The 57,671-nt window shown below is 41.4% G+C and carries 39 protein-coding genes and 1 tRNA gene (1 of these 40 cut by a window edge); 16 read left to right on the forward strand and 24 right to left on the reverse strand.

Annotated features, from left to right (window positions below):
• Positions 1 to 168: 168 nt before the first annotated feature.
• From B4U84_RS12210 to rpoB, 10 genes are all read right to left on the reverse strand, one after another.
• On the reverse strand, positions 169 to 924 hold the full coding sequence (locus B4U84_RS12210) for an alpha/beta fold hydrolase (RefSeq protein ID WP_131118141.1): 756 nt from the start codon (positions 922 to 924) through the stop codon (positions 169 to 171).
• Positions 925 to 1,314: 390 nt separating this feature from the next.
• Positions 1,315 to 1,827 (reverse strand): flavodoxin FldA, encoded by a 513-nt coding sequence (gene fldA, locus B4U84_RS12215; RefSeq protein ID WP_017313049.1) that lies wholly within the window; start codon positions 1,825 to 1,827, stop codon positions 1,315 to 1,317.
• Positions 1,828 to 2,463: 636 nt separating this feature from the next.
• On the reverse strand, positions 2,464 to 3,135 hold the full coding sequence (rimM, locus tag B4U84_RS12220) for a ribosome maturation factor RimM (RefSeq protein WP_165490272.1): 672 nt from the start codon (positions 3,133 to 3,135) through the stop codon (positions 2,464 to 2,466).
• Positions 3,136 to 3,403: 268 nt separating this feature from the next.
• The gene (locus B4U84_RS12225; protein ID WP_207390930.1) at positions 3,404 to 3,976 is read right to left on the reverse strand and encodes an SH3 domain-containing protein; all 573 of its coding nucleotides are present in this window, start codon (positions 3,974 to 3,976) and stop codon (positions 3,404 to 3,406) included.
• A gap of 4 nt (positions 3,977 to 3,980) precedes the next feature.
• A complete protein-coding gene (locus B4U84_RS12230; protein ID WP_131118147.1) occupies positions 3,981 to 5,489 on the reverse strand; it encodes a UbiD family decarboxylase in 1,509 nt (502 codons plus the stop codon).
• Between the two features lie 68 nt (positions 5,490 to 5,557).
• A complete protein-coding gene (locus B4U84_RS12235) occupies positions 5,558 to 5,983 on the reverse strand; it encodes a universal stress protein (RefSeq protein WP_017313045.1) in 426 nt (141 codons plus the stop codon).
• A gap of 196 nt (positions 5,984 to 6,179) precedes the next feature.
• Positions 6,180 to 7,481 carry a histidinol dehydrogenase gene (gene hisD / locus B4U84_RS12240; RefSeq protein WP_017313044.1) on the reverse strand — a complete coding sequence of 434 codons (1,302 nt, stop codon included), beginning with the start codon at positions 7,479 to 7,481 and terminating at the stop codon, positions 6,180 to 6,182.
• A 1,186-nt stretch (positions 7,482 to 8,667) separates the two neighbouring features.
• Positions 8,668 to 12,714, reverse strand: coding sequence for a DNA-directed RNA polymerase subunit beta'' (locus B4U84_RS12245; RefSeq protein WP_017313043.1), 4,047 nt, complete (start codon positions 12,712 to 12,714; stop codon positions 8,668 to 8,670).
• A 112-nt stretch (positions 12,715 to 12,826) separates the two neighbouring features.
• The gene (locus B4U84_RS12250) at positions 12,827 to 14,704 is read right to left on the reverse strand and encodes a DNA-directed RNA polymerase subunit gamma (protein WP_131118150.1); all 1,878 of its coding nucleotides are present in this window, start codon (positions 14,702 to 14,704) and stop codon (positions 12,827 to 12,829) included.
• A gap of 181 nt (positions 14,705 to 14,885) precedes the next feature.
• Entirely contained in the window at positions 14,886 to 18,209 is a 3,324-nt protein-coding gene (rpoB, locus tag B4U84_RS12255; RefSeq protein WP_207390931.1) for a DNA-directed RNA polymerase subunit beta, read from the reverse strand.
• A gap of 38 nt (positions 18,210 to 18,247) precedes the next feature.
• Between rpoB and B4U84_RS30550 the strand changes: the two genes are divergently transcribed.
• Positions 18,248 to 18,391 (forward strand): hypothetical protein, encoded by a 144-nt coding sequence (locus B4U84_RS30550; RefSeq protein WP_165490227.1) that lies wholly within the window; start codon positions 18,248 to 18,250, stop codon positions 18,389 to 18,391.
• 470 nt (positions 18,392 to 18,861) lie between these two features.
• Here B4U84_RS30550 and B4U84_RS12260 read toward each other — a convergent pair whose 3' ends face one another.
• Together B4U84_RS12260 and rpsT are read right to left on the reverse strand one after the other, a co-directional pair.
• Positions 18,862 to 19,647, reverse strand: a complete 786-nt coding sequence (locus B4U84_RS12260; RefSeq protein ID WP_131118153.1) for a TatD family hydrolase — start codon at positions 19,645 to 19,647, stop codon at positions 18,862 to 18,864.
• 76 nt (positions 19,648 to 19,723) lie between these two features.
• Complete coding sequence (gene rpsT, locus B4U84_RS12265; protein ID WP_017313038.1) at positions 19,724 to 20,029, reverse strand: 30S ribosomal protein S20; 306 nt, start codon at positions 20,027 to 20,029, stop codon at positions 19,724 to 19,726.
• 277 nt (positions 20,030 to 20,306) lie between these two features.
• Here rpsT and B4U84_RS12270 point away from each other — a divergent pair, with 277 nt between their 5' ends.
• The 4 genes from B4U84_RS12270 (at position 20,307) to B4U84_RS12285 (ending at position 22,520) form a co-directional block, all read left to right on the forward strand.
• Positions 20,307 to 20,849, forward strand: a complete 543-nt coding sequence (locus tag B4U84_RS12270) for a GIY-YIG nuclease family protein (RefSeq protein WP_131118156.1) — start codon at positions 20,307 to 20,309, stop codon at positions 20,847 to 20,849.
• A 258-nt stretch (positions 20,850 to 21,107) separates the two neighbouring features.
• A complete protein-coding gene (locus tag B4U84_RS12275) occupies positions 21,108 to 22,019 on the forward strand; it encodes a hypothetical protein (protein ID WP_131118158.1) in 912 nt (303 codons plus the stop codon).
• Between the two features lie 70 nt (positions 22,020 to 22,089).
• Positions 22,090 to 22,296 (forward strand): type II toxin-antitoxin system HicB family antitoxin, encoded by a 207-nt coding sequence (locus tag B4U84_RS12280; RefSeq protein WP_131118161.1) that lies wholly within the window; start codon positions 22,090 to 22,092, stop codon positions 22,294 to 22,296.
• Positions 22,296 to 22,520 (forward strand): type II toxin-antitoxin system HicA family toxin, encoded by a 225-nt coding sequence (locus tag B4U84_RS12285; RefSeq protein WP_131118164.1) that lies wholly within the window; start codon positions 22,296 to 22,298, stop codon positions 22,518 to 22,520. Before B4U84_RS12280 ends, B4U84_RS12285 begins: the two co-directional genes overlap by 1 nt.
• A gap of 151 nt (positions 22,521 to 22,671) precedes the next feature.
• On the opposite strand, the gene B4U84_RS12290 is transcribed toward B4U84_RS12285, so the two are convergent.
• Positions 22,672 to 22,986 carry a helix-turn-helix domain-containing protein gene (locus B4U84_RS12290; RefSeq protein ID WP_017313036.1) on the reverse strand — a complete coding sequence of 105 codons (315 nt, stop codon included), beginning with the start codon at positions 22,984 to 22,986 and terminating at the stop codon, positions 22,672 to 22,674.
• Positions 22,987 to 23,217: 231 nt separating this feature from the next.
• Between B4U84_RS12290 and B4U84_RS12295 the strand changes: the two genes are divergently transcribed.
• The 5 genes from B4U84_RS12295 to B4U84_RS12315 all read left to right on the forward strand — a co-directional run bounded on the left by B4U84_RS12295 (position 23,218) and on the right by B4U84_RS12315 (position 35,998).
• Positions 23,218 to 25,689 carry a GH116 family glycosyl hydrolase gene (locus tag B4U84_RS12295; protein WP_131118167.1) on the forward strand — a complete coding sequence of 824 codons (2,472 nt, stop codon included), beginning with the start codon at positions 23,218 to 23,220 and terminating at the stop codon, positions 25,687 to 25,689.
• Between the two features lie 803 nt (positions 25,690 to 26,492).
• Positions 26,493 to 29,672: an ABC transporter transmembrane domain-containing protein gene (locus B4U84_RS12300; protein WP_207390932.1), complete on the forward strand. Its 3,180-nt coding sequence runs from the start codon at positions 26,493 to 26,495 to the stop codon at positions 29,670 to 29,672.
• Between the two features lie 983 nt (positions 29,673 to 30,655).
• Entirely contained in the window at positions 30,656 to 31,534 is an 879-nt protein-coding gene (locus B4U84_RS12305) for an HlyD family secretion protein (RefSeq protein WP_017313033.1), read from the forward strand.
• A 69-nt stretch (positions 31,535 to 31,603) separates the two neighbouring features.
• A complete protein-coding gene (locus B4U84_RS12310; protein WP_017313032.1) occupies positions 31,604 to 32,074 on the forward strand; it encodes a HetP family heterocyst commitment protein in 471 nt (156 codons plus the stop codon).
• 2,145 nt (positions 32,075 to 34,219) lie between these two features.
• Positions 34,220 to 35,998 (forward strand): DUF1565 domain-containing protein, encoded by a 1,779-nt coding sequence (locus B4U84_RS12315; RefSeq protein WP_131118169.1) that lies wholly within the window; start codon positions 34,220 to 34,222, stop codon positions 35,996 to 35,998.
• 182 nt (positions 35,999 to 36,180) lie between these two features.
• On the opposite strand, the gene B4U84_RS12320 is transcribed toward B4U84_RS12315, so the two are convergent.
• Positions 36,181 to 36,513, reverse strand: a complete 333-nt coding sequence (locus B4U84_RS12320; protein ID WP_131118171.1) for a DUF3493 domain-containing protein — start codon at positions 36,511 to 36,513, stop codon at positions 36,181 to 36,183.
• Positions 36,514 to 36,547: 34 nt separating this feature from the next.
• On the opposite strand from B4U84_RS12320, the gene B4U84_RS12325 reads away from it, so the two are divergent.
• Positions 36,548 to 36,619, forward strand: a tRNA-Thr gene (locus B4U84_RS12325).
• A 291-nt stretch (positions 36,620 to 36,910) separates the two neighbouring features.
• Here the strand turns inward: B4U84_RS12325 and B4U84_RS12330 are convergent.
• The 4 genes from B4U84_RS12330 to B4U84_RS12355 all read right to left on the reverse strand — a co-directional run bounded on the left by B4U84_RS12330 (position 36,911) and on the right by B4U84_RS12355 (position 42,766).
• On the reverse strand, positions 36,911 to 37,765 hold the full coding sequence (locus B4U84_RS12330; RefSeq protein ID WP_131118174.1) for a pentapeptide repeat-containing protein: 855 nt from the start codon (positions 37,763 to 37,765) through the stop codon (positions 36,911 to 36,913).
• A 287-nt stretch (positions 37,766 to 38,052) separates the two neighbouring features.
• On the reverse strand, positions 38,053 to 39,093 hold the full coding sequence (csaB, locus tag B4U84_RS12335) for a polysaccharide pyruvyl transferase CsaB (protein WP_131118177.1): 1,041 nt from the start codon (positions 39,091 to 39,093) through the stop codon (positions 38,053 to 38,055).
• Positions 39,094 to 39,262: 169 nt separating this feature from the next.
• Positions 39,263 to 40,804: a GMC oxidoreductase gene (locus B4U84_RS12340; protein WP_131118180.1), complete on the reverse strand. Its 1,542-nt coding sequence runs from the start codon at positions 40,802 to 40,804 to the stop codon at positions 39,263 to 39,265.
• 771 nt (positions 40,805 to 41,575) lie between these two features.
• Positions 41,576 to 42,766: an RNA-guided endonuclease TnpB family protein gene (locus B4U84_RS12355; RefSeq protein ID WP_026082127.1), complete on the reverse strand. Its 1,191-nt coding sequence runs from the start codon at positions 42,764 to 42,766 to the stop codon at positions 41,576 to 41,578.
• An 88-nt stretch (positions 42,767 to 42,854) separates the two neighbouring features.
• On the opposite strand from B4U84_RS12355, the gene B4U84_RS12360 reads away from it, so the two are divergent.
• Together B4U84_RS12360 and B4U84_RS31590 are read left to right on the forward strand one after the other, a co-directional pair.
• Positions 42,855 to 43,007, forward strand: a complete 153-nt coding sequence (locus tag B4U84_RS12360; protein ID WP_510650800.1) for a hypothetical protein — start codon at positions 42,855 to 42,857, stop codon at positions 43,005 to 43,007.
• A 103-nt stretch (positions 43,008 to 43,110) separates the two neighbouring features.
• On the forward strand, positions 43,111 to 43,365 hold the full coding sequence (locus tag B4U84_RS31590) for a XisI protein (RefSeq protein WP_278248337.1): 255 nt from the start codon (positions 43,111 to 43,113) through the stop codon (positions 43,363 to 43,365).
• Positions 43,366 to 43,774: 409 nt separating this feature from the next.
• Here B4U84_RS31590 and B4U84_RS12370 read toward each other — a convergent pair whose 3' ends face one another.
• The 3 genes from B4U84_RS12370 to B4U84_RS12380 all read right to left on the reverse strand — a co-directional run bounded on the left by B4U84_RS12370 (position 43,775) and on the right by B4U84_RS12380 (position 48,699).
• Positions 43,775 to 45,637: a bifunctional serine/threonine-protein kinase/formylglycine-generating enzyme family protein gene (locus tag B4U84_RS12370; protein ID WP_131118186.1), complete on the reverse strand. Its 1,863-nt coding sequence runs from the start codon at positions 45,635 to 45,637 to the stop codon at positions 43,775 to 43,777.
• An 858-nt stretch (positions 45,638 to 46,495) separates the two neighbouring features.
• Positions 46,496 to 47,350, reverse strand: a complete 855-nt coding sequence (locus tag B4U84_RS12375; RefSeq protein ID WP_131118920.1) for a DNA adenine methylase — start codon at positions 47,348 to 47,350, stop codon at positions 46,496 to 46,498.
• A gap of 173 nt (positions 47,351 to 47,523) precedes the next feature.
• The gene (locus B4U84_RS12380; RefSeq protein ID WP_131118189.1) at positions 47,524 to 48,699 is read right to left on the reverse strand and encodes an AbrB family protein; all 1,176 of its coding nucleotides are present in this window, start codon (positions 48,697 to 48,699) and stop codon (positions 47,524 to 47,526) included.
• A 613-nt stretch (positions 48,700 to 49,312) separates the two neighbouring features.
• On the opposite strand from B4U84_RS12380, the gene B4U84_RS12385 reads away from it, so the two are divergent.
• The 3 genes from B4U84_RS12385 (at position 49,313) to B4U84_RS12395 (ending at position 53,669) form a co-directional block, all read left to right on the forward strand.
• Complete coding sequence (locus tag B4U84_RS12385; RefSeq protein WP_131118192.1) at positions 49,313 to 50,827, forward strand: SLC13 family permease; 1,515 nt, start codon at positions 49,313 to 49,315, stop codon at positions 50,825 to 50,827.
• A 63-nt stretch (positions 50,828 to 50,890) separates the two neighbouring features.
• On the forward strand, positions 50,891 to 52,372 hold the full coding sequence (locus B4U84_RS12390) for a sensor histidine kinase (protein WP_131118195.1): 1,482 nt from the start codon (positions 50,891 to 50,893) through the stop codon (positions 52,370 to 52,372).
• Positions 52,373 to 52,493: 121 nt separating this feature from the next.
• Positions 52,494 to 53,669 (forward strand): glycerate kinase family protein, encoded by a 1,176-nt coding sequence (locus tag B4U84_RS12395; RefSeq protein WP_131118198.1) that lies wholly within the window; start codon positions 52,494 to 52,496, stop codon positions 53,667 to 53,669.
• 288 nt (positions 53,670 to 53,957) lie between these two features.
• Here B4U84_RS12395 and B4U84_RS12400 read toward each other — a convergent pair whose 3' ends face one another.
• The 3 genes from B4U84_RS12400 to B4U84_RS12410 all read right to left on the reverse strand — a co-directional run.
• The gene (locus tag B4U84_RS12400) at positions 53,958 to 55,532 is read right to left on the reverse strand and encodes an iron uptake porin (RefSeq protein WP_131118202.1); all 1,575 of its coding nucleotides are present in this window, start codon (positions 55,530 to 55,532) and stop codon (positions 53,958 to 53,960) included.
• Positions 55,533 to 55,572: 40 nt separating this feature from the next.
• Positions 55,573 to 56,970: a DICT sensory domain-containing protein gene (locus B4U84_RS12405; protein WP_017313019.1), complete on the reverse strand. Its 1,398-nt coding sequence runs from the start codon at positions 56,968 to 56,970 to the stop codon at positions 55,573 to 55,575.
• Positions 56,971 to 57,224: 254 nt separating this feature from the next.
• Positions 57,225 to 57,671 carry the 3' end of a UDP-N-acetylmuramoyl-L-alanyl-D-glutamate--2,6-diaminopimelate ligase gene (locus B4U84_RS12410; RefSeq protein WP_131118205.1) on the reverse strand. The gene runs 1,053 nt beyond the window's last position, so 447 of the gene's 1,500 nt are visible here — the last part of the coding sequence; its start codon lies beyond the right edge, outside the window; it ends in the stop codon at positions 57,225 to 57,227.

A 57,671-nucleotide genomic window follows, 5' to 3' on the forward strand; every position in this document is an offset into this window, starting at 1 on the left:
TGGAATTAGTTCTGTGTTGTGAGTGAAGGGTTGCCAAAAACTCAACATTTGCTTTCCTACCTGTTGAGGATGGAAATAGTGAAAGAAATGATACCACTACCCCCACTTCCCCCACTTCCCACACATCCAACACTCCCTTCTTTCTGCTCCCTTGTCCTCCTTCTTTGTTCATCCTTCACAAGACAAACTGAGTTTGGAATTTGGAATTAGTTCTGTGTTGTGAGTGAAGGGTTGCCAAAAACTCAACATTTGCTTTCCTACCTGTTGAGGATGGAAATAGTGAAAGAAATGATACCCTTTCGCACATTCCCAAAGAGTATCTTCTGGTTTCAAAAAGTTTTGCCAGTCTTGTAAGTCTGGTGGAGTCACAACTGAATCATTTTTGCTACCACATACAAACATTGGCATGGAAACCCCACCTTTAGATAAGTGAATCAATCGAAATAAAGAATGGGGTGTGGGGGATTCGTCTAAATCTCTGGTGAGTGCAGTCAGTAGCTTTTTAGTATTTGCGGGAGATTGATCACCAAATAGAGTCCGAACGCTGTTAACTAAAATTTGCTCACGGCTGAGAGGAAACAAAAGGCGTTGCTGGTAATAATGGGCTTGCCAAGTATTTGCGCTTTGAGATGCTACAGCCAACAATGCTAGCGATCGCACTTTTTGTGGATATTGACGAGCGAATAATAAAGCGATCGTACCACTCATTCCATGACCTGCCAAATGAACCGGGCGATCATGCGATTTTAAAAAATCATACAGTAGCCCCACTGCTCTATCTAGGGAACAAGCTTCATCTTTAGTTTGCAAATATTCCCATCGCGCCACCGACATATGCTTAGATAAGTATTGCAATAATGGTTTGTCTAAACCCTTCAAACTTGGGCTAACATTTAACCAAAGAACGTCAAATAAATCAGACATACATACCTATTAGGCGTAAAATTAGGAGTTATAAATTTTGATTTATTAGTGAAATCAATGCGTATTTAAAATCTTTTTTGACTGCAAAACTAGTTATAAATCAGGTATTTATTCTCAATTCATTTCGCTTTTTTTCTCAAATCATAGTGTGAAAATTACGAAAATATTTCTTTTCATCTCTTTTTACCAACTGAGCAGCACAGACATAAAATAATGTATTGGAGTCATTTATTTTGAATTTTAGCAACATACCTAATAAACTCAAAATTCAGTATTTAGTAATATTCTAAAGTCTGAAATACTGAATTTTGATTTTCTTACTTAAAATTTAAACTTTGGTACAGATATGCATTTTGCAGTTTAAAAGGGAATAACCGCCAAAAAAAGCATTTACAGCTTAAATTCTTTTTTTAACTGACTAACCCACGTTTTTATTCGTTCTGTCGTTAATTCAGATTGATTATCTTCATCAATTGCTAATCCAACAAACTTACCATCTCTTAATGCTTTAGAATCGTTGAAGTCGTAGCCAGATTTTGGCCAATAACCCACTGTTTTACCACCACGTTCTGAAATTTTTTCCTCTAAAATACCAATCGCATCCTGAAAATTATCGGCATAGCCAATCTGATCTCCAGTGCCAAAATAAGCAACTAACTTGTTAGAAAAATCAATTTCGTCAAGTTCAGGGAAAAAGCCATCCCAATCACTTTGAAGTTCACCTATATTCCAAGTCGGACAACCAATAATTAAATAGTCATACTCGTCAAAATCACTGACATCTACTTGGGAAATGTCGTGTAAATTTACTAAATCCTTACCGAATTCATCCTGAATCATTTCAGCAACAGATTCAGTATTACCAGTTTGAGTACCGTAAAAAAGACCAATTGTTTTTGACATATGACACCTGAGTAGAAAAACTTAGAGATTGATGTAAAGTCGATTAGTTAAGGCTTTGACTGTTAAAGAACCAGACCTTTCAAGATAGGTAAAAACCCTCACAAAAATTACCGAATCTTGGGCTTTTCACCTTCGTGTCTTAGAGCCTTGGTGTTTCAAAAGTCGATTTTTTCACCACTATAGAGGTGTAGGGGCTACTGTTAAAGAACCGACTGTGGAGTCACCACAACCATAGTGATCATGGTGTCATTGGATGAGAATTCGGAAGATTTTATCCAAATTTAATGATTAATTATCTCAATAAGTAACCAGATCATAGTACCAAACTAGTTGACATTTATTTTTAATAGCAAAGGTTAAGTTTTATAAAGCTTAACCATTTTTAAAGAACATAGCTCTTGTATTGCTTGCAAAATCAGGAAAACAATCATCTAAATTTATAAATGCCACGTCAGTAGGATTTAATATCCTGATCTTCATATTATTGAAATGCAAATTTGTAGCAATAAAGCTGCTATAATTAGCCTTAATGATCAAATCGCAATAAACCTTACTGCAAAAACAAGACTGAATCCTTCGTTATGAACTTTGGTGTAGCATGGGAAAGGATTCAGCCTTCTTCCGTGAAAATGCTAATTAGTTAATTTCCAGTAAACCAAGTGGTGGCGTAATTTCAATCCTGCCAGTTTCTAAATCTATCACTGGCGCGATCGCCTTTACAAAAGGAATCAAAACAGTCTTTTGTTGTTGGTTGCTCCTTAGTGGTTGGTGTAACTTGACTTCTAATAAATCATTACCAGCAGCAATCACATCTACTACCGTACCAACAAGTTCACCAGACTCCTGCATAAAAACTTGCAAGCCAATTAAATCAAGGACATGATATTCATCTTCTCCCAACTGGGGGCGATCGCTTTCGGGAACCATTAACTTACAACCGCGCAATTCCTCAGCTTGATTGCGATTATCCACACCAGCCAATTTAATTATGTAGAGATTTTTACCCTCGATATAATGACCTGAAACCAATTCTACAGCTTGCGGTTTCATCTCTGGTGTACGCAACAACCAACGCTTTCCCGGAACCTCAAACCGTTCCGGAAAATCCGAATTAGGATACACCCGCATTTCACCGTGTAAACCTTGAGGTGCAACAATCGTACCAATTTCCATCCAATCTTCCAATTGAGGAGCGACAGAAGTAGAGATAGAAGGATTGGAAGATAAAGAATCAGATTTTTTTCGATCTTCTTTTTTTTGTTTCCCCTTGTCTCCTTGTTTCCCTGTCTCCTTTTGTTTTATATTCATCTTTTTCTTCATCTTCCCTTGTCTCCCCAATTCCTATTTTCAAGACACTTCCCACACTCCCCAATCCCCAATCCCCATTACCCCTTATCCCCAGAGGGGACCCCACCTGCCCCTTATCCCCAAAGGGGACCCCTACCTTCCCCTTATCCCCAAAGGGGACCCCTACCTTCCCCTTATCCCCAAAGGGGACCCCTACCTTCCCCTTATCCCCAAAGGGGACCCCTACCTTCCCCAATTCCCGATCCCCGATCCCTGATCCCCTATCCCCTCACGAACAACTAGTCAGGGCCGCACCACATTGATCTTCACTTGCCAACCAACCTTTGATACCCTGATATTCAACCTGCGCCCATTCTCCCTGACAACCTAATAATTTGACATTCGTGCTGGAGGGAACTTTGGCAATTTTTTGACTTTTTGGATTTGTACTACTGTAAAGATTGACGCCGTCAGTACCATAACCCCGCGATGATATACCTAACATTGGTAAATACACCCAACCAGTTCCTGTAAAATCACCAGTGGTATCGGTAATTTTCACCCATTTTCCCGAAGCAGCAACTATCTTGACTGTTTCATTAGTAGCTATTTTACCCACAATTTTGTGAGTAGGACTTGCACCACTCCGTACGTTTAAACCTTGTGGTTCTTTGGTGATGACGTAAGCATCAATATCACACTTTTGTTGCTTAGGTGCTTGTGCTAGGGCGCTGGAATTGGCAATACCAGTATTAACAAGCACGCTAATACTACAAAACCCTAAAGCGATCGCTTGCTGAAAAACTTGATTATTCAATTGCTTTCTCCGATTTTTAGACACCAGCAAGATCGCTGATGTCATATTTTTACCGCAAATCGTAGCCAAACAAATTCGGATCTACTTCTGTGAGTTGCAAATCTCCCAAGCCATATTCCGCCCAACGTCTTTCCACCATCGCTGCTATTTCTGGATCTGATTCTAAAGGGGCGCCCCATTCGTGTTCGGTTTCTGGTGGTATCTTTGTAGTTGCATCAATACCCATGCGTCCACCTAAACCAATTTTTTCACTGGCAAAATCTAAGCTATCAAAGGGCGTATTTGGTAAAATAAATACATCTCGTTTGGGATCTACTTTAGAACTAATTGCCCACACAACTTGACGCGGATCTCTAATATTGATATTTTTATCGACTACAATCACGAATTTGGTGTAGGTAAATTGTGGTAGCGCACTCCAAAACGCCAATGCAGCCCGTCGTGCTTGTCCAGGATAGGCTTTATCTATAGATATAATCGCTGCTTTGTAACTCAAAGCTTCCATTGGTAAGAAGAAATCGACGATTTCCGAAACTTGTTGGCGTAGTATGGGAGTATAAATCCGATTGAGAGCGATCGCCATCATCGCTTCTTCTTTGGGTGGACGACCGCTAAATGTGGTTAAATAAATCGGGTCTTTGCGCTGTGTCATGCAGTGGAAGCGAATCAGCGGTGAATCTTCGACACCACCGTAATAACCCATGTGATCACCAAAAGGCCCATCTGGTAAAATTTCTCCTGGTGTGATCGTTCCTTCGAGGACAATTTCAGAATCAGCAGGAACTTCCAAATCTACAGTTTTACACTTTGCTAACTGTACACCGGAACCACCGTAAAGTCCGGCGAACAACCATTCAGATAAATCTACCGGAATTGGTGTGGCTGCTGCCATGATAATTAAAGGATCGACACCCAAGGCGATCGCAACTTCTAATTTTTTGCCATGTTCGGCGGCTTTACGTAAATGTCTCGCCCCACCCCGCACCGACAACCAATGCACGGTCATTGTTTTTGGAGATTGAAGTTGCAAACGATACACACCTACATTTGGTGTGCCTGTCTCACAATCCTTGGTAATTACTAGCCCTAGAGTGATGATCTTGCCACCATCACCAGGATAAGGACGTATAAAAGGTAACTTGTTTAAATCTAAATCTTCCCCTTGAATTACCACTTGTTGACAAGCGGGGAAAAAATCTCGTCCAGGTTTCGCCTTGAGTACATCAAATAGCACTTTACCAAAATCGATCGCTTGGGAAATTTTTTTAGGCGGTTTGGGTTGTTGTAGCATCGCCAGCTTTTTCCCCAGTTCTTCCAATTCCTGGGGATGCTGCATATTCATCGCCCAGCATATCCTTTGTACTGTCCCCATCAGGTTGATCGCCACTGGTATAGATGAACCTTTAACGTTTTCAAATAATAACGCCGGTCCGCCCTTTTGCAGCATTCGATTGGAAATTTCCGCGATTTCTAAATCTGGATCTACTGGCGCTGTAATTCGCTGTAGTTGTCCCTTTTGTTCCAGAAGTTTGATAAATTCCCGTAAATCTCTTGCCATTGTGTTAGAAAAATTTTAAGAAATATGAAGCGCTTTTTATATTATCTGTTATTTCTGCTCCAAAATACTTACTTTGGCTTGACCACTAATACAGAACAATGAGCTTCTTCAACTACTTGACTACTAACTGAACCTTGAACAATTCGGTTCATACCAGTCAAGCCACGACTACCGATCACAATTAAATCAGCTTTATAAATATTGGCAAGGCGGATTATTTCTTCTGCTGGATCGCCGGTGACTAATTCTATTTCACTAGCAACAGGTAACTGCGTTTGGTAGGATTGTAATTGTTTTTCGACCTGTAAAGAAGAAAGAACTTGGGAATCTGAATGAGGCCGATCAGCAGGTAGTTCCATTTCTGAGTCAGGGCGAGGAAAAACATGACAAAGGACTACTTTGCTGTCTTTTGGTAATACTAAATCGTTTAAAGCCTCAATGACTCGCTCTGCAATACCTGAAGAGTCTAGAGCAACCAAAATAGTCTTTAGCACGGCTTGTATCTCCAAAAGTGCAAACCCCTGCAATTAAAATTGATTATCTTCAAGATTATACTAAGGTTAGTGTAGACTTAAAGTTTAAGTTTGACGCCAGGATTTGGTTTTTGTCAAAAGTCTGGAGAAAAATTTAATAATTGTTGTTTGCTAGGCTAACAACCAACTGTTAATTATCAACAACCAACAATATAATTTATTCTTCTTTTTGAACTCGCCATCTGACTGAATTAGCATGAGAGGGTAAACCTTCAGCTGCTGCTAATGCATCAATTGCACCCGCGACTTTTTCCAAGGCAGTTTGTGAGTACTGGATAATACTTGAATGCTTGAGGAAAGTTTCGACTCCTAGTGGCGAAGCGTAGCGGGCTGATCCAGAGGTAGGTAAGGTATGGTTGGGACCAGCAACATAGTCTCCGACGGCCTCCGGTGTGGAGTAACCCAGGAAAATAGTACCAGCATGACGAATCCATGGTAACACTGCCCAAGGATCTTCAACTTCTAGTTCTAGGTGTTCGGGGGCAAATTCGTTAGAAAGTTCAGCGGCTGCTTGTAGTGATTCTACAATCACAATTAAGCCGTAGTGGGCAAGTGCTTTTTCTGTGAGGGTGCGTCTGGGGTGATCTATTAATTGTCTTTCTACAGCAACTTGCACATTCTTAGCTAAAGCTGGATCTGTCGTCAACAAGATTGCTGCTGCCATTGGATCATGTTCAGCTTGTGCTAGCATATCTGCTGCAACATGAACGGGATTTGCGGTTTCATCGGCAATAATCAGTACTTCGCTTGCTCCTGCCAAACAATCAATTCCGACTGTGCCATAGACTAGTTTTTTTGCCAAGGTTACATAAATATTACCTGGGCCAGTGATGACATCAACTTTAGGAATTGTTTTTGTGCCATAAGCTAAAGCAGCGATCGCTTGCGCTCCCCCAACGCGATAAATTTCTTGTAACCCAGCTTCTTGTGCTGCTACCAACACAGACGGGTAAATTGTTTTACTTGCTCCTGGTGGAGTCACCATAATTATACGGGGTACTCCTGCCACTTGGGCTGGAATTGCATTCATTAACACCGTGCTTGGGTATGCTGCACGACCACCAGGTACGTATATTCCGGCGCGGTCTACAGGTGTATACCGTTTGCCGAGAACTACTTCATCATCTTCAAAGTTTACCCAGCTTTTTGGAACTCGTTGGCGGTGAAACGCTTCGATTTGGCGACAAGCCAATCTAATTGCTTCCACCAGTTCTTTCGAGACCTGTTGATAAGCTGCATCTATTTCTGCTCCTGTAATTCGTAGTTCTTCTGGTCTGAGAATTTGATGGTCAAATTCTTCTGTGTAATGCAGTACAGCTTTATCACCTTGGCGCTTCACCGCTTGCAACACTTCCCGCACTGTTGCTTCTTTATGAAGCACCTGTTCGTCATTGGTGCGATCGCAGATCCTTTGTAATTCTGATCTGACGTCTGCCTGCTGAGTAATGATTCGCAGCATGGAGTAAGGACAATGCCAACTTTAAAATATTCCCGCTTGAGAATGAGCTTTGCTTCTTGCCCCAAGGGAGAAGGGTAGCTAACACTAACTCTCTTTTCTAGCTTAACCTGGATTTTTTTGATACTTCCAAGATTTGTAGCATAAAATTCTTTACAAAGGCCACTAAATTATGGTTGTTCTGGTCGGTTTTCGGCTTAATGAGCATTACTCAGAAAAATTTGGCTAGTTGCTCTTAACCGTAAGCAAGCCAACTATTACTTGGTTTATTATTTCGTCATATCCCAAATTCAGGGATATGGTTGGTTTTCACATTATAATCGGCTGTTGATTCATTAGTAGGCTCTGAGTATACTTTTTGCCTTTTCTTATAATTTAGTAGCTAAAATTACTGTATAGACACAAATACTCGGATGTCTATATTTCGAGCTTTACACTTTAGCTGTTCACACTTGATTACCTCTATCAATACATATCATTTGAGGACACATTTAATTTCAGGCTATTGCAACCACTTGATAAGGGTGGTGAATGAGATAACTAATTTATCGAGTACCTAATTTTAACGTATTTCTAGTGGTGAAAACAAAATATTGAGAGGCTTTCATAAATACTGTCTAATCAAATCAAAATTTATATTTTCATCAGGATGAGATCAATTTTCAGCAAATGTTTGCAAATTACCTGAACCAAAAATTTACAGAGTAGATATACTTAATTTATCTTCCTACAAATTAGCATGGTATTTCTGTGACTAAATTAACAACATAGATTTTTCTGGAGAGTGTAAGTCCTAGACAGTTATGGGAAAGGCAAAAAATAGAAGAGAAAATCTGCTTCCAATTCTGCTCAGATCAGACAAATCGGTTGACATTTAAACCCTGTATAGCAATCCTAATTGAGTTGAGAGAAAATACTAAGAAACTTAGATGCAGCCTGTTTTTCCGGTTTTGGGTCTGTTGCTTGATTTTGGAGAATTGGTATCAATACGCTTGGTGATAAGCCCAAAATCCTTTGTACCAGACGCGAAATTTCGCGTCTGGTACAGATCAATTTTCGGTACTAAAAATCCTTAACACCAAGCGTATTGGAATTGGTATTAGTTTTTTCTCAAAAGATATAAGCCTAACAAAAAGTGGGGATGTAGTGAATTGGCTACATCCCCACCTATAATTCTGACTACGCTAGTTTATTCGTCGTCTTCGTCCTCGAAATCTTCTTCGTCGTAGTCGTCTTCGTCATCGTCTGTCAGATCGTTGATTTCATCAGGAATCAAATCATCATCATCCAAAATTGATTTTGATCTGCCACCATAAGTAGCTTCTCCCATTCCTAGAGTTGGAGAGTCTAAGTTGTAGGTACGGGCTGTGCGATCGTCCAGCACCATATCTAATGGATCTTCAACTTCATCCAAGACACTATTGCTGAAAGAATCAGTATAGTCTTCGACTATACCAGGTTCTTCGTAAGCATTAAAGCCTGTACCAGCAGGAATCAACCGTCCGATAATCACGTTCTCTTTCAAACCACGTAACCAGTCAGATTTTCCTTCAATTGCAGCTTCAGTTAAGACCCGTGTCGTTTCTTGGAAGGACGCAGCAGAAATAAAGCTATCAGTATTCAAAGATGCTTTGGTAATACCCAGTAGTACAGGAGTATATTGCGCTCTTGCACCACCAGTAATTGCCATAGCTTCATTTACCTGCTCGATTTGACGCAGTTCTACCAATTCACCAGGTAGCATCGTGGTGTCACCACCATCATCGACCCGAACTTTTGCCGTCATTTGTCGGACAATGACTTCAATGTGTTTGTCAGCAATATCAATCCCTTGAGACTGATAAACTAATTGCACTTCATTCACAAGGAAAGTTTGTACTTTCTGTAAAGCATGGCTGGCGCACGCATAAACTCCATCTTCCGAACCAAGGTTAAAGAAGACTTCTAAGATTTCATGGGGATTAGCAGGCCCATCTGTGAGTGTTTGTCCCGCACTGATTGTTTGACCATCGGTGACTACTAGGTTTTGTCCTGGGCCGATTGGGTAATCTGTAACTACACCGTTGGGTTCGATCACTTTGACAGCGATCGCTTCATCACCATCACCATAGATGACCTTGACTTCTCCTGATCTCTTGGCCAAAATACATGCTTCTTTCGGCTTACGAGCTTCGAGGAGTTCTTCAATTCTCGGTAAACCTTGGATGATGTCTCCTGTCTTGGCGCGTTCAAACACCAGCAGTACCAAATTATCACCGCGTTGTACCAAATCTCCATCTTCTACTTGTAAGATCGCACCAGCACTGACGCGGTAAGGGCGACCAAGACGAATGGTAACAGAGTAGTTTTGAGTTGTGAGTGCTGATTGGTCAGAACCAGTTTCCCCCGTATTTTCTACTTTTTTCACTGCTACAATTTGCCCTGATTCTTCTGCAAAGACTCCTGGAGCAATTTCTGTACCTTCTACTATCAAGTCACCCGGCTTAAATTTGGGCTGGACAGCAGTACTCATCCTCATCATATCGTGTTGTTTACGCAACACTAAGCAACGACGAACAGCTTCTGTACCTTTTTTGACGCCCCGTACGATACCGCCTTCTTTACACAAAATTTGGGTACGTGCTACCACTGCACCAGGAGCAATAGTTTGTCCGTCTTCAACCTCAAGGGTTGTATTCGTACTACCTTGAGTAGCATCAGCAGTAATATCTCGACGAACTGTTAAAGATTCCAAAATCACCAGTTGCAAACGCTGAATTTCTGAATCATCAGCATCAGCAACTAATTCAATATCTGCTGCTAAGGGGGAGGCTGTATGGTCTTGTTCGTCTTCTTGCTCAATTTCCAACACTAGTTGGGTTCGTAGCAGTTCTACACCTTCAACACATTTAACTCGTTCAGAATCTTTGTAGGGTAAACGTTGTACCGCTCGCAATTCAATCGAACGAGCTGTTTGCTGACTCACAGATGTAGTAGATGGTACATCAGGGTAGTTTGGTACAGCATACTCAACTACTGAGCGAATCAATAAAGCTGGCCCTTCTGGTGTTTCCACATACTGAATGTAGCGTAGTTCATTAAAGGTTTGTCCCAGTAATTCTTCACCAGGTTGAATAAAAGTATTATCTTTGCTCATGACTGCTTCTGGATCATCGACCATCAGCAGTTCGCCGGGCTTAATCACCACTTCCCGCAGAATGTCATTTTTCTGGGTAACTTCGATGACGCCATTATTTTGGCAGAAGATATCTTTAACTACCTCAGTACCAGCTTCAACATACTGACCGTCTTCAACCAACAACAAGGAGATGTCTTTGTTAACTTCGTGGGTTTCTTCGGGAATCCATAATAAGCTTCCTCCCTGTACCACTTCGTAACCTTGTTTGGCTTTACCTTTTTTCTGGACTTCTACACCAGCGTATCTCAGCATTCCACCAGTGCTGGTACGATAGCGATCGTCAATTAACTCAGCAACTACCTGACCATTTTGAACTTTAGTACCTGGGGTAGCTCTGAGGTTGAATACTTGGTTGTTACCAGTGCTAACTAAGTAATTATTTTTACCCTGAGAGCTTTGGACAGTTACTGTAGCTTGATCTAAAACTACAGAAGCTGTAATAATTTCAATTTCCCGCGTTGACTTACCTGGGGTTGCTTCTGGTACACGCACCACACCACCATGCTGAGTGGTGAGTTTGGTTTCTGCCAAAACACCATTGCTAGCAATAGTATCGTTTTCCTTGACCACCAATTCGGCACCCGGTGGTAAGTTGTAAACTTCTCCTGACAAAATCCAGATCAAACCACCCCGTGCGGCTGTAGTGGTGGTGTTACCTTGACGGTCTGTTTTTTGTTCGGCGACAACATCGGCAAACTTAACTTCCCCTGCTAAGTCAGAAGCTACGTCTTTGACGGCTTTTTCTGTATTAGCACGGGTTGTGCGTCCACCAAGTGCGACTTCTGCGATTAACTGACCCTGCTTGACTTTTTGTCCATCGACAACGTACAGTGTTGAGCCTTGAGTAAGAGCAATTTCCTTGGTGGTTGAGTTACCAGCATCCAAGGTCAAAGTGTTGTTGGCTTCTACATATAAAGCATCTTCACCGTGGCGGGTACGATAGGGTCTTGTCCGCAAGCGGCGAGGGAAACGAACTGTACCATCAATTTCGGCACGTTCTTGTTTCGCAACTTCCCCAGTGAACACACCGCCGGTGTGGAAAGTACGCATCGTTAACTGCGTCCCTGGTTCACCGATACTTTGGGCAGCAATAATACCGACAGCTTCACCCAAATCCACCATTTTGGCATGGGCTAGACTCCAACCATAGCAATGTTGGCAAACCGATCGCGCAGCTTCGCAAGTTAAGGGCGATCGCACAACGACTTCAGTCACACCTGATTTTTCGATGATTCTTGCCAAATCATCAGAAATGGGTGTATTTCGGGCTGCAATGACTTCACCTGTAGTTGGATGTATTACATCTTCCCCTACTACTCGTCCCATGAGGCGGGTTTCCAGCCTGATCATGACTTTGCTACCTTCAGTCATGGCTCGGATGGGAATACCTCTGGTGGTACCACAATCAAATTCGCGGATAATCACATCCTGGGAAACGTCCACTAGACGGCGGGTGAGATAACCGGAGTCTGCGGTGCGGAGGGCGGTATCTACCAAGCCTTTACGCGCACCATAAGAAGAAATAATATACTCGGTGACGGTCAGTCCTTCCCGGAAATTGGTTTTGATCGGCAAGTCGATAATTTCCCCTTGCGGATCTGCCATCAGTCCCCGCATCCCGACCAATTGCCGTACTTGGGAGATATTACCCCTGGCTCCAGAGAATGCCATCATGTACACGGAGTTGAGGGGGTTTGTCTTTCGGAAGTGGGTGACAACTTCGTCTTTCAGGGCTTCGGAAGTACCATTCCAGGTATCAATTACTTTTTGAAAACGCTCTACTTCCGTAATTTCACCACGTTGGTAACGTTCTTCAGTGGCGCGAATTTCTGCTTCTGCGGCTTCGAGGAGCGATCGCTTGGAAGGAGGCACCATCAAGTCTTCTACACTGATCGAAACCCCGGCTTTGGTAGCGTAACGGAAGCCTAATTCTTTTAATTTGTCCGCCATCACAGCCGTCCGGGCTGTACCATAGTGTGTAAACGACCAAGAAATTAGGTTTCGCAGTTGACCTTTATCAACAACGCGATTGCGGAAAATTATTTTGTCATTAGTCATTTGTCAAGAGTCCTTAGTCAAAAGTCCAGAGTCAAAAGTCCAGAGTCAAGAGTCAATGGTCAATAGTCAAAACTGAGCTAATGACAATTGACCAATAACAATTGACAATTGACTAACTTGCGATCGCTTCCTGAATTGCCTTGTTGTAAATTACACGACCTGGAGTTGTATAAATATACTGAGAAATGACATTGCCTTGAGCGTCTTCTCTAACTCGACGGTATTTATACAACTTAGTCACGCTACCATCATCATTCTTGGTCACTTCTTGTGGATCATTGTCCGGTTGACTTGATTCAACTTCACCGTCGTAACGGACATAGACGTAGGCGTGTAGGTCTATTTGATCTTGGTCGAAAGCCATGATTACATCTTCTAAAGAAGCAAAATATCGTCCTGCACCTTTAGTGGCGTGGGGATTTTCTGCGGTTAAGTAATAGGAACCTAACACCATGTCTTGGCTAGGTGTAATGATTGGCTTACCTGTAGCAGGAGACAAAATGTTGTTAGAAGCCAACATCAATAATCGTGCTTCTGCTTGTGATTCTAGGGATAAAGGTACGTGTACCGCCATTTGGTCTCCGTCAAAGTCAGCGTTAAAAGCTGGACATACTAACGGGTGTAGCTGGATGGCTCTTCCTTCTACCAAAATTGGTTCAAAAGACTGAATACCCAAGCGGTGCAGTGTCGGAGCCCGGTTTAACAAAACGGGATGTCCTTCAATGACTTCTTCCAAGACATCCCAAACACTTGGGTCAGACCGGGAAATAAGTTTTTTCGCAGCTTTAATATTGTTTACCATGCCACTACGAATCAGGCGGTGGATCACAAATGGCTGGAATAGCTCAATTGCCATTTCCCGTGGTAAACCACATTGGTGGATATGCAACTTTGGCCCAACCACAATTACAGAACGTCCGGAATAATCTACCCGTTTACCCAACAAGTTTTGCCGGAAACGCCCTTGTTTACCCTCAATAATGTCTGACAATGATTTTAAGGGACGGTTATTTGCTCCCACTACCGTCCGTCCCCGCCGACCATTATCAATCAATGCGTCTACCGCTTCTTGCAGCATCCGCTTCTCGTTGCGAACGATAATCTCCGGAGCTAATATCTCTTGTAAACGCGCCAGACGGTTATTGCGGTTAATTACCCGACGATACAAATCATTCAAGTCGCTAGTTGCAAAGCGCCCACCATCAAGCTGCACCATCGGGCGTAAATCTGGCGGAATCACAGGAATGACAGCCATTACCATCCACTCTGGTTTTGAGCCGGTGGCAATAAAGTTGTCAATTACCCGCAAACGCTTAATTAACTTCGCTCGTTTTTGACCTTTGGCAGTGGTAATTTCTTCGCGCAGAGTTTCAGCTTCTTGTTCGAGGTTAATATCAGCAAGTAGACGCAGTAATGCTTCTGCACCAATGCCGACTTCTACACCTTGTAAAGTAGAATCTTCGCTGTAAATTTGATCTTCAATTTCTAGCCACTGATCTTCACTAAGTAATTGTTTATAACTTAAAGTTTCCGCATTACCAGGGCTAAGAACGACATAGGAATTGAAATAAACAATTTGCTCAACATCCCGCAGGGGCATATCCAAGAGGATGGAGATATAACTAGGAATACCTTTGAGATACCAAACGTGAGCTACAGGCGCAGCGAGTTTAATGAAACCCATGCGGTGGCGACGGACTCGCGATTCGGTAACTTCCACACCACAACGTTCGCAAACGATACCGCGATGCCGGACTCTCTTATACTTACCGCAATGACATTCCCAATCTTTTGCCGGACCAAAGATACGCTCGCAGAACAAACCATCCATCTCTGGTTTCAGAGTCCGGTAGTTAATTGTCTCTGGTTTAGTGACTTCACCAACGACTTGGCCATTTGGTAGTGTTCTTTCACCCCACTGACGAATACGTTCGGGCGATGCCAAGCCAATTTTAACGTAGTCAAACTGATTAGTTTGGGCGTTTCTCATTTGTTTAATGCTGCGTTTAAGTTATGACTTCACAAACAGCACAGGCATAATTAACCGTGCTAGTGGGAGGAGTATTTAGTTTTAGCCAGTAGTCAAGGGCCAATAGTAGAGACGCGATGTTCCTCGCGTCTGTACAATGGTCATTTGCTTTGACAATGGACTATTGACAATGGACTATTGACTATTCCTCTTCTTCTATGGACTCGCGGCTGAGGGATTCGTAGGTTGGACGTGGAGGTGTACGACGGGCGTTATTGTCTGCCATCAAATCAACTTCTACGTCTACGGTACTACCATCTGTTTGGGTTTCCACCTTATGGACGGCAATATCCAAACCTAAAGATTGCAATTCTCGCATTAACACTTTGAAAGACTCTGGTGTTCCTGGTCGAGGAATGGCTTTTCCTTTGACGATCGCATTAAGCGCTTCATTGCGCCCTTGCATATCGTCGGATTTAACTGTCAGCAATTCCTGCAAAGTGTAAGCTGCACCAAAGGCTTCCAATGCCCACACTTCCATTTCTCCAAATCGCTGACCACCTTGTTGAGCTTTACCACCCAAAGGCTGTTGAGTTACTAAGGAGTATGGACCAGTGGAACGAGCATGGATCTTATCATCTACTAGGTGTACCAGTTTCAGCATATAAGCCACACCTACAGTCACCGGTCGGTCAAAGGGTTCGCCAGTACGACCGTCATAGACCAAAATTTTGCCTGGATCATCTGGGTTAAATACCCAGTTTTTGCCAGTTTCATCCCGTGCTTCTTGCAATTTGCCATGCACAATCGTCCGGGATGCTTCTTGACCGTACATTTCATCAAAGGGCGTAATCTTAAATCGCATTCCCATGATGTGGCCAGCCCAACCCAACAGACACTCAAATACTTGTCCGACGTTCATCCGGCTGGGTACACCCAAGGGGTTGAGGACGATATCGACTGGTGAGCCATCAGGCAAATAGGGCATGTCTTCGATTGGCAATATCTTGGAAATAATCCCCTTATTGCCGTGGCGTCCTGCCATTTTGTCGCCGACTTGGATTTTCCGCTTCTGGGCTACATACACCCGCACTACCATGTTGGCTCCGGGCGGTAGTTCGTCGCCTTGTTCGCGGGTAAAGATCCGTACGTCTACAACACGCCCTTTTTCACCGTTGGGTACACGCAAGGAGTTATCTCGGACATCCCGTGCTTTTTCACCGAAGATTGCTCGCAATAATTTTTCTTCGGGTGGTTGATCAGATTCACCTTTAGGAGTAACTTTACCAACCAGAATATCTCCGGCTTCTACCCATGCACCAATGCGGATAATTCCCTGTTCATCTAAATTTCGCAGGGCGTCTTCACCGACGTTAGGGATTTCTCTGGTGATTTCTTCTGGTCCAAGTTTGGTCTGTCTGGCCTCAATTTCATATTTTTCAATGTGAATTGAGGTGTAGATATCATCTTGTACCAATCTTTCAGAAATCAAAATCGCGTCTTCGTAGTTATAGCCTTCCCAAGGCATATAAGCGACGACGATATTTTGTCCGAGAGCCAATTCTCCACCTTCGGTTGAGGAACCATCTGCTAGCACCTGACCAGCAACAACCCGTTCACCCATACGAACGAGAGGTTTTTGGTTGAGGCAAGTATCTTGGTTGGAACGCTGGTACTTAGATATGATGTATTCAATTTCCGCAGGGGGTTTGGCACTTTCCTCTCCTGGGCGTAGTCGTGGACGTACACGAATTTTGGTCGCATCTGCATAAGTGACGTCGCCGTCGGTGCGGGAGACAATCACCATCCCAGAGTCTCTAGCTCCTTGAGCTTCTAAGCCCGTGCCTACCAAGGGACGCTCTGGTTTGAGTAGGGGTACCGCCTGCCGTTGCATGTTCGATCCCATGAGAGCGCGGTTGGCGTCGTCATGCTCTAGGAAGGGAATCATGCTCGTAGCTACCGACACAATTTGTACCGGAGAGACTGCGATATAGTCTACTTGTTCTGCTGTTGTGGTGGAGAATTCCTGACGATAGCGTACAGGTACTTCAGGACCAATGAGATGACCATTTTCATCAATTGGCGCATCTCCCGCCGCCACCCGAAAGTCGTCTTCTTCATCGGCGGTCATGTAAGTTGGTTGGATATCGTACCTGACGCGCCCATTTTCTACAGGACGGAAGGGTGTTTCTAAAAAGCCGTATAGATTCACCCGTGCATGGGTTGCCAAGGAACCAATCAAACCAGCGTTGGGACCTTCTGGTGTTTCGATTGGGCAAATACGTCCGTAGTGTGATGGGTGAATATCTCGGACAGCGAAACCGGCACGTTCGCGGGTCAAACCACCAGGGCCAAGGGCAGACAGACGGCGTTTGTGGGTCAATTCTGCTAAGGGGTTGGTTTGATCCATGAACTGGGACAGTTGGCTGGAGCCAAAAAATTCTTTAATTGCTGCTACCAAAGGTTTAGGGTTAACCAAGGATGCAGGGGTGAGAACTTCGGCATCGGATACAGTCATCCGTTCGCGAATAATCCGCTCCAAACGGTTTAAACCAACTCTGACTTGGTTTTGCAGCAACTCACCGACGCTTCTCACTCGGCGATTACCGAGGTGATCAATGTCGTCTATGCTACCAATATCATATTCCAGGTTAATGAGGTAATCCACCGCCGCCAAGATATCTTGGGGGGTGAGTACCCGCATTGTTTCTGGTACTTGTAGACGCAGTTTTTTGTTGAGTTTATAGCGTCCGACTCGCCCTAAGTCATAACGCTTGGGATCAAAGAAGCGAGAGTCTAGGAGTTGTTGTCCACCTAATACTGTCGGTGGTTCACCCGGACGCAGTTTGCGATACAGTTCCATTAGGGCTTCTTCTTCGGAGAATTGCCCTTCTTTTTCGATGGTTTTTTGGAAATATTCGGGGTGGCGCAGGGCGTCGAAGATTTCGTTGTCTGACAATCCCAATGCTTTTAATAGCACTTGGGCCGACAATTTGCGGGTTTTGTCGATGCGTACCCACACTAAGTCGTTACGGTCTGTTTCAAATTTCAGCCAAGCCCCTCGGTTAGGAATTAAACTAGCTGAATAAGTACGCCGTCCGTTTTTGTCAATTTCTGATTTGTAGTAAACTCCTGGCGATCGCACTATCTGGTTGACAATGACTCGCTCTGCACCGTTTATAATAAACGTGCCGCGATCTGTCATCAGAGGCAGATCTCCAATAAATACTTCTTGTTCTTTAATTTCCCCCGTTTCTTTATTGATCAAACGTGTGGGTACATACATTTGGACAGCGTAAGTGCTATCCCGCCGCTTGGCTTCGTCAACGTCGTACTTTGGTTCCTTCAGTTTGTAATTCTGACCTAAAAAGTGCAGTTCTAGTTTGCCAGTGTAGTCAGTAATGGGACTAAAGGAGTTAAGTTCTTCGATTAGCCCTTCTTCTAAAAACCAACGAAAACTAGAACGCTGGATTTCAATTAAGTCGGGCAACAAAAAGGCGGGTTCCATTATTGTGTCGTTAGTCATGCCTCTACCTTTGTCAACCTGGTTAAACTTGTCGGTGTGTGGGAACTTCTCCTTACACCACCTGCTGTGTGCAGGTGCAGGCAAACGGAGCAATTAAACCTGGAAATAGCAATTTTGGCAAGAGGGTATTTGTTCCCTTTGCTGGATTTCCAAAAATAGAAGATGCTTCAGTTTTACCCTAGTGTGTTTTGCTCTGTTCACTTCTCCTCCGAAAACCGTCTCCTGCATTGACGCAGTTTTTTTGACAGTTACCTTTCATAAGACTGTGGTGTCTTTAACCCAAAGCGATGATATCCTAGTACTGAGCAAATGATTTTCTCAGCTTGCGGCTTATCTATGTAGCTTGAGGTTTGCGGATAATACTCACAAAAAAATTTCGTTTATAAATTTGTATAACTTTAATGATGGAGCCAAAATCTAGCTCTACCTGAGTTGAAAGTGGGTAGTTATAGATTTTTAGCATCATTTATGGAGTTTAGGAGGATGATCAATTGAATAGTTGTACAACGAAAGCACAGAAGTCAGTAATTTGCCTCCTTAAACATTATGGCGCAAGTCAATATTTTTTGGAGGGTACAATAATATCATATTTTTGTCACCTCAAATTTTCTTTTACATAAATAGTCATAAAAAATACACGTATTACATGATTTTATAGCGTCAAACCGAATAATTTGCAGGCATTTTGGGTAGTAAGAGCTGCGATCGCATCAGTGGTTTCACCTCGGAGGCGTGCTACTTGTTCAGCTACGTAGCGAACATAGGCTGGTTCGTTACGTTTTTCACCTCGTTTTGGCACTGGTGCGAGAAAAGGACAGTCTGTTTCAATCAACAAGCGATCGCTTCTCACCATCGCAGCAGATTCTTGAATTTGTTTAGCGTTTTTAAAGGTGACAGTACCGCTAAAGCTAATATAAAAACCTAAATCTAGAAACCATTGAGTTTCTTCTGGCGTTCCACCCCAGCAGTGCATGACACCTCGTACAGTCTCACCTTTAAGATTTTTCCATTTTTGCAGTACTTCCCTAACTTCTGACGTCGCATTACGGCAATGTATGATCACTGGTAAATCAAGCTCAGCTGCTAAATTCAGCTGTGCTTCAAATACCAGGTATTGCTGTTCGTAATTGTCAGCTTTGTAAAAATCTAGCCCCATTTCCCCAATTGCTACTACTTTCGGTTCAGATAGAGCCAGAGATTTGATCTCATCTGCTGTTTGATTGTTCCATTTGTCTACATCTAAAGGATGTAAACCTACAGCAAAGCTAAGTTCGGGAAACTGATGAGCTAAAGTCGCAATACTAGGAAATTCCGCTGGTTCGACACAGGAGTGGACTAAATGCACTACACCCGCTTCTTGCCATCGCGCTCGTACTGTTTCTAAATCTGACTGGAAAATATCAAAGTTGATATGAACGTGAGTATCTATTAGCTGCATTGTTTAGTTTTTTGTTTTTTGTCCTTTGTCCTTTGTCGTTATAAATCACAAAGGACAAAGAACCAATGACCAATGACTATGATGCAGTTACTGCTGGTTGGGTGTGGGCTTTTAATTTTTGAGCTAGTCTAGATTTTTTTCTCGCTCCATTGTTGGGATGGAGGACACCCCGCTTCACAGCTTTATCGATTTTGCTGTAAGCTTCCGACATCCGGGTTTGGACTTCTTGCTGTGATTCAGGGCTTGGGTTAGCTGCATAGGTTTCTACCGCAGCCAAGTATTTTTTCATCAGCGTCTTAACAGCTGATTTATAAGATTTATTCCTTAAACGATTGCGCTCTGCGATTTTGGCGCGCTTGAGAGCAGACTTTGTATTCGCCACAGTCAGTTCCAGAAAGACTATAAATATGTACACACACTACTAGACTTACTAATATAGCATCCAAAACGCCAATGTTAAGATTTCTGAGAAAAAAGTCAGCTATTTGTGTTTGAGTCTACATTCTTGGGGGTAGGGGATCGGGGATCGGGCGGGGGTTAGTATTTTTTCCTTGTCTTCCTTGTCCCTCTTGTCCCCTATTCCTGATCCCCCATCCCCTATCCCCATCTTCACAATCTTTGTATCCCTACTAACGACTTGTTACTGACTACTATTTATTATGACTACAGACACAAACATTCCTTATTTAGCAAACTTAGAGTATATTCCCTATATTGATGAAGCTGGTCAGTTACCTGAATATCTACAAAGCAAAATCGGAGTCTACGCGATTTTTGACCAGCAAAAAGTTCTGCAATTTGTGGGGTATTCTCGTGATGTTTATCTTAGCCTGAAACAGCACATAGTCCGCCAGCCACAACAATGTTATTGGGTGAAAGTCCAAACAATTGAACGCCCTAGCCGCGCAGTGTTAGAAAATATTGAAAAGGTTTGGATAGAAGAAAATGGCTCTGTACCTGCTGGTAATGGGGATGATAAAGACAAATGGACACAGCCAATAGATGCTAAAGCATTAATGACGGCTGAAGAACAGGCAAATTATGAAAATTCTATTGATGAAATCACGAAAATCAAAATTATTAAAAATGTAGCGCGGCGAGTCGAGGCGGAGATTTTAAAAGTTTTAGAAGTACGGGGTTTGCAAACCCAAGTGCGATTTAATCCCAAGTTGAAGGAAGAGGGGTTATTGGATTTGAAATAAATCTACTTATAAATTTAACAGGTCTAACCCTACTGCGTTTATCATTCACTGTCAAAATCTAGCCGAATTAGAAAGCGATCGCGTAATTGCAACAAGAATTTTTTTTAGAAGCCAGCTTTGATTTCTGCGCTTTCATATCTTTATAGGATGGCGCTTAAGTAGATGTGCAAAATTAAATATACATGCACGCTTCCATCAGTTGTGCGTTTTCTAAGTTATCTTTTAGCCTAGGACAGGAAACACTCGGTTGTCTTTTTGATGAACAGCAAGAACACTGAACTAGATTTAACGATTGACTTTAGAAGTGATTGGACTGAAATTTTACGTCAGAAATTAATAGAAGCTGGTTATTCTGTAGACTCAAATCAAGCTCCAGATGCCATCTGTATTCAATACTTTAATACTCTCAAACGAAGAATAGAGCCAAGGTCTCGAAAAGTTTTGATTGCCAAAGAGTTTAAATGTCCAACTGAACATACAGAGGGAGTCAATATTGTTTGTCAAAAAGCAGAAAGCGGAGAAGACCTTACACCACATCTCAATAAAATTCACTCTCCAGACGATCCTGACCCTCTCTTAAATGCCTGGGGGATTTACCACTTTCACCTAGGGACTTTAGTAGATAAATCTGGCTTCATGAAGCGAACGGGACCGTTACTGTTTGCTCGTGTCACTGATGATTCCTTCTATATGCTTGATGTTCTTGGACATGGTAGCTGGTATCAGCAAAGGTTGATTGACATCATCCACAATAACTGGCGAGAATCTATTGAGATGTACAAAATTCGAGGAGTAGATCGGCTTACAATTCCATTACCGACTGATGAAGATGTGGCGAAATTTCGCAAGAGCAACATCAACATTCCTCTTCAAGTTTCTGATGGTACGATTTACGCTCCACTTGGAGGAGGTCAAACGATTTCTGGGATTGATTTAGATGTTAGAGTAACATGCAGTTGTTATAGGGGAACAATCAGAAATCTTGAGAAGCACGTTAGGAATAACTTAGCTCATTTCAGAGACATTGCACGTCAGCATGATCTGGAATTACCACCACAACCACATTTTCAGTTGCAGTTAGTAGATGGCAACGCCTATGCTGTTGAATTGAATGTTAGAATCTCTTACAAGCTATGCGAGATGCCTCTGCAAATATTGATGAGTCTGTAATAGCTAGCAGTCCAACACTACGTTGGTGTGGATGGAACAGAAGCGACACTTTTTGATGAGGAAATATGTTATGAGGTTTAGCGTAACACTTGATCGTGATGAGGATGGAATTTGGATTGTGGAGTGTCCCAGTATTCCAGGATGTGTGAGTCAAGGTCAGACGAAACAAGAAGCTCTTGAAAATATCAAAGATGCCATCTCAGCTTGCCTACAGGTTCGTGCAGAGCGTGGAATGCCACTTACAGTAGAGACATATCAGGTTGAGGTCGTAGCCTAATGGGTTCTGCGTTACCTGTAATGAGTGGGCGCGAAGTTGTGGGCGTCTTTGAATCGTTGGGTTGGGAAGCTGTGCGGCAGACGGGTAGCCACATCATCATGACGAAAGATGAGGAACTCGTAACGCTTTCGGTTCCTGATCATCGTGAAGTGGCGAAGGGAACTTTGCGAAGTTTAATTCGCACTGCTGGATTAACCATAGAGGAATTTGTTGCTGCTAAATAGGGTGTGAATCGCAGGCTAACAACTACAGTGGAGCGGACAGTATAAAGTTTTCGCGCTTCATTTATGAGTAATTTGCCGTCCATCACTGAAAAACGAAAACATTATAAGCATTGGGAAATTCAGGGCGGGCTTGAAGCCTTTCGGAATCAAATTAACCCACACCAGCAATAATCTGCCCAATATCTTTAGGAGTTGCACCTGTAGCCAACATTGCTCGGATCAATAATTCAACTGAGACCGAAGCATCGCCATTTTCAGCTTTAGCAATCCGAGGTTGGCTGGAGCCAATTTTAGAAGCGAGTTCACTTTGAGTCATCATTTTCTGCCGCCGATCCTTCAAACTGTTGCTAAGAGCCAGCTTGATTTCAACAAAGATTGTTTCTTCCGGTGTTAATTCTAAAAAGTCTGAGACTGTTCCAATTTTCCAGCCTTTAGATTCCAAAAGTTCTTTTTTAGTTTGCTCCATAACTTTACTCCTGTTGATCAGTGTCGTATTTGCAATTTTGAAATTGAGGTGAAGTGTAAGTTTCCTGACAAGTATCAAAATTCTGGCAGTATTTGAGTGAGAGTAAAAACAAGCATCCTGCCTACTTTTTATATATCAAATGGCAGGATACCTGTTTGCCAGACAACTTGAGAAAATTTACACATCGCGTTAGTCTTCTTTAATTGTGACTGCACACTGTCAACTCAGGCGATGACAAATCAAACCTCCCCGCAAATCCCCTCTTGTACTTGGAATCGTCCCATTGGTTTAGGCTGGGATCAACCCTACACTGTTCGTTACGCTAGTAATATAGATGATGGCCCTTGGCACGGAATGCCTTTAGGTGGCTTTGGCGCAGGTTGTATCGGTCGTTCTTCGCGAGGAAATTTTAATTTCTGGCACATTGACGGTGGCGAACATGTGTTTCAAGCGATCGCCCCTTGTCAATTTAGTGTATTTGAATCTAATAGTACTAATTCCCAGACTTATGCTTTATGTACACAGCCACCAGAGGATGGTAGCTTGGCTGCATGGGAGTGGTATCCAACAATTAAAAATGAAAAATCAAAAATTACTGGAACCTATCATGCTCTTTATCCGCGCAGTTGGTTCGTTTATGAAGGGGTATATAAAGCTCAGTTAACCTGTGAACAATTTTCTCCAATCTGGGCAAATAATTACCAAGAAACTAGCTACCCTGTTGCAGTGTTTGTCTGGACTGCACACAATCCAACTAACGCACCTATTACTTTAAGTATTATGCTCACTTGGCAAAATATGGTGGGCTGGTTTACCAATGCTTTGAAATCCCCAGAAGTACGGATGCGGGATGATGGTAGTCCAGTTTACGAGTATCAGCCACGTTTGGGCGAAAGTAAAGATAATTTTAATCAACTAGTTGAAAATACTGAATATATTGGTTGTGTTTTGGGTCGTGTTGGTATTGATGAACCTGTCCAAGAAGGAGAAGGACAATGGTGCATTGCTACCCGCAAACATCCCAAACTAAAAATTTTTTACCATAGCCGTTGGCAGCCTACAGGCAGTGGTGAGGATGTATGGCAAAGCTTTGCTCAAGATGGATCGTTACCAAATTGTCTAGACCACTCCCCAGCAGTAGAAAATGAACAGATTGCAGCAGCTCTTGCTATACGTTTCACTTTGTTACCAGGAGAAACACTAGAGATTCCTTTTGTTCTCAGTTGGGATTTTCCGGTAACAGAATTTGCTGCTGGCATAAATTATAACCGCAGATATACAGACTTTTTTGGTAATAACGGTCAGAATGCGTGGGCGATCGCATCAACAGCACTACAACAGTACCAAGCTTGGCAAGCGCAGATTCAAGCATGGCAACAACCCATTCTTGACCGTGCAGATTTGCCAGACTGGTTTAAGATGGCTTTATTTAATGAGCTTTACGATCTTACTGCTGGTGGTACTCTCTGGAGTACAGCAACTGAACGCGATCCTATCGGACAGTTTGCGGTGTTGGAGTGCCTAGACTACCGTTGGTATGAAAGTTTGGATGTGCGGCTTTATGGTTCATTTGCTCTGTTGATGCTGTTCCCAGAATTGGAAAAGGCGGTAATGCGTGCTTTTGCACGGGCTATTCCCATGAGCGATACTAATACTCGTGTCATTGGTTACTATTATACCATCGGTGCAGAAAGTCCTTTTGCTGTCCGAAAAGTTGCAGGAGCAACACCTCATGATTTAGGCGCACCAAATGAACACGTTTGGGAGAAGACAAATTATACCAGCTACCAAGATTGCAACTTGTGGAAGGATTTAGGTAGCGACTTTGTTTTGCAGGTATACCGCGATTTTCTGTTTACTGGTGCTGACGATATTACATTTCTAGCAGACTGTTGGAATGCCATTGTAGAAACCCTCAACTATCTAAAAACTTTAGACATAGACAAAGACGGAATTCCGGAAAATTCTGGTGCGCCTGATCAAACTTTTGATGACTGGCGACTACAAGGAGTCAGTGCTTATTGTGGTGGATTATGGTTAGCAGCGTTAGAAGCTGCGATCGCAATTTGTGATGTTTTGATAACAAACCGCAGAGATATAGAGAACACGGAAAATTTTCTTGGCGATCTTGGCGACTTGGCGGTTCAAAAATCGATCTACGAAACTTGGTTAACACAATCTCTCCCCATTTATGAAGAAAAACTCTGGAATGGTCAATATTATCGACTAGATAGCGAAAGTGGTTCGGATGTGGTAATGGCGGATCAATTGTGTGGACAGTTCTACGCTAGACTGCTGGGATTACCTGATATTGTCAAAGGCGATCGCGCTTTGTCTGCATTACAAACTGTCTACAACGCTTGTTTCCTCAAGTTTCATCATGGTCAGTTTGGTGCTGCTAATGGTCTTCGTCCTGATGGTTCACCAGAAAACCCCAAAGCTACCCATCCCTTAGAAGTCTGGACGGGAATCAACTTTGGTTTAGCAGCTTTTATGGTGCAGATGAACATGAAAGACGATGCTATGAAGTTGACAGAAGCTGTAGTTCGGCAAGTTTATGAAAATGGATTACAATTTCGCACACCAGAAGCGATCACTGCTGTCGGTACTTTCCGTGCTAGTACCTATCTACGCGCGATGGCTATTTGGGGAATTTATTTAGTAGAGACGCGATTAATCGCGTCTGTACAATCGTCAGATTAATCCAAAATCCACGCATCCAAAATCCTGTTAGAGGATGACCCCTGATCTCTTGATCCCCATCTTTAATTTGATCATTAAGATAAAAAATCCGGTTTTTATCTTAATTGCTTGTAATGGACTAATATGAATTCTCCAAATAAATGCACCAAAGTTATGGATGCATGACTACTTGCTCAGACAACTATTTATTGCATTCTCCCGGAGAAATAGTAATACAATAGTTTCTCTGTATATTGTCACAGATCCAAGACATTAAGCCCCAAGAAAAATCAAAGGGGCGATTTATGCAAATAATTCACACTGTTCTGAATTTTGTTAATTCAGAATCGGAGTTTGTTGTTTACGCGTTGAATTTTGAGTTTTAGCCTTTGGAACAGTCAACGACCCAACTCATTTATCTAACCAGCAAACTAGAATTTCTAAGAATTGCAAACCTGTATCAAAGTGCTGGAAGAACCAAATCAAGAAGAAACAAGATGGTAAACACGGATTCAAAGCTTGGTAAAATTTTGGGAAATTGCCAAAAAATCTTGACTCAATTTATCAAAATTCTATAACAATGCTTCCAAACAGGTGGTAAATAACTAACAAAAAATTAAATAATGTTTTGTTAGTGAGAATTTTTTGACAAACAATCGTTCTTAAAAACAGACTGCAAAAACAAAGGAAAGTGATTAAGTGATCAAAAATACAAAAAATCGAGATTGGCGAAGGCTCAAACTGTCCTTATGAAGCCAACGCTATTGAGTTTGACTTTATCAACAAAAATTCTATCAGCTTACCCAAGCATCAGAGACTAAATCATGAACTCGTATTCGTCGTTACGGGGTCAGGGAGAGTCTATTTATACCAATAATGGACGTTTTCCCAATCCAAAGGAGACTATCCTCAAGCTTTTAAGGATAGCTACAGAAGATACAACCCTCGCATCCGACTTTACTCAAGTTTGGGTTTTGCGTGAGTTTCAATTAGGAGATGATCTGGCTAGTTGTGCGATCGCTAGACAAACAGAAAATTATGATGATTTTCTTTTCTTAGTTTGCCAAGGTCGAGTCCGGTTACTAGGATTTGATCCAAAATTGGAACGAGAAGTATCTACTCAGTTGCTATTGGCACAGCAAACCTTCGGAGTAGATTACTTATTCCAGCGTCAGTCTCTATCTTATCGAGCAGTTGCAGCTAGTGATGGTTTGTTAGCATCTATACATGTAGATGAACTCAAACAATGGTTACAAGAACTACCTAACTTGAAAAGCTATTTGCAAAAAATAACCTGCGATCGCCAAACTTTGATTTTTTTCAAAGTTGCTACAGAATTACGTTCGCATACTAGCCATTCTTTGCAACAGCTTTTACCTTACTTGCAACAAACCCAGGTCAGTGCTGGCTCAACCCTTGTGCAAGCAACTCCCCCCTCAAAGGGACGATTTTGGCTGATGTGTGGAAAAATTGTTAGTCCCACGTCAGAAATTCAGCCACCACAAATAGGAGAAGGCTGGGGATACCCAGATCTCACAATCCCAGGCTGGATTGCCGAAACCGATTTGCAAGTATACCACCTACCTCAAGAAATAGCAGAAGGGGAGCGGGGATTGGGGATCGGGGATAAGGGATCGGGGACAAGGGAGCGGGGACAAGGGGGACACAGGGACGCGGGGATACATAGAAGCGGAGATACACGGAGACGGGGATACACAGATGCGGGAAGAGGACGGGAACAGGAGGAAGATCCAGCTGGTGTTTCTGTTGCTGTGTCTTCTGAAAATACCCATGCAGAGATAAATTTTCGGCAACCAAGAAGCCAAGGTTGGTCAGTAAGTAAACTGTGGCGTCGCTATCCTTTTATTCAACAACAGAGTTCGTCTGATTGTGGTGCTGCGTGTTTGGCGATGATTAGCCTCTATTGGGGTAAGCGTTTTAGCCTGAACACGTTACGAAACCTCGCACAGACAGACCGCATGGGTGCTTCTCTTTCGGCTTTGGCTGATGCAGCAGAAACTCTGGGTTATGATGCTTTACCAGTCAGGGCTTCTTTGGGTAAATTAGAGTTGCAGGCTAACCCTTGGATTGCTCATTGGCAAGGGATTCACTACGTAGTTGTTTGGCGAGTTAAAGGCGATCGCGTCTTGATTTGTGATCCAGCAATTGGTAAGCGATCGCTTCTGCGTGAAGAGTTTGAAACTCACTGGACAGGATACGCCCTGCTTTTATTTCCAACTAAACACTTAAACGCTCAAAAGCACAAAAAAGTTTCCTTGGGAGAATTTTGGCACGCTTTTTGGCATCACCGGGAATTACTTGGTCAAATCGTTCTAGCTTCAGTGCTGTTAACAGTGTTTGGTCTAGCTGCACCCCTGATTACTCAAGTTGTAGTTGACCAAGTTCTACCATATAAAAGTTCTCTGACTCTGAATATATTCGCCTTTGGGTTTCTCTTTTTTGGCATCTGGCGGATTATCGTCCAAGCAGTGCGTCAATATCTGCTGGACTATTTTTCCAACCGTATGGATTTGACGTTACTGGGTGGTTTTATTAGCTATACCCTGCGTTTACCATTGGAGTTTTTTGCATCCCGTCAGCCAGGAGACATTATTAATCGGATTCAAGAAAACCGCAAAATTCAAGTATTTTTCACCAAACAAGCAGTTAGCACTACCCTAGATGCGCTGATGGTGGTTGTTTTCTTAGGATTAATGGCGTATTACAACTTAAGCCTGACTCTGCTCGTCTTGGTTGTGATTCTACCAATTGTGATTGTGACTGCTGCAACTAGTCCACTTCTCAAAAATGCTTCGCGAGAACTCTATCAAAAATCGGCGGTGCAGTATTCCACAATCAGAGAAATTATTACTGGTGTCACCACTGTGAAAACAACTGCTGCTGAACGTCCGATGCGTTGGCGATGGGAGGAAAGTTTTACCGACACCGTCCAAACAAGATTTCGGGGTCAAAAACTAGCTAATAATTTACAGCTAGCAACTAGTTTGATTAATCATCTGGGGATCACGTTTTTACTATGGTATGGGGCAACCTTGGTCATAGGCAACCAAATGTCAATTGGTCAATTTGTTGCTTTTAATATGCTTATTGGCAGTACGATCAATCCTGTTTTAGCACTGGTGAAGTTGTGGGATGAATTGCAAGAAGTATTGATTTGTGCTGAACGTTTAGATGATGTTCTAACTACCCAACCAGAAGAACATAGCGAAAAACCACAAATGGCGTTACCTCAAGTTCGGGGTGATATCCAGTTTGAACGAGTTTGTTTTCGTTACAATGCCAATGCGGAACAGGATACCTTGCACAATATTTCTTTTCACATCAAAGCAGGGCAAACTGTAGGAATTGTTGGTAATCGTGGTGCTGGGAAAAGTACCTTAGTTAATTTACTGGGTGGTTTATATCGTCCCAGCAGCGGATGTATTTTAATTGATGGTCACGATATTGCTGATGTTTCTCCCCAATCCTTGCGTAGTCAGTTAGGGGTAATATCGCAGGATATTTTTCTATTTGCTGGCAGCATTTTAGAAAATATCACAATGTTTAATTCTGAGATTTCACCAGAAGAAGCGATCGCCGTCGCAAAAGTTGTAGAAGCACACAGCTTTATCCAAGCACTACCTTTGGGTTACGACACCCGGATTGGTGAGGGAGGAATGATGCTAACTGGTGAGATGCGCCAAAAGATTGCGATCGCCCGCGCCTTAATCAAAAATCCACCGATTCTAATTCTAGATGAAGCTACTAGTTGCCTAGATAACGCCTTTAAACACCAATTTTCACAAAATCTCGCTCGCTTCCATCACTCCAGCAGCATTCCCATTCATCAAGCACGTACCATTTTCTTTGTTTCTAATAATCTTTCTACTATTCGCCATGCTGACCATGTTCTGGTTTTAGACCGAGGTATCCTTATTGAACAGGGAAATCATCAAGAATTAATGACAATTCAGGGACTTTATTACCATTTAGCTCAAAAATAATTGCATCTGTAATCGCACCTATATCAATCAGTTGTAGTGCAGAAAGGATGCAAATCATGTTTGAAGATACTTAGGAATATCAATTGCGACTCATTTTATTTGCAGTCGCGGCATTTCATGACTTCCTACAAGCGTTAACCGCTACTTTTGCTGTGTCAAAATTTTTTTTGTGATGATTTTACTTTATTACACATATATTGTTTTAAGTGCCTTAAAAAGCATACCATAAAAGTGTAAAATCCACAACTATTTATCAGAGTATTGCGTTTATTTTCAAGTAAAATTAACAAGAGTTTCACCGTAAATTTGCAATAAAATGCTAATCTGGAAGTCTGACCAGATAAGCTTTTGGCTGGAAAAGCAAACAACATTATCTAGCAATGAAAGTAAAAAACATTATCAATTTTCCGGTCACGTAAACCTGGATGACATCACACATGCGTATTTATATTTATCGAGAAATCATCAATAAAGTACATAATGAATTTCCCGATAGTTGAAAAAAAATACAAGGAACAAATTAATAGTGGGTGAGGGGCGAAACCCCTACTGTATTTAACACTAGTGGACAAAATCTGAGTTGTATAATAATTATTTAAATAGGAAAGCATATTAACTACATTGAACGAAAAAAATGAAAAATCGGCAGATGACATTTATGGGAAAAAATAGTATAAATACGAATGTTGCCCTTGAACATCAAGAATGAATATTGTTTCATTGCTCTTGTAGATGAATAGCAGTGTTACTTAATAAACTTCTAATTTTTGGTGTAAATAACTACATAAAAAAACCAGGGGAAAGTAATTAAATTAGGAGTGAGCCTAATATTTAAGAGGGCAAAACTGCATCTACTAAGAGCCGAACGGAGACTTATTTCATACCAATCAAAAAAGATGACCCAAGGTAAATTTTTGCCTCAGTCATTACCTTATCAAACCTAAAACTCATACATAGTCAGGTTTCCGATTTTAGGTCAGCTCATGGACAGAATCATCAGGTTAAATGCAGTCGAAGCCTCAAGCCAATCAGGATGTTTAGAAATTAACTTACAGGACGTGCATCCCTGTTACGCTTTAACTCCTGAAATGGCATCAATCTACGGGGGTAGTGTCGCTTCACCAGAAGCGGTTTTATCAAAACTACCTAGAAATATCCAAACCGCTACAACCAAAACTTTCCAGACAGGAATTACAAGTACAAGTAATTACTCTAGATCTTTGCAAAAAGTATTAGAACAGCAGCCTTCTATTGTTCCTCACCTAATTTTGTTAGGCGGTCTAGCTTTTTTTGCAACTGTATTCACTTGGGCTTGTACTGGAAAAATACAACAAGTCACTCAAGTTCAAGGAAAGTTTGCACTATCACAACAGCTTGCTCAACCTCAACCACCGCGAAAATCTCTTTATGAACCTGTAGATGGGGTTGTGTCCTCTTTAAATAACCCTAGTGGTGAGGAAGTTAAACCCAAGCAAATCATCGCTGAAATTACTCCAACCGATGCATCTCCAGTTTTATTGACTATACAACCCTCCCAAAAAACAGCCTTTGTTGATCGAGGAGATTTAGTAGAAATCAAGCTCAATGTTGACTCCCAACCCCTAGAACTTGACAAGGCTGGTCAAAGCGATCGAAATCACAACATTCTCTCAGGAAAGGTTGTATCAGTCTCCAGCGATGCTCAAACAGATAAGAAATTAGGTTGGGTTCATCACTTACAAATAGCCTTGGATGGCAATAATCCAACCATCAAACTCACGGATGGACAAGTAGTTACAGCCAAAATCATTCACAATCGCCGTGTTGCAGATCTGTTCCTTAGACCAATCAAGGAATTGCACAACAGCGAAAGCGATTTCTAAATTTTGATTGGGTTACTCTTCACTACAGCAACTAACACACTTATTGACTTTATCTAGGACAACAACACCATGAACCAAAATATCTCTAGCGCTACTAGCAACTTCGAGAAAACTCTTAACCCAGAACAATTTGATCAGTTAGTTGAAGCGATTCTCGCAGGTAAGTATTCTTGGGCTTGTGTTTTGATACTGCGTTTTGCTGGCTACAATCCTTTGCATTACATTCCTTACCGCACCTACAACCGATTGATCAAAGAAAATTCACAACTCAAAAGAGTTAACCAACAGCGCAACGACAATCTCAAAGTTGCTAAACTACCCTCTGAGAAAAAATCTGATAGCAATCCTCCACAAAGTTGCTTAAGCAAAATTAAGGATCTTGCCTATCTGGAGGTAGTTGGTAAACAAAAAAGAGAAATTCGTGGTGGTCATCAAGATCAGTGGCTAGCAACTCAAGTTCACGAATATGAATCAATTCAAGCGGAACTCAGACCAGATAAGACTCAAGATTTATCATTCAAATACTGTGAAGCTAACTAAACTATCTCTTGAGTCGAGAAATTCAGAAATATACCTGGTTGAGTTTCGTATCAGCTGCCATGCTAGTACTCCACCACACAAATTATGCGGAGTTTGTAGTCAGGGCTGAAGCCTTTAAAGTAGTGATCAAAGAGGACTAAAATTCACCCTATGGGAAGCCGCTCTCACGAGCGTCAACACTACAAACCTCCCATGACCTAACAAAATTGATGTGACAGAGTATTAGCTGCAATCTATGCTATGGCAGGCTGATCAGTTATCAGTGAGTAGATTTAAAGTTATCTGGTGCTATTAGATTTATTGAGGTAGAAAAATACAATTTGTTACTTATTTCAATTCCCTAATTTTAGTTATGGGTATTCACTGATAACTGATAAATTATAACTCTTAAAAAGATTTAATGTCTTTTCGCTAAAATCAGGTTACAGATCAATACTGCTCGGATAAGACAAATCGCTTGACTTTTAAAATTTTTAGAGACGTGCCATGGCACGTCTCTAAATATTCAAAATTATGACCGATAATCCTATCCCTTGCAGTATTGGGTTACAGATGTGTTCTCACAAAATAAAAAAAACCCGATTTCTTGAAGAAATCAGGGAAAATACGTCTATTATTTTTTACATCTAAAATTCAATTATTTTCCGTAATTAATAGAAAATAATCTGCCAAAATGGCAGAGCAAAGACGATTTATTTTTATACATTAAAAATAAGAACTTAGACATCTAATTTACCTAATAAGTTAATACTCAGGAGAAAGTAAATGAATAATTATTTATGATTGTAAAATAAAGACATTATTTTTGAATAGGCGAAATTATCAAATAATACAGTTCAGTTAGTAAAGTCAGATTATTAATTCTTCCACTAAATCTTGTTTAGCAAAGCTTGAATTAATAAAAAACTTTACTGAACTTGTGGAATTATCAAGAATGATTCTTACCTAATACCAATTTAATATGAAGACGCATACAAAGACCCCACCCGCCCTAAGGCGCATCCTCCCCTTGCTAAGGGGAGGGTTGGGGAGGGGTAAAATTCGGGAGCAGCTTCACGAAGAATTGGTATAAAGCTGTTACTACTGGTGGTTATTTTTCTGTTCAAGTCTAAATATTACTTACAAGAGTTACAACATTGTGGTGGATGTTGTTTTCGCAGAAATAAGTTAATACTTAAGACAACTAAGTAACAGAAAATTAAAAAGTAATAGTTAGATCATTTTTGTGGCTGGTAGGATTTATGTCTATATTTCGCTTCTCTTTCAAAAATCCTAATCCTCCCTGTTAGGGTTATACCTAGTTTTAAACTTGCTCTTTAAAGAACAAACAATCACTGGAAGCTACACAAATCTTGTAGGCTTCCATTTTTTTATCAGTAATAAGTAAGTCATACTCTAACAGGATTTTGGATTCCCTTATCAATAACCAATGACAAATGACCAATGATCATTGTACAGACGCGATTTATCGCGTTTCTACCAATGACCAATGATAATTTAAAAGCGCCAAGCAGTATAAAGGTACTACCCGGCGCTTAGAACATTGTGAGTTTTATTTTACTGGGAGTCTTTGAATGATTTTGACTCCTTTTTAATATGATGGTTTATATTCAGGGTCTTTATATTAGCTGACCCCGTTTGAACAATTTCTAGTTTTGCAGAAAATTTTGATTATTTTGATTTCCTCATATTTTTTTTATTTTTTATCTATTTGTGTTTCTGGTTATGTACTAATGTTAAGTTTTTAAATCAAAGTACTGATACTTTCATATACATTATTTTTGCTAAGGATACACGGGACTAAGAGTGTTTACGAGAGGTTGATACAGTACAAGAGTATAGATATTCTCTATAAAGAAGGCGATCGCTTGCCATATTCGTAAGCATCGCTTAATCTAAATGTAACTAAAATTGTGCCAGCAATAAACGCTCAAATGCTTGCCAATATTAAGTTTGCGTGTTTCACTTTCTTGTGCATCTTGGCTGAGTTTGCAAAACAGAAATTAAATTTTGCATGGGAACTCAGCTGCAAAGGTGCATGTCATCCGCTATAGTTTTGCATGTGTTTAGTAAATGATATGGCTAAAATTGACACATTTCTAAACATGCGGTAAATCAGCACACCACAAACGTAATAAATAAATTATGAAACATCAGGGTTTTCCTATTCAACAAAAAAATATTCGCTCTGTTGTTGGTAAAAACCTTTGCACTACTATGCGAGTGCCTATAACACTCACTACTTTGTTTTTACTATCTAGTGGTTCTCTGCTTTTGCCTGTTGTGGTAAACGCTGATACTACTCAAATAAATAATCAGAATACAACTCAAACAGGAAATCAGAATACAACTCAAATAGAAATTCAAAACACAACTCAAACAGGAAATCAGAATACAACCCAAACAGGAAATCAGAATACAACTCAAGGAACACCAGTTCCGGTCACAGGAAACATTGTTTACGTTAATCCTACCAATGGTTCAGATAGCGCTGGTGCTGGTACATCACAAGCACAGCCCTATAAAACTATTACCTATGCTCTGAGTCAAGCCCAATCAGGTACAACTGTTCAATTAGCACCTGGTACATATAACAAAGAAAGTGGAGAAGTCTTTCCACTTACAATTAAGCAAGGTGTTACCTTACGAGGCGACCAAAATACCAGAGGTCAAGGGGTAGTGATTGTCGGTAGTGGAAAGTATGTCAGTCCGACATTTGCCAGTCAAAATGTGACTATTAAGACTGAAAACAATAGCACAATTTCAGGAGTTACAGTTACCAACCCAGATAGTCGTGGTACTGCTGTATGGGTAGAATCAACTAATCCCACAATTACCAGTAGCGTATTTACTAATAGCGCCAGAGATGGCATTTTTGTCACGGGTAAAGGTACTCCCACCATTGAAAACAACATCTTTGTCAAAAACACAGGTAACGGAATTTCTGTAGCTAAAACTGCTGCGGGAGTCATTCGGAATAACGTGTTTGAAGACACTGGTTTTGGCTTGGCGATTGGTGGTACTTCTACACCTTTAGTAGAAGGAAACCAGATTATCGGCAACCAAGACGGTATTTACATTAACGACACAGCCAAACCAATCCTGCGTAAAAATATTATTCAGGGTAATAAACGGGATGGTGTGGTAGCAACTATCAATGCTGCACCCGATCTGGGTACAAGCAACAGCCCTGGTGGTAATTTGATTCGTAGTAATACTCGCTATGATCTCAACAACGCCACCAAAACTATTAAAATTTTGGCTGTTGGTAACGATATTGATACCAAGAAAATCGCTGGTTCAGTTGAATTTGTTGCTTCTAGTGTTGTAGTAGCTGGCAATTTCAAAGATGTCACAGCTACTTATTGGGCAAAACCCTACATCGAAGCTTTAGCAGCTAAGAATATTATTGCCGGTTTCCCTGATGGAACTTTTAAACCCAATGATCCTGTAACACGCGCTCAATTTGCTGCAATAGTTACTAAAGCCTTTGCTCAAACTCAACCGAAACGTGAAGCTACTAACTTCAACGATGTAAATAGTAAATTCTGGGCTTATGATGCCATCAGAAATGCGTATAGATTCGGTTTTGTCTCTGGTTATCCCGATCGCACTTTTAAACCACAACAACAAATTCCGCGAGTACAGGCGCTTGTCTCCTTATCCAGTGGCTTGAATTTAACTGCAAATAACCAAAATGTGCTTTCCTTCTACTCAGATGCAGCCCAAATTCCTAGCTATGCTACTAATCAAGTAGCAGCAGCAACTGTCAAAGGGTTAGTAGTCAATTATCCAAACGCTAAACAACTAAATCCCAACCGTGAAGCAACTAGGGCAGAAGTAGCAGCCTTTGTTTACCAAGCATTGGTCAACACCGGACAAGTTCAGGCTGTTTCCTCACCATATTTGGTGACAGTGCAGTAGAGAGCGGGGATTGGGGATTGGGGATTGGGGATCGGGGATTGGGNNGGGGAAAGGGGAAAGGGGAAAGGGGAAAGGGGATTAGTAATTTAGCTAGAACCGACACAAACCCCACGACTCACTCGTTCACAAAGTGTTCCCAAAGGTCATCGTAGGTACTTCACAAAACAATACAGTATCCTAAATTAACTTTCCCCGATCCCCGATCCCCGATCCCCGATCCCCGATCCCCTATCCCCTTTCCCCTTTCCCCTACTTTCCCAGCGCCACAAAAAGACAGCTACCGTAATGACTCCGAGTTGTAGTGCAAAATTGGGTAAAGCTGTCTCAAGATTACGTCCAGCTAAGACTTGGAAAAAGAAGATAAATGCACCAATGAAACCCGAAGCACCACCAGCAATGTAAATAAATTTACGTATGTTGCGATAAGGGGCTGCGATTTCTGCTTTCAGACGAGCGTATTGTTCTGGGTTAACTGAACTTTGGGATGAGCGGTTTTCCGGGTTTGGTTGTACCATAATATTAAATACGCTATAATTACTGACTGTTTGTGCCGATGTGGCTCAGTGGTAGAGCACTCGATTCGTAATCGAGCGGTCGCGGGTTCAAATCCCGCCATCGGCTTTGTCGAAACAATAAGGTATGCAGGCTATAACAAAGACTTTTGTTCTGCATACCTTAATTATTTAAATACACTCAAATACGCTTGAATATACTTCTACGTACATTTGATTTAGGTCAAATTTAGGACATCTCATTTGATCCAAGCCATGATCGGGCAAACTCATCGCAAGCGCGATTTGAATGGTGGAAAATCTGGATTTTATTTATTCATCCCCCACACCGAAGAAACTTTCTACTTTGGTGCAAGAGAAGAGCTACTTAACCAAATCCAGGAAGTAAAAAAACAAACCATCAATCACCAATGGTCCTTCTAACCAAAATAGCCACCAGCAAACTCAACATCAAATAACCAAGGAAGGCTTCAGTCGCAGCAAAGATTCTGCCAATAGCAGATACAGTTTGAATTTCACTACCAGCAGAGGTGAACGTCATAATCGAAAAATAAAGTCCATTCCATAAACCCGGCTTGTTCAGAGAACCAACAAAGCCTGCATACAACAGCCCAAATACAACAACTATCACCAAACAACAAAGGAAAAATCGAGAAAATGAACGTCCATAATCACATGTAATTTCCAAAACCTTTGCCAACACAGGATGCTTAGTCTTAAGGTTTTCAATTCGCTGTTGGTTGGTTGCATAGTCTTGCAACATTGCAGCTAAATTGAAATCGATGACTTTAAGACTGACTCCAACAAAACTGGTTTTGTTATTAAACTCCGCCTTGTCAATCAGCACATCATTCATCCTGGCATAGTCAAAACAAGTGCCTTTGATGTTTGATTCAGAAAGCCAAGAATCTGTTAGATTGGTACTCTTGAGGTTGGCGTTTTCCAGGTTTGAACTAAAAAAGTCAATTTTGCTTAAGTCGGCTCTGTACAAATCTTCCCCAACCAGCGATATTCCACGAATATCTGTATGTCCGTAATATCTGCCAACCATTTCATCTAGTATTTGTCTTTTGTATCCATTTGCTCGCCACCTAGTCAAAATGTGCTGGCCTGTTGGGGTAAACCATCTGCTTTTGAGTTGCTCTTTTGTCAGATTTACAATTGTCAGCAATTCATCGTCCCCTGTATCCAGGTTAATGCCTGGATTTATAAAAAACTCTGGGGTAATTTTTAAATTTTGACCTTGGGACTGCATAAGCCAACTCGACCATCGCGACCAACTTTACTTTCAATCGTGCCAGGATATCAAATTTCCTTGTCGTTTTTCACCACTCCGACAGTAAACTTAACCTGGCTCAATTCAAAGGATCTAATTACCGCATTCGGTAATTAGAAAAATAAAAACCGTCACTCGTGACGGCTCACTTGCTCAAATCATTGCTCAATTCAATACGGTTGGTGTTAGTCGATAAGCGCAAAAGCTCAAAACTTTAAAACTGAACCGTATTGACTGATAACTGATAACTGATAACTGATAACTGTTCACTGACTTAGGGCTTGGTGCAACACTTCGCGATGAATCAGCGCCCTATCTACTAAAAACTGGATTTTTTCTGATGATAATGGATCACCATTGGCGTAATGCTCAATCCAAGTTTTACTAATAACATTGGGGTCATCTGGTAAATTTGCCAAATCCCACCCCGGCATATCTAAATCTTCCATCAAACGGTTAACTTTTGGGTCATAGCTTAAAGCAAAACAGCGACAACCTTCGCTAGCTGCCATGATTAAACTATGCAAACGCATTCCGATCGCCATTTCAATTCCGCGAAATACACCTTTTAACAGTTGTGGTTCTTCCAAGCAGAGAATTTGACTCACATCCTTGAGTGCTGGTTGAATTACTTGGGCGAGATTCAAATCTTGTGCCTTTTGGAACGGTAGCAGTACAATAAAAGTCTGCGTGGCTTTTTGAAAATCTACCAAAGCGCGAATCAGATGACTCAGGCGAGTTGGGGTAAGTTGGGGATGCGATCGCAATGTGACAGCAACTCTTGGTGCTGATAAATTCCATAGTCCGGGGACTGGTTTGGATTGTAACGCCCACACCGGATCGGGTGCGAGGATGTGGGGAATTTGCCAATCAGATAGTAAACTAGCCGAAGCGCGATCGCGTACACTTACCTGCGTACAACCTGCAAAAGTTTGTCGCGCTAACCAACGTGTCACCCCACGATGTAAAGGGCCAATACCTTGCGCCCAAGCTACTGTTTTTAAACTCATTTTTTGAGCTACGCTCATCATCGTCCCATAGTAAAATGGGCTGATGGCACTGGTGGCATCTTGGATTAAACTACCGCCACCCCAAATTAAAGCATCACAAGAACGTAAACCTTTAATTAAACTGGGAAAAGCCATACGTTCATAAGCTTCTACGCCATAGCGATTTCGTGTTTCCTCTGGATTGCCAGAAAGAACCACTGGTGTGACATCAGATGGTAACATTTGTAGTAGCGTTGCCAACAAAGCCTCATCGCCACCATTTCCTTTCCCGTAATATCCAGACAATAACGCCCGCATCTTAGCCTTTTGAGATATATAGATATTCAGATTATTGTATTGGTTGGCGATGAAGAATCAGCGAATACCATTTTACGTTAATAGCGATACATATGAATCTTGTACCAGACGTAGCATTGCTACGTCTGGTACACACCTGTATTTGTATCAAGATTTTTGTGAAATGGTATTACTGGCGATTCAAAAACCTATCCATGCTTCGTTCTGCCAAAGCTGCGATCGTCAGTGAAGGGTTAGCGCAAGCTGTCGAACCTGGGATCAGGGAACCATCAACAACAAATAAATTAGCATAGCCGTGAACTCTACCGTAATCGTTACATACAGCACCAATAGTTGCACCGCCAAGGGGATGACCTGTGCTGCTAAAGTCAGGTAATGCAGCTACTTTTGTACCATTGGCTTGATTAATTTGACGATAAGTATACTGATAAGCCAAGGCAATTTTTCGATTGTTGTTTGACTGGCTAGGCCAGAATAAATCAGCAGACTGAGTAGAAGTATTGTAGGTGAGATAACCTTCCGGCTTGGCAATACCTAAACCAAGAGGAGTAATTACACCTTCTGGCACGATGGGGAAAGGAACTTGCTCGATAATGACTGGTGCAATCGGATTATCAAGATAGTCAATGACTGCTGCTGCTGGACCACCTTGTTTAGGGTTAGTGGGAGTATTGCAAATTATCGGACTGACTGCGTCGCAGTTAGTACCCCAAAATTTCCCTACCTGATTATTGAGGCGATTGAGGGTACGATTGTTTTGAGCGCGTAATAAAAGTTCAGTAGTGCCAATTGAACCAGCTGCTAAAAACAAACAGTTACAAATAAAAGACTTTTGGTCAATTACAGCCCCTTGTTCAGTGATTTGATTGCAGACAATCCGGAAACGCCCATTTGTTTCTTCTATGGAAGTTACTACATGCAAAGGTCGAATTTCAACGTAACCAGTGGCTTCTGCCATGCTGAGGTAATTACGGTCTAAACTATTTTTTGCACCGCTATTGATACCGTAATAGACTTGACCTGTTATGGCAGAAGGAACCTTTTGACCTGCAATTTCCTGACGAATGATATTCCAATCAACCGCAATATCAAGCTTGCGACCTTTAAGATTAGCTTTGGCTGCTAGTTCTAGGAAAGTGCGAGTTGATAAATAGTAGTTTGTTTGGAGAATATCGTCTGGTATGGGGGACGGTTGAAGGATAGAACGGACTCGTGGGTAATAGATGCGATCGAGTTCGTCATAATCAATATTATTGGGAAAGACTTGGTAAAAAGTTTCTCGACTTGGCTGATAGGAAACAGCATTGTAGACAAGTGAACCACCCCCAACTCCTGCTCCTCGGTAGACAGTGATGCCATTGCCTACTTTAATATCAAGGACACCAGTATAAATATCAATCGGAACCTTGTTAAATATAACTGTAGTTGGACTGAGCCAACTAGAGCGACCATCTGGTTTTTGGTATGTGCAGAAAGTATCATTCGTGTTAGTTATTGGCCATCGTCGTCCCCGCTCTAGTACTATGGTTTCAACGCCTGCTTCACCAAGACGCAATGAGGCGACAGCGCCACCAAAACCACTTCCAATTACAATCGCCTCAACAGATTCTTCCCCACCAAAAGCAGAAGTACGGAAATTAGAAACACCAATGCTTGCGGTTGCTGCTAATGTTGCTTGAAGAAAGCGACGACGATTCAGTACACAAGACATACTTCACTCCTGCACACTTGAGTTTACAGTGATTGATTTATATAAGTTGAAAAACTAAAACCCCGACTTATTAGCCGGGGCGACTTTTACTACACCTCTTGCACAATCAAAAAAATATCAGTATTAAGAAGCTGAGACTTGCCAAATTGCCGAATTGACAATTGGAAAGTGGGGAAACAAGATCCTCGAAAAAGATCCCCGACTTGCGACGCACCCCCAAAACCTCACGCTTCACCCTTAAAACCTCAAACTTCACCTTCAAAACTGGGAACTTCAGGCTTTGAACAAGAAACTTCTAGTAGTCTGACAAGTCAACTTTGCTAGGTAAACCAATTTCTCATCTTATCCTCTCCTCCTCTTCCTCTGCGTTCTCTGCGCCTCTGCGGTAGCCTACGGCAAGCCGCTGTCGCGTCTACGTTCTTTTACCCCTCAAAGTTAGGTTGTCAGAGTACTAGATTAAAACTAGGACTTACGCACTATACAAATTGGCTATTATGTGGACAATGGTTCGTTCACAAACCAAGTGCGTTGGTTCACAAACCAAGTGCGTTGGTCCACAAACCAAGTGCGTTAGTCCACAAACCAAGTGCGTTGGTCCATAAACCAAGTGCGTTGGTCCATATGAAAAACAAACAATTAAGATTGAGGATGCCTGAACGACGTTTTTATAAGCTACACTTATGTGCCGTCCAATCCGACAAAACAATGACTCAGATAATTGAAGAAGTGACATACTCCCACACTGAATGAGTACATTACAGTGTGGGCTTCTCAGACAATCCGGCTATTGCTTAGGAGGCTCTGAGCTTTAAGAACGGAATGCCCTACCGCCCTTTTTCTTATATTGATCGCTGCATTGTGATCACGGTCTAGATAACAACCGCACTGGCAAGAGTGCCATCTTTCATGCAGTTTTTTAGGAACTTTCACCCCACAACTAGAACAGTCCTGAGAAGTACCGTCAGCGTTCACAGCTATTACCAACAACCCAGCATTTTCGGCTTTGGTGGTTAGAATTGACAGGAAACTTGACCATCCAGCATCATGCATAGATAAGGCAAGTCGCGTTCTTGAAAGTCCTTTAACGTTGAGGTTTTCATGAGCCACAACATCATATTTTGTCAGCAATTGTTTTGCTGTTTTGAAATGAAAATCTCTGCGTTGATCAGCAACTTTCTTGTGTTGCTTACCCAGTTGTTGAACAGATTTCTTCCTACGGTTACTACCTTTCTTACGACGAGAAACCCGTTTTTGGATAACCCGTAATCGTTTCTGTGCTTTGCGATAATGTTGAGGGATTGCAACAGCTTCACCTTCAGAAGTGGTGAGAAATTCCTTTAAACCCATATCAATACCTATTATTGATTCAGGATTGATGTCAGGTTTGACACTAGGGACTGTTGCATCTTCAAGGCTTAAGATTATATAGTAACCATCAGCTTTTTTGGTAACAGAAGCAGTTTTTATTTTGAAACCATCTGGCAAGGGGCGATGCAAAATAATTTTTACTTTACCAAACATTGGAAGATTAATTAAGTTCCCTTGCAAACATCCATCTTTCATTTGTGGATAAGTAAAAGTCCGATAACGGTTACGAGATTTAAATCTCGGTCTACCACTACGATTTCCTTTACTATCTCCGCTTAAAAAGCGGTCAAATGTTACCTTAGCTCTTTTAACAATATCCTGTAGAACCTGTGAATAAATTTCACCGTACCAAGGATGAGTTTTCTTGAGCAATGGTAAAGTTTTCTTTTGGCTGTAATAATCTGGATTATTTCTTAACTCAGGCAGATGACAAACAAGCGGACAAGCATTAATTGAACAACGATTTTGTTCATACCAATTAAATCTATCTGCCAGTAAATAATTATATTGAGCGCAAAGCATAGACAACCATCGGTCTATTTCAGTAGCTTGTTGCTTTGTTGGACGTAGTTTGTATTGGTACGCTGTTCTCACTTGTTTATAACCTCCTTGATACATCTATGTTAGCATATGCGAGGAGACGTTGAGGATATTTATGAAAGATGATTATTTAAGAATACGGATGAGTAAACGTCGGATGGATAAGCTACGTTTATACGCTCAAATGAAAGATACGACTATGACTCACGTTATAGAAGATTTGATTGATTCGTTAAAAATTCCAGATGTTGACAAAAACTCAACTACCCCTCAACCTGTTAAACCTGCGGTTTAATTCAGTCAAGGGGCGTTTCGTTTTTGTCCGGGCATTCATCCCAACACTGAATCAAAGATTACAGTGTGGGGCTTCTGCCCGAATTAGCTAATCTTATGCACCCATAGAATCTGAGGTAGTATTTGATCGCACACGCGATCGCTACCTATGGATGGATCTCGGTTGGGATGGCGATCGCCGAGTGCATGGCTGCTTGGCACATATTGATCTGATTGATGGCAAAATTTGGATTCAAAGAAATGGAACAGAAGAAGGAATTGCAGCAGATTTAGAACGAGCAGGAATTCCCAAAGAGCATATTGTACTTGGGTTCCGTCCACCAGAATTGCGACAATATACAGATTATGCTGTAGCTTGAGGGACAGTTATCAGTTATCCCTATTTGAAAAAAGAATGCGACAAATACACCATTTGTAGAGACGCGATAAATCGCGTCTTTAGCCAAGAATGTGTTACAGCATGAGGCGATCACAAAGATAGCTCAACAGGACTTACGCAAGATGTGACCTAAAACCTTATTCTTGCATTCTTGCGTAGAGGTAATTCATGAATTACCTCTACTTTCATTATGTTTTGCGTAAGTCCTGCTAAAGTTGCCTATCCCATCTTCAGTTTCTCAACAAAGTGAGAAAACTGATTAGAAATAGTGTATGATAATCTGTAGAGAAAGACACCCGATTTTTTGAAAAATTTTTTAAAGCGCTTCGCGCAGGAAGAAGAGAAAAGAATAAGAAGTGTAAAGGGTAAAAGTGCGAGAGGAAAAAGGGCTAAGAAGTCCTCCCAACGGCACAGACAACACGAAAACCAATATCGAAGTTGAAGCTGCCGCGCCCCGCCCTATTGTTGCTGCTGCGAGACGCAGAACGGCAGAGTCCAGGATTGTCGTTCCAGGAACAGCCCCGCAGCACCCTTATATAATCGCCACCATCAAGCCACGCACTACCGTCTGTCGGCGCTCCCTTGTAACTATTATGATTTTCATCTAGACACCATTCCCATACATTACCACACATATCGTATAAACCGAAAGAGTTTGGAGGAAATATTCCTACATCTGTTGTTTGTTTACGATATTCACCTTTTGGTGCAGAAGCGTAGGTGAAGTTTCCATTGTAATTTGCTAAAGCAGTGGTAATCGTTTCGCCAAAATAAAATGGTGTAATGGTTCCTGCACGAGCTGCATATTCCCATTCTGCTTCACTAGGTAATCTATAAGTGCGTCCTGTCTTGTTACTCAACTCTTCACAGAATTTTACAGCATCATTCCAAGATACTCGTTCTACAGGTCGTTTTTCCCCCTGAAATCTGGAAGGGTTATTACCCATAATTGCTTGATACTGTGCTTGGGTAACTTCATACTTACCCATGAAAAATCCAGGAACTGTTACTTGATGTTGCGGCCCTTCATTGTCAAATCTTCCTGCTTCCTTTGCTGGTGAACCCATGAGAAATTTACCATCTGGTATCCGCACCATTTCCAAGGTGAGGCCATTCCCCAAGTTTTCCACAAAGTATTCTGCTTGATGGTCGTCATGTTTGGTGATGTTTCCTGTTGCATCGACGGTGACGGTTTCAAATGGAAAGGTTTGTAGAGATAGTCCCTGTGAAGTGGCTAACTGTTTTGGGGTTGGCGAAGACGTTGGCGAGAACCCTGGTGTATCTGAGACATTGGGATTAGGTTCTGATTTTTTGGAAAGTAACCGTCCTCCCACAACTGCTAAACCAAAACCAGCACCCACTAAACCCAAGGTTTGAATTATTCTTCGTCGCGGTACTTGTGGGGTTGGAGGTGGAGGAGGTGGTGGTGGAATTAGTATTTGCAGCGCGTCTTGTGCTGTTTGATAACGCTGACCATGATTAGAGCGTACCATATTGGTTAAAACCCCAGCCAGTCTATCACTGACATTTGTCCACTGCCGCCAGATAACTTCGCCTGTGGTAGAATCTTCTGGCAATTGATGAGGATTGATTCCTGTCAGTGCTTGGATACCCAACATTCCCACTGCATAAACATCACTACAAAGATTGGGTTTACCTTTGGCTTGTTCATTTGGCATATAGCCAGGAGTACCAATACAAACTGTAGAAGTTATTTGTCCTTGGCTGATTGTCATTCCTTGAATTTCTTTGACTGCGCCAAAGTCAATTAGCACTAACTTGCCATCTTGACGACGACGCATGATATTCTGCGGTTTAATATCCCGGTGAATAATTTTGTGTTGGTGAACAACTGCTAATACTTCTAAAATTTCCTGTACCAGTTTCACCACTTCTGCTTCACTAAACTGCTTCCCTGGTGTCAGTTCTGTACTTAAGTCATACCCATCAACAAATTCTTGAACTAAATAAAATTCTCCGTTCTCCTCAAAGTGAGCAAATAACTTGGGAATTTGGTCACTGAGTTGTCCTAAACGGTAAAGAATTTCGGCTTCTCTGTCAAACAAATCTTTAGCAAATTGCAAAACTTGAGGATTGCGGTTTTGAGGAGAGAGTAGTTTAACAACACACTTCGGTTTGGGATTGGTGGGTATATCTAAATCTTCTGCCAAATAAGTCTCACCAAATCCACCCTTTCCCAAGAGTCTGATGATTTTGTAGCGATTACGGAGAATTGTGTCAGCCGGAAGCATAAATTATGACCTGGCACAGAGGATTTGGCTTTGCTGTGCTTATTTTGCCAGATTGTTTTCTATTTGAGCAAGATCAAAACAAGATCCTTAAAAAGCTCCCCGATTTTTTGAAAAAGTCTGGGAGCTTTGTTCACGACAATAGACCTCTTGCAAAAATATTTTTACCCCACCCTAACCCTAAGCGTAAACGGGGAGGGAACTAAATCTTCCCCCCGTGAACGCTACGGTGTACACACAAATCCTCTGATCCCCCTAAATCCCCCTTTTTAAGGGGGACTTTGATTCTGATTCCCCCCTTTTTAAGGGGGGTTAGGGGGGATCAAAACGCCACTAGGCAACTTTATAAGACTTGTGTGTACACCGCAGCCCGTGAACGGGGGGATTGAGGGGGGTTCATTCGACTTTTGCAAGAGGTCTAAGACTCCCAAAACATTACACTTCATCTTCAGAACCTCAAACTTTGGGTTTGAACCGAGAAACTTCTTAGTTGAAACAAGAAATTTCGAGTAAATCTTAAGTAGGGCGCGTTAGGCGCTGTCATCATGTTTTTCGTGAAAAATTTAGATCAAAAAAATGCGCCTAATACCATTTCACGTTAACTGATATCTTGCACCAACCCCGTATCCCGCCTCAGAATTAATTCTGAGGCTAATAACATAAGTCCGTTAAAACTGACTCAAACATCGTCCTAGTCAGGTTTATCTGACTTTAGCTATTAGCCAATAAATTTATTTGTTGGCGGGATGAAAAGCTGATGCAAGATATGAGTTAATCAAGATAGACATAAATTTTGTACCAGACGCGATATATCGCGTCTGGTACAAAGCATTGTGCGCTTATCTGAACCGTATTGAGTTATCAGTTAGAACCCAATAAGGTTAATGTTTTCTCTATTTTTTGTTTGTGTTGGTAATTAGTAATGATTAATTCTTTTCCTTTTGCTGCTCCACTCTGTTTATAGTTATTCATTCCATACTGTAATTCCCATTCACAGACATTCCTTGATTGGAAATTATCTCGAATTTGAGGAGAATTATCATACGTTATCAGCCAGTTATGATGACATTTTTTTACTATCTCAGCAAATTGTTGATGGTCAAAATGAATATGTAAATTACCTCCTCGACCATAGAGTTTTGATTTTGTCGCCATCAAATAAGGAGGATCTAAAAATAAAAATACGTCTTTTTCTTCTGTGGTTAAAAGTTGACTGTAATCTAAATTAGTTATTTTTATATCATCTGTGAGAATATTTTCTAATTTTTCTAAACGTTCTATAGAAGAATCAGTAAATCTTTTATGAAAAGCTTCTTGCGAAAATCCACCAGATTCCACAGTGCCAGAAAAAGTAATTCTATTGAGGACAAAAAAACGCACTGCCCTATCCAGTTCAGTTAAAGTCCTAGTATCTTCTATACTACTCAATTCTTGAAATAATAATCTACCGTCTGTATATTGATCTTTTATTTGACGGACTTCTTTAACTAGCTGAGGTAAATTTGATTGAGCAATTTTCCAAAAATAATATAATTCAGGGTTTAAATCGTTAATCCAAAATTTGCGGTCTGGAAACTTTTGTTTGAGATAGATAAATATAGAACCACCCCCAACAAAAGGTTCGCGAAATTCCGAAAAATTATCTGGGAAGTATTTAATAATTGTATTTAGTGCTTTGGATTTGCCACCAGGGTAACGCAGCGGGCTTTTGAACATCATATATGAATCTGGTTTATCCTCAAAAAATTTCCTTAATTTTGGGCTTTTCACCTTCGTGTCTTGGTGTCTTAGTGGTTAACAAATTCATTTTTGAAACACTAAGACACTAAGATACCAAGAAAAATACATTACACCTTGAAATGGCTAGTCCTAATGCTATAGCGATTTTTTCATACCATTTCTCTTCTATCTTGTTTATTTTCAAAATGGCGAAATAAAAATATCCAAATTGGGAGGAAACTATTAATAGCAATTAGTCGTATCACATGACCTGCTGTCACAATTTCGACATTATGATCTAGTGTTAAAGCAACTAAAATAATTTCCGCAGATCCTCCTGGTGCTGTTACCAAAAAACAAGTTAACCAGTCCCAAGAGGTTAATTGCATCGCCAGCAGAGTTGCAGCTACCCCAGCAGCAAGAGTCATTGCAACTGAGATAAAGGCGTATCCTATAGTTCGTTTTTGGAAAGTTGGTTTTTCACCCCAATACTCACCAATAGTAATTCCCAACAGCGTTTGACCCAGTAATTTGGTCAACAGTGGTGGAGTAAAGTAGATATCACCTTCTAAAGGTAACCAATGGAGAATTGGATTAAATGTCATTCCGACTAATAATGACGCGAAAAAAGGAGCCGCAGGAATTTTCAATAATTTAGCTATGTAAACTGCTAATGTGCTGATTAACAATACTAACAAAAGTAACTCTAGAGAATATGGCTCGTGAGTAGAGGATATTTGCGGTTGAATAGAGGTATGATTTGTAACTCTGGCTATTAAGGGAATGAGAAAAACTACGCTTGTGACTCGCAGCGCTTGTACTAAGGCTACCAAAGTTACATTTTTGTTGTAATCTGCTGCAATAGCTGACATTACCCCTACACCACCAGGAACTGTAGCGAGCATTGATGTCAAAAGATTAGTTTTACTCAAACGAGAATAAATGTAGCCAATACAACCTCCACAGAGCATGAGAAACAGGGTGAGGAAAACAAAAACTGGAACACCAGCAATAATATTGGCTAAATTAGCATGGGTATTAGAAGCACCGATAGTCATACCTACCAACATCATTCCCACCTGTCTAGCAGCGCGGTTAGGTTTAGGCAAATAATTATAAAAAACCCGACATGTCTGGAAGACTAGCGCACCAGAAATGATTCCGCCAAAAATCCAAGCAATAGCGCCAAAATTGAAATGAGATAGAACTAAACCAAAGGGTATAGCTAAAATTAACTCTACACTCAGGATGATGAGTTGCTTGATAGATAGCTGTTGTTGCTGAACAACAGGATTTTCTGTGCTGCTATGCTCTTGATTAGGAACAACAGTTAAACTTTGATTCATTAAAAATTATTCATTTTAAGCGGTTAGTAACCAAACTACCGCGATCGCACCACATATGCATCTGTGAATATTGTTATTTGTTGGTTGTTGCTTGGTGGTGATTGGTTGTTAGTGGTTAATTTGTACCCCAATTCAGGTAGGTTGTTGTGTAAAGGTAGTTTTCTATGATGCACTGAATACGTTCATTAATTTTCCAGTATCCAGTAGTAGTAGAGAGAGCTATTTTCGGCTTTTAACTATCAGTTTTATGAGAAATTTATCATGAAAAAATAATGAAAGTTACATGAGAATTTTTTCATATTTTTAGTATTAAATGTTAGATAATTTGTAATAAAAAATACATTTATATAAATGTGTTAAAAATCACATGTTGATCAAAGTAAGCCACAAAAATCTTCAAAAAAAAGGAAATTTTGCAACTATTGCGAATGAAAATCACAATTTTGTACTTATAAATGTAGTTATATTTATCATAAGTACGCACTTTCTTTCAAGTTAAAAGGAATTTAACATCTGCTTAAATAAGGTATAAAGTTAAGTAAGCAAAAAATTAAATTATTAACCATACAGTTCAAGTTTGCTAAATCTATTGATTTGCGTCCAATGATCAAAAATGACAAAAGCAACCTCTGGCAAAATAGGCGGTAGCACAGCTAAATCATCAAGCGTGTGGAGCAACTTTGAAATAAATACAAGTATTAAAGGTACTTCCACCAAAGTTGCGAAGACTCGCAAAAAAGGATTTAGTTGGGTTGTCAATGCCATACTGCCACTAACGCTGACAACAGTCACTAGCGTGGCTGTCTTACTGCCAGAATCATTGTCCACCAATGCAAGGTTGTCATTATTTGCGTTTGCGCTCGCGGTAATTTTGTGGTCAACCACATCTATCAACGCTGCTTTTATTGCTTTAGTGGCAGTAATTTTGCTGGTGTTAACAGGTGGTGTCCCCCAAGAAAAACTTTATGAATCCTTAGCTTCCGATGTGGTGTGGCTGATGATAGGTGCGTTTATCTTGGGTAGTGCGGTGCAGCAAACTGGTTTAGCCGCTAGATTTGCTCAACTTGTCGTTTCCCGTGCGCGAACTGTTAGTAGTGTCCTCTGGTTATTGACAACGATGATTATTCCACTGTCTTTCTTTATTCCCTCAACTTCTGGAAGAGCAGCAGTGGTAATTCCCATCTTTCACAGTATCGCTAATGCTGCCAATGACAAGCGGATTACCAAAGCAATAGCCATACTCATGCCAACGGTGATTCTAGTATCCACCATCGGTACAATCATTGCCGCAGGTTCGCACCTTATCGCGAATGACTTGCTTTATCAAATTTCTAAACAACGAATTTCTTTTACGGAGTGGGTGGTTTACGGTACACCCTTTGGCATTATCGCCAGCTATATTTCCTGCTGGGTGATTATGCGAATGTTTTTAGACAAAAAGCGCTTGCAACGTCCCATTACACTACCCCTTTCCAAAAATAAACCCCTTTCCAAAGCAGAATGGGCTACTTTGATAATTGTGGCAATGATGGTAGTACTGTGGCTAACAGAAAGCTGGCACAAGTTAGAGATAGCCACTGTCACAGTAGTAGGTGCGCTGTTGCTAACTGCACCCAAAATCGGGGTTTTGAAATGGAAAGATGCACTGAAAGCCGTTTCCTGGAATTTAATTATCTTTGTTGGTGCGGCATTAGTGTTAGGAAAAGCATTAATCGAGACTGGTGCGGCACAGTGGATTATCGATAACCTATTCAGCATCAGCGGTATTGTCAACGCTGAATCTCGCTTGCTGATTTTATTGCTACTGACGCTCATTTGCCTCACTTCCCACATATATATGACATCCCATACTGCCCGTGCAGCAGCGTTAGTACCAGCAATTTTGTACCTAGCAACCAGCTTAAAGCTAAATCCGACGGCGGTTTTATTCATTAGCACCGTAGGGATGGACTACTGTCTCACCTTTCCAGTGAGTTCCAAAGCTTTGTTGATGTTCCAAGAAATCGACGGCGAAACCTACAAAGGAGCAGACTTGCTGCGTCTGAGTTCAGTTATGCTACTAGTTCACTTAGGGCTAATTTTAATCTTCTACTACGGTTACTGGCGCTGGCTGGGCTTGGCGTTGTAAATAGTACAAACGCTTCAAATAGTGCGTTTCTAGAACTTCTAACTCCTATCTTGCGGAGGAAAGATGAACCTGCGACAAAAACTCCTCACAACCTTTGGTGGCTTGGCGTTACTAACCTTAGTAACAGCTGGAATGACAACGTGGACACTCCACAAGTGGAGAAATAGTGAAAAGCGACTTGATGAACACTACCAGCGCAGCCTACTGGTTAAGGAAGTGCAAGCAGCGACGTTTCGTGCTTTTAAAGAACTACCAGATTCGGTTACAGGCGGTGATCAAGATGCACGAGAAGAGTTTGAGGAATTGATTGCAGTAACTACACCAGACTTCCAACAGTGGACAGCGTTAGCCCACAACGACCAAGAACGTCAACAAGTGCAGCAAGTCCGCAATAGCTATGAAACCTTACTAAAAGAGGCTTATAGAGTTTTCGACTTAGTTGATACTGGACGTTACAAGGAGGCTTTAATTCTACTGGACGACTACGTAGAAGAAGGAGTTCTTGAGGAATTTGAAAAGGTAACTGAAGCAGCAATAGAATCTGACCGACAAAACCGCAGAGTGATTAGAACGCAAGTTCAAAATGCTAGGCGAACAGCTCAATTAGCCCTTTCAATTGTTGCTTTCGGAACGATTTCCTTGGTATTGCTGCTGGCAGGTTATCTCGCTTCTGACTTGTTCACACCCTTGCGCGAGGTTAAACTGGCACTGGACGATGCAAAGCGGGGTAACTGGCAACGTCGCTTAGATGAAGAACGAACTGATGAGTTTGGTGCGATCGCTCAAGCTTATAACCAGATGTTAGAGGAGATGGCATCCCGTCAGCAAGTGGTAGAATTTGCCGCTATTCCGATGAGTGATCTCAAAAAAGATTCACACTGGCAAAAAATGTCGTCGCGAGCAATGCTGCATCAGATGGTGTCACAGTTGCGATCGCGTGTCGCTAATTTAAGTCATGACAACACCATTGAAGATAAAAAAGCATTAATCGCCCAACTGGATTTACTTTTACAAGCTGTTTCGCGCATCGCTGAATTTGGCTTTCCTTTGGATTTAAATTTAGCTCGCACTGATATCCGTATTCTTGTCTACGAAGTTCTCCAGCGTTTTCAACCGGAATTAATCGAGCGAGCAGTCAGTATTGAAATTGACATTGATCCAGCAGTCAATTATGCCGTGGTGGATCGTTTGAAATTGCGTTCTGCGTTGGATGAACTGATACGCAACGCCTTAAATGCATTACCAGAAGAGGGTGGACGTCTGGGAATGCGAACTACCATCAGTCAAGATGGTACGGAATTGAAACTCGAAGTTGGTGATAACGGTAAAGGTATCAAGCAACGATTGATTGAGCAAGCTTTTACACCACTAACCAGCGAAAACGGTAAGACAGCAGGTGTGGGGTTGGCATTAACCAAAGCCATCATTCAACAACACGGTGGTGAAATAACTCTTAAAAGCGAGCCGGAACAAGGTACTTACGTGCAAATAGTATTACCAATCAACTTTGGTAATGACCGTAATTTAACTGAAGCGCGTGTGTGAATGACTGAGTTTCTCTAATGCGTCGCAAACAGAAGCGATAGATAAAAAGTCTATCTGGTAAAGATTTGCGAAACGAAATTTCTTGTCAAGCTCACACTTTTTTTAAATAAACAAAACAGCCATGACATTAAGAATTCTCATTGCGCCATCTGGATTTAAAGAAAGTCTTGATGCAGAACAGGTAGCTGATTGTATTGCTACAGGTATCTTGAGAGTTTTACCGGATGTTATTATTCGCAAAGCTCCTTTAGTTGACGGAGGTGAAGGCTTTACTAAAACTCTAGTGGCTGCCACCAACGGTACTCTACATTACCTGGATGTTACTGGACCGATTGGACAAAAAGTGCAATCTTACTTTGGCTTTCTTGGGGGAACAACTCAGAAAACTGCTGTCTTGGAAATGGCTGCGGCGGCGGGGTTGCGTCTTGTACCCTTAAATATGCGGAACCCGATGATCACAACGACCTATGGTGTTGGTGAGTTAATTAAAGCGGCGTTGGATGCTGGCGCACAGCGCATCTTAGTTGGTTGTGGTGATTCTGGCACTAATGACGGAGGTGCTGGTATGGCGCAAGCTTTGGGTGTGAAGTTACTAGATGATGCCCGAAAGCAGTTAAAGTTGGGTTGTGGTGAGTTAATCAAACTCAAACAGATTGACTTTTCTGAAAAAGATCCACGTCTGGAACAGGTACAGATTGATGTGGCTTGCAATTGGCATAATGTTTTGTGTGGTGAGCAAGGTGTTGCTAGGGTGTTTGGCCCTCAAAAAGGTGCATCGCCCCAAATCGTGGCACAGATGGCTTTAGCTCTGGAACACTACGCCGCAGTCATTGAAACCGATTTAGGTATTGATGTCAGAGAAATGCCTGGTAGTGGTGCATCTGGTGGTTTAGGCACGGGTTTGCACGCGTTAATAGGTGCAGAACTACACCCAAGATACGATATTGTTATGCAGTACCTGGAATTAGATAATTTGATTCCGGAAGTAGACTTGGTGATTACTGCTGAGGGATGCATTGACTACCAAACCCCACGGGGTAAGATTCCCGCCGAAGTTGCAAAGCGAGCAAAACGCTATAGATTGCCTGTTATTGCCCTTGTAGGAACTATTGGTAAAGATGCGGAGATCAATTTACGTCAAGGCATAGATTATTACAACAGTATTTTAACTCACCCCTGTCAACTCAGTGAGGCGATCGCCCAAACTAAAATCCTGTTAACAAATGCAGCCGAACAAGTAGCGCGTTTACTTTTAGTTGGGCGGCAAATCAGACATTGTACTCCTATAGGATGGTGAACTACCTACACGCTCCCTGACGGTACTGAATGGCTGTGTCAGGTAAATAAGTAAGTCGGAACAAATGTAGAGACGTGCCATGGCTCGTCTCTACTCGTTGGGGTCGTCATTTGTGAGCCAGCGCGGTCTTGGGGGTCTCCCCCATGTAGACGCCTAAGCGGCTTCCCGCAGGGTGCGACTGGCGAACCCGTAAGGGTCATTGGTCATTGGTCATTAGTAAGAATTTTAGGCTTGTTTACTTTCCGTAACATGGTTAGGTTTATTCCCGCCGACTTACTTAACTATCAATTAAAACTCAAATCTAGTGCGAATAGTGCCAACAAAAATGCTGTCATTATTATCATTATGTTCGGGGTTGGTAATCACAAACATACCTGGAGTGATCGAAATATTATCTGTGACTTGAAGGCGATAAAAAGCTTCTAAATGTAAAGAAGTATCTTTATCGGCTATTTGGCTACTTTCTGTAACTTTTGGTGGCATCCCAAAAACAAAACCTGCTAAATTACCTTTACCTCCCAAATCTGGAAAAGCTAAAGTTACAGCATAATTCAAAATATCTGCTTCATCATCGCTGACTCTAGACTCTGCTTTTATATAACCAACCCAACCAGAAACAATAAATTTGGGATTAACTCGCCAGCTAGTTTCTAAACCAAATGAATTCGCAGTAGTAGAAACATTGCCAAATGGCCTGCGGGCAATTAAACTACCTGTACTACCTGTCAAATTCACTCCACTTTCGCCACCTCCTGCATAGTAGGAATGAAGGTAAGTTAAAGCAATACCGAAATTATCAACTGGTTGAAAAGTCAAATGTCCTAGTGCTGAGTAATTTCCATTAAATAGCCCGTTTTTCTCCGTTGGCACTGAGGCGTCATTTGTCATGTAGGCTAAACCAAGATTTGTATTTTTACTCAATTGATAGTTGATGCCTAACCCTGTTCCGTCAACACTCCGTAAAATAGGGTTATACCTGCCAAATCGAGAAATACCACCGCTACCGCTACTTGCTAAAGGATTAAGAGGTTCAGCAATGTCATTTAATTCCATTTCCGTTGCAGCGACTGTTACTTTTACCTTGTCGCCAATAGGGAAAAAATAATAGACTTCATCCAAGACCACATCATTATCTGTATCTTCATCAAATCCCAAACGGGTCATTTGCGTTCCTGTAATGCTGTCATCTAACTCAGTCATATTTCCCGATTCTAAGCGCACATTTAAACCATCTTTGCCTGTAAAACTAGTTACAAAATTTAAACGTACGCGCTGGGCAAATATGACGTTTTCATCTAATTCTGGATTATTATTTCGATTGTCATCACTATCGGCAGCATTCTCACCAAAAACACCAGCGATTGCAAAAATTACTTCTCCTGCTAGTTTAGTAGTGGTTGAAAATTGATTGGCTTCTAATTCAGCGTTTTTACTTTCTAACACATCTACTCGACGGCGTAGTATTCCCAATTCTGTGGAGAACTCTGCTTGTAGTTTTTGCAGTAAGGCTAAATCTTCTTTAATTACTAAATTATCTTTAGCAGTAGCAATCAATTCTTGCATTCTTTGTAGACAAGTATTTAAGCTGGCTGCAAATTCATATCGTGTCATTGCTTGATTACCACGATAGGTAGCGCTTGGATAACCAGCAATACAACCGTAGCGTTCTATTAGTGATTGTAAAACTTGAAATGCCCAGTCTGTAGATTTAACGTCAGATAGTTGAGAAACTGATGTTATTTGTGATATTTCTTGTAGAGAAAACTGCGGCTTATTTTCCACAGCTAAAACCTGGGTTGAAATAGATAATTTAGCGATGGTAAAGCTGGAAACAAAGATTAAAGAGTTAAACCAATTGTTCATTTTTGTAGTCAAGGTTTGGATTTTCTTTTTTCTTTTTCCCCTAAGCAAAACCTATTGGGACAGCTGCTAACTGGACTGTAAAAGTGGAACCTTCGGAAGGTTTGCTTTTGACGGAAATAGAGCCACCACATCCGTGTAGTAGTTGCTGTACAATTGTGAGACCCAAGCCTGCACCACCAGGATCTTCTATTGGTAGTGGACGCACGCGATAAAAACGGTCAAAAATTTTGGTAATTTCGCTTTCGCCAATACCGATACCGCTATCACGAAATTCTAATTGAACATAATTACCTTGGAGACGTCCCCGCACCCAAACTTGACCTCCTTTGGGAGTATATTTAATGCCATTGGAAAGCAGATGAATCACAATTTGCCTAACTCCTCCACTTACACACCAAACACCAGGGAGGTCTGTTGGTACGGTGTAGGCTAACATAACTCCTTTTTCTTGTGCTAGGGGCTGATAGGTACTAACTACTCCAGGTACAATGTCTGCAAGGTGTACTGTTTCTAAGTGCATTGCTTCCAAGTTATGCTCAACCTGCACCAGTTCCAAGACACCATGAATTAGCGAATTTTGACGATCGCATTGAGTACTAAGCATTTGCGAATAGCGCTGGCGTTGGGGGTTTTTCAGACTAGGCGAATTTAATAAACTTAAAGCAGTCTTCATGTGTGTCAGAGGTGTACGCAGCTCATGACAAACATTGCTTAAGAATTCGTCTTTGATCTGCAAACTATGGTGTAGTGTTTGTTTGTGTTGTTCTATCTTAGCTATGCGTCGAGAAATAATTTGACGGTTAATTTCATCCTGTCGTTGTAGTTGTTTTGTCAACAATTGACTCATCAATGCTGGTTCAGGCGTACTAGTACAAATCAAATCATCTAGTGCGATCGCATATTTTTCTGGCACGATTGCTTGTTTTATACCATCTAATACTTGCTGGATTATTTGTGATTCAATAGTAGTAATAGTCAACAAATTTCTCTGATTTTTAATTGCTTTTTCAGCTACTGTTAAGCTGCAAAATTTGGCTGATAATACTATTAAGAAATACTCTCGATGTATTTTGTAAATAGGCTGTAGAGGTGTTTGGGACTGTTTCCCGTAGGTTTGAGACGGTGAAATTATAGAGAGAGTGTTTCTCTGAGTTTCCTCATCAACCAAAGTATTCCCCACACTCTCAACTTGGCAATTATAAACAACTCCAGAATTATCCAATTGCTGTTGATAGCGCTGAATTTCTGAATGCCAAATTTTTCCTGGAGGTAGTTTTACCCATAAAGTTGCTGGTATCTGCTGTTCTATTAATAAGTCAATTTGTGACTTCAACAGAGATAGCAGACTAGCAGGAGTCACCGACGAAACAAAAGGAGGCGTTTGTCCAGCCAAAGCCAGTTGGAATATTGATAGTTCCTGAACCAGAGAAACATTCATTTGTTATTTGTCATTTGTTATTTGTCATTTGTTATTTGTCATTTGTTATTTGTCATTTGTCATTTGTTATTGGTAGGGGGATGGGAAATAATTTTATACTACTCACTTCTAGTTCCAAGAACGCCGATTCAGTATTTATAAATTGTCTTTAATGATTAAGACAAGGAGAGGAAGAAACAAAGAAGAAAAATTCTCCCTTGTCCCCCTTGTCTCCCTTGTCTCCCTTCTTCTCCCCCAATCCCCGACCCCAATCTCTAAGGTTTAGCCCTTAGCTTTTCTTCTAGGGCTTCGCGTGCGTGTTCTCTGTCGTCAAAGTGTATTTTTTCGGTTCCCAGAATTTGGTAATCTTCGTGACCTTTACCAGCTAGCAGGACACCATCTCCTGGTTGTGCTTCCAAAATTGCACTCCGAATGGCGGTAGCGCGATCGCAGATCACTATTGGCTGAATCGTTTCCGGTATTCCTGTTAAAATATCCTGCAATATCTGCTCTGGATCTTCAGTACGGGGATTATCGGATGTCACTACTGCTACATCAGCTAGTTCGGCTGCTATTTTACCCATTTTTGGGCGCTTAGTTCTATCCCTATCTCCTCCGCAACCAAACACACAGATCATCTTACCAGGAATAAACGGACGTGCAGCTTTGAGCAAGTTCTCTAAACTATCAGGAGTGTGAGCATAGTCTACAATCACACTGAT

The organism is Westiellopsis prolifica IICB1, from assembly GCF_004323185.1.
GTDB lineage: Bacteria > Cyanobacteriota > Cyanobacteriia > Cyanobacteriales > Nostocaceae > Pelatocladus > Pelatocladus prolificus_A.

What these genes read in the sequence shown, in the direction of transcription:
- B4U84_RS12210 (WP_131118141.1), bottom strand. Translation starts at nt 924, where the DNA reads ATGTCTGATTTATTTGACGTTCTTTGGTTAAATGTTAGCCCAAGTTTG.
- fldA (WP_017313049.1), bottom strand. Translation starts at nt 1,827, where the DNA reads ATGTCAAAAACAATTGGTCTTTTTTACGGTACTCAAACTGGTAATACT.
- rimM (WP_165490272.1), bottom strand. Translation starts at nt 3,135, where the DNA reads ATGAATATAAAACAAAAGGAGACAGGGAAACAAGGAGACAAGGGGAAA.
- B4U84_RS12225 (WP_207390930.1), bottom strand. Translation starts at nt 3,976, where the DNA reads ATGACATCAGCGATCTTGCTGGTGTCTAAAAATCGGAGAAAGCAATTG.
- B4U84_RS12230 (WP_131118147.1), bottom strand. Translation starts at nt 5,489, where the DNA reads ATGGCAAGAGATTTACGGGAATTTATCAAACTTCTGGAACAAAAGGGA.
- hisD (WP_017313044.1), bottom strand. Translation starts at nt 7,481, where the DNA reads ATGCTGCGAATCATTACTCAGCAGGCAGACGTCAGATCAGAATTACAA.
- B4U84_RS12245 (WP_017313043.1), bottom strand. Translation starts at nt 12,714, where the DNA reads ATGACTAATGACAAAATAATTTTCCGCAATCGCGTTGTTGATAAAGGT.
- B4U84_RS12250 (WP_131118150.1), bottom strand. Translation starts at nt 14,704, where the DNA reads ATGAGAAACGCCCAAACTAATCAGTTTGACTACGTTAAAATTGGCTTG.
- rpoB (WP_207390931.1), bottom strand. Translation starts at nt 18,209, where the DNA reads ATGACTAACGACACAATAATGGAACCCGCCTTTTTGTTGCCCGACTTA.
- B4U84_RS12260 (WP_131118153.1), bottom strand. Translation starts at nt 19,647, where the DNA reads ATGCAGCTAATAGATACTCACGTTCATATCAACTTTGATATTTTCCAG.
- B4U84_RS12270 (WP_131118156.1), top strand. Translation starts at nt 20,307, where the DNA reads ATGACTACAGACACAAACATTCCTTATTTAGCAAACTTAGAGTATATT.
- B4U84_RS12275 (WP_131118158.1), top strand. Translation starts at nt 21,108, where the DNA reads ATGAACAGCAAGAACACTGAACTAGATTTAACGATTGACTTTAGAAGT.
- B4U84_RS12280 (WP_131118161.1), top strand. Translation starts at nt 22,090, where the DNA reads ATGAGGTTTAGCGTAACACTTGATCGTGATGAGGATGGAATTTGGATT.
- B4U84_RS12285 (WP_131118164.1), top strand. Translation starts at nt 22,296, where the DNA reads ATGGGTTCTGCGTTACCTGTAATGAGTGGGCGCGAAGTTGTGGGCGTC.
- B4U84_RS12290 (WP_017313036.1), bottom strand. Translation starts at nt 22,986, where the DNA reads ATGGAGCAAACTAAAAAAGAACTTTTGGAATCTAAAGGCTGGAAAATT.
- B4U84_RS12295 (WP_131118167.1), top strand. Translation starts at nt 23,218, where the DNA reads ATGACAAATCAAACCTCCCCGCAAATCCCCTCTTGTACTTGGAATCGT.
- B4U84_RS12300 (WP_207390932.1), top strand. Translation starts at nt 26,493, where the DNA reads ATGAACTCGTATTCGTCGTTACGGGGTCAGGGAGAGTCTATTTATACC.
- B4U84_RS12305 (WP_017313033.1), top strand. Translation starts at nt 30,656, where the DNA reads ATGGACAGAATCATCAGGTTAAATGCAGTCGAAGCCTCAAGCCAATCA.
- B4U84_RS12310 (WP_017313032.1), top strand. Translation starts at nt 31,604, where the DNA reads ATGAACCAAAATATCTCTAGCGCTACTAGCAACTTCGAGAAAACTCTT.
- B4U84_RS12315 (WP_131118169.1), top strand. Translation starts at nt 34,220, where the DNA reads ATGAAACATCAGGGTTTTCCTATTCAACAAAAAAATATTCGCTCTGTT.
- B4U84_RS12320 (WP_131118171.1), bottom strand. Translation starts at nt 36,513, where the DNA reads ATGGTACAACCAAACCCGGAAAACCGCTCATCCCAAAGTTCAGTTAAC.
- B4U84_RS12330 (WP_131118174.1), bottom strand. Translation starts at nt 37,765, where the DNA reads ATGCAGTCCCAAGGTCAAAATTTAAAAATTACCCCAGAGTTTTTTATA.
- csaB (WP_131118177.1), bottom strand. Translation starts at nt 39,093, where the DNA reads ATGCGGGCGTTATTGTCTGGATATTACGGGAAAGGAAATGGTGGCGAT.
- B4U84_RS12340 (WP_131118180.1), bottom strand. Translation starts at nt 40,804, where the DNA reads ATGTCTTGTGTACTGAATCGTCGTCGCTTTCTTCAAGCAACATTAGCA.
- B4U84_RS12360 (WP_510650800.1), top strand. Translation starts at nt 42,855, where the DNA reads ATGAGTAAACGTCGGATGGATAAGCTACGTTTATACGCTCAAATGAAA.
- B4U84_RS12370 (WP_131118186.1), bottom strand. Translation starts at nt 45,637, where the DNA reads ATGCTTCCGGCTGACACAATTCTCCGTAATCGCTACAAAATCATCAGA.
- B4U84_RS12375 (WP_131118920.1), bottom strand. Translation starts at nt 47,350, where the DNA reads ATGTTCAAAAGCCCGCTGCGTTACCCTGGTGGCAAATCCAAAGCACTA.
- B4U84_RS12380 (WP_131118189.1), bottom strand. Translation starts at nt 48,699, where the DNA reads ATGAATCAAAGTTTAACTGTTGTTCCTAATCAAGAGCATAGCAGCACA.
- B4U84_RS12385 (WP_131118192.1), top strand. Translation starts at nt 49,313, where the DNA reads ATGACAAAAGCAACCTCTGGCAAAATAGGCGGTAGCACAGCTAAATCA.
- B4U84_RS12390 (WP_131118195.1), top strand. Translation starts at nt 50,891, where the DNA reads ATGAACCTGCGACAAAAACTCCTCACAACCTTTGGTGGCTTGGCGTTA.
- B4U84_RS12395 (WP_131118198.1), top strand. Translation starts at nt 52,494, where the DNA reads ATGACATTAAGAATTCTCATTGCGCCATCTGGATTTAAAGAAAGTCTT.
- B4U84_RS12400 (WP_131118202.1), bottom strand. Translation starts at nt 55,532, where the DNA reads ATGAACAATTGGTTTAACTCTTTAATCTTTGTTTCCAGCTTTACCATC.
- B4U84_RS12405 (WP_017313019.1), bottom strand. Translation starts at nt 56,970, where the DNA reads ATGAATGTTTCTCTGGTTCAGGAACTATCAATATTCCAACTGGCTTTG.